Annotated in this window: 45 protein-coding genes and 1 pseudogene; 36 read left to right on the forward strand and 10 right to left on the reverse strand. The window is 72.9% G+C overall.

What is annotated here, in order from left to right:
- The first annotated feature begins 1,013 nt into the window (after positions 1-1,013).
- The 3 genes from KUM32_RS31460 to KUM32_RS31470 all read left to right on the forward strand — a co-directional run bounded on the left by KUM32_RS31460 (position 1,014) and on the right by KUM32_RS31470 (position 3,865).
- Positions 1,014-1,826, forward strand: a complete 813-nt coding sequence (locus KUM32_RS31460; protein WP_217145361.1) for a hypothetical protein — start codon at positions 1,014-1,016, stop codon at positions 1,824-1,826.
- The gene (mycP, locus tag KUM32_RS31465) at positions 1,823-3,004 is read left to right on the forward strand and encodes a type VII secretion-associated serine protease mycosin (protein ID WP_217145362.1); all 1,182 of its coding nucleotides are present in this window, start codon (positions 1,823-1,825) and stop codon (positions 3,002-3,004) included. The genes KUM32_RS31460 and mycP overlap by 4 nt, the downstream gene beginning before the upstream one ends.
- A 117-nt stretch (positions 3,005-3,121) precedes the next feature.
- The gene (locus tag KUM32_RS31470) at positions 3,122-3,865 is read left to right on the forward strand and encodes an SseB family protein (protein ID WP_217145363.1); all 744 of its coding nucleotides are present in this window, start codon (positions 3,122-3,124) and stop codon (positions 3,863-3,865) included.
- Here the strand turns inward: KUM32_RS31470 and KUM32_RS31475 are convergent.
- Entirely contained in the window at positions 3,856-4,212 is a 357-nt protein-coding gene (locus KUM32_RS31475; RefSeq protein ID WP_217145364.1) for a DUF1844 domain-containing protein, read from the reverse strand. The genes KUM32_RS31470 and KUM32_RS31475 overlap by 10 nt on opposite strands.
- Before the next feature lie 398 nt (positions 4,213-4,610).
- Between KUM32_RS31475 and infC the strand changes: the two genes are divergently transcribed.
- From infC to KUM32_RS31520, 9 genes are all read left to right on the forward strand, one after another.
- On the forward strand, positions 4,611-5,264 hold the full coding sequence (gene infC, locus KUM32_RS31480; protein WP_217145413.1) for a translation initiation factor IF-3: 654 nt from the start codon (positions 4,611-4,613) through the stop codon (positions 5,262-5,264).
- Between the two features lie 109 nt (positions 5,265-5,373).
- Complete coding sequence (gene rpmI, locus KUM32_RS31485) at positions 5,374-5,568, forward strand: 50S ribosomal protein L35 (protein WP_003977225.1); 195 nt, start codon at positions 5,374-5,376, stop codon at positions 5,566-5,568.
- A 97-nt stretch (positions 5,569-5,665) separates the two neighbouring features.
- Complete coding sequence (gene rplT, locus KUM32_RS31490) at positions 5,666-6,049, forward strand: 50S ribosomal protein L20 (protein ID WP_003977226.1); 384 nt, start codon at positions 5,666-5,668, stop codon at positions 6,047-6,049.
- 185 nt (positions 6,050-6,234) lie between these two features.
- Positions 6,235-7,083 carry an RNA methyltransferase gene (locus KUM32_RS31495; protein ID WP_217145365.1) on the forward strand — a complete coding sequence of 283 codons (849 nt, stop codon included), beginning with the start codon at positions 6,235-6,237 and terminating at the stop codon, positions 7,081-7,083.
- Positions 7,084-7,133: 50 nt separating this feature from the next.
- Positions 7,134-8,282, forward strand: coding sequence for an ATP-binding protein (locus KUM32_RS31500; RefSeq protein WP_217145366.1), 1,149 nt, complete (start codon positions 7,134-7,136; stop codon positions 8,280-8,282).
- Between the two features lie 147 nt (positions 8,283-8,429).
- Positions 8,430-9,551, forward strand: a complete 1,122-nt coding sequence (pheS, locus tag KUM32_RS31505; RefSeq protein ID WP_217145367.1) for a phenylalanine--tRNA ligase subunit alpha — start codon at positions 8,430-8,432, stop codon at positions 9,549-9,551.
- Entirely contained in the window at positions 9,551-12,073 is a 2,523-nt protein-coding gene (pheT, locus tag KUM32_RS31510) for a phenylalanine--tRNA ligase subunit beta (RefSeq protein ID WP_217145368.1), read from the forward strand. Before pheS ends, pheT begins: the two co-directional genes overlap by 1 nt.
- Before the next feature lie 483 nt (positions 12,074-12,556).
- On the forward strand, positions 12,557-13,897 hold the full coding sequence (locus KUM32_RS31515; protein WP_217145369.1) for a transcriptional regulator: 1,341 nt from the start codon (positions 12,557-12,559) through the stop codon (positions 13,895-13,897).
- A gap of 118 nt (positions 13,898-14,015) precedes the next feature.
- Positions 14,016-14,579 (forward strand): NUDIX domain-containing protein, encoded by a 564-nt coding sequence (locus tag KUM32_RS31520; protein ID WP_217145370.1) that lies wholly within the window; start codon positions 14,016-14,018, stop codon positions 14,577-14,579.
- Here the strand turns inward: KUM32_RS31520 and KUM32_RS31525 are convergent.
- Together KUM32_RS31525 and KUM32_RS31530 are read right to left on the reverse strand one after the other, a co-directional pair.
- Positions 14,576-14,833, reverse strand: a complete 258-nt coding sequence (locus tag KUM32_RS31525) for a hypothetical protein (RefSeq protein ID WP_217145371.1) — start codon at positions 14,831-14,833, stop codon at positions 14,576-14,578. The two genes, KUM32_RS31520 and KUM32_RS31525, sit on opposite strands and share 4 nt — an antisense overlap.
- A gap of 183 nt (positions 14,834-15,016) precedes the next feature.
- On the reverse strand, positions 15,017-15,889 hold the full coding sequence (locus KUM32_RS31530; RefSeq protein ID WP_308408764.1) for a 3-hydroxybutyryl-CoA dehydrogenase: 873 nt from the start codon (positions 15,887-15,889) through the stop codon (positions 15,017-15,019).
- A gap of 176 nt (positions 15,890-16,065) precedes the next feature.
- Here KUM32_RS31530 and KUM32_RS31535 point away from each other — a divergent pair, with 176 nt between their 5' ends.
- The gene (locus KUM32_RS31535) at positions 16,066-17,343 is read left to right on the forward strand and encodes a glycoside hydrolase family 10 protein (protein WP_217145372.1); all 1,278 of its coding nucleotides are present in this window, start codon (positions 16,066-16,068) and stop codon (positions 17,341-17,343) included.
- 74 nt (positions 17,344-17,417) lie between these two features.
- Positions 17,418-17,741, forward strand: a pseudogene (locus KUM32_RS31540) (hypothetical protein); the annotation flags it as partial.
- Position 17,742: 1 nt separating this feature from the next.
- Here the strand turns inward: KUM32_RS31540 and KUM32_RS31545 are convergent.
- Together KUM32_RS31545 and KUM32_RS31550 are read right to left on the reverse strand one after the other, a co-directional pair.
- Positions 17,743-17,937: a DUF1918 domain-containing protein gene (locus KUM32_RS31545; protein ID WP_217145373.1), complete on the reverse strand. Its 195-nt coding sequence runs from the start codon at positions 17,935-17,937 to the stop codon at positions 17,743-17,745.
- Positions 17,938-17,964: 27 nt separating this feature from the next.
- On the reverse strand, positions 17,965-18,891 hold the full coding sequence (locus tag KUM32_RS31550; RefSeq protein WP_217145374.1) for a DMT family transporter: 927 nt from the start codon (positions 18,889-18,891) through the stop codon (positions 17,965-17,967).
- On the opposite strand from KUM32_RS31550, the gene KUM32_RS31555 reads away from it, so the two are divergent.
- A complete protein-coding gene (locus tag KUM32_RS31555; protein WP_217145375.1) occupies positions 18,890-20,329 on the forward strand; it encodes a PLP-dependent aminotransferase family protein in 1,440 nt (479 codons plus the stop codon). The genes KUM32_RS31550 and KUM32_RS31555 overlap by 2 nt on opposite strands.
- A 57-nt stretch (positions 20,330-20,386) precedes the next feature.
- Positions 20,387-20,827, forward strand: coding sequence for a GNAT family N-acetyltransferase (locus KUM32_RS31560; RefSeq protein WP_217145376.1), 441 nt, complete (start codon positions 20,387-20,389; stop codon positions 20,825-20,827).
- Between the two features lie 113 nt (positions 20,828-20,940).
- Here KUM32_RS31560 and KUM32_RS31565 read toward each other — a convergent pair whose 3' ends face one another.
- On the reverse strand, positions 20,941-21,393 hold the full coding sequence (locus KUM32_RS31565) for a DUF6314 family protein (RefSeq protein ID WP_217145377.1): 453 nt from the start codon (positions 21,391-21,393) through the stop codon (positions 20,941-20,943).
- 138 nt (positions 21,394-21,531) lie between these two features.
- Here KUM32_RS31565 and KUM32_RS31570 point away from each other — a divergent pair, with 138 nt between their 5' ends.
- The 6 genes from KUM32_RS31570 (at position 21,532) to KUM32_RS31595 (ending at position 29,096) form a co-directional block, all read left to right on the forward strand.
- A complete protein-coding gene (locus KUM32_RS31570) occupies positions 21,532-24,006 on the forward strand; it encodes an alpha-L-arabinofuranosidase C-terminal domain-containing protein (RefSeq protein WP_217145378.1) in 2,475 nt (824 codons plus the stop codon).
- Positions 24,007-24,265: 259 nt separating this feature from the next.
- On the forward strand, positions 24,266-25,294 hold the full coding sequence (argC, locus tag KUM32_RS31575; protein WP_217145379.1) for an N-acetyl-gamma-glutamyl-phosphate reductase: 1,029 nt from the start codon (positions 24,266-24,268) through the stop codon (positions 25,292-25,294).
- Positions 25,291-26,442: a bifunctional glutamate N-acetyltransferase/amino-acid acetyltransferase ArgJ gene (argJ, locus tag KUM32_RS31580; RefSeq protein ID WP_217145380.1), complete on the forward strand. Its 1,152-nt coding sequence runs from the start codon at positions 25,291-25,293 to the stop codon at positions 26,440-26,442. The genes argC and argJ overlap by 4 nt, the downstream gene beginning before the upstream one ends.
- Positions 26,439-27,356, forward strand: a complete 918-nt coding sequence (gene argB / locus KUM32_RS31585; RefSeq protein WP_217145381.1) for an acetylglutamate kinase — start codon at positions 26,439-26,441, stop codon at positions 27,354-27,356. The genes argJ and argB overlap by 4 nt, the downstream gene beginning before the upstream one ends.
- The gene (locus KUM32_RS31590) at positions 27,353-28,549 is read left to right on the forward strand and encodes an acetylornithine transaminase (RefSeq protein WP_217145382.1); all 1,197 of its coding nucleotides are present in this window, start codon (positions 27,353-27,355) and stop codon (positions 28,547-28,549) included. The genes argB and KUM32_RS31590 overlap by 4 nt, the downstream gene beginning before the upstream one ends.
- A gap of 7 nt (positions 28,550-28,556) precedes the next feature.
- Positions 28,557-29,096, forward strand: coding sequence for an arginine repressor (locus KUM32_RS31595; protein ID WP_217145383.1), 540 nt, complete (start codon positions 28,557-28,559; stop codon positions 29,094-29,096).
- Positions 29,097-29,261: 165 nt separating this feature from the next.
- On the opposite strand, the gene KUM32_RS31600 is transcribed toward KUM32_RS31595, so the two are convergent.
- Positions 29,262-29,969: a L,D-transpeptidase gene (locus tag KUM32_RS31600; protein WP_217145384.1), complete on the reverse strand. Its 708-nt coding sequence runs from the start codon at positions 29,967-29,969 to the stop codon at positions 29,262-29,264.
- 173 nt (positions 29,970-30,142) lie between these two features.
- Between KUM32_RS31600 and argH the strand changes: the two genes are divergently transcribed.
- From argH to KUM32_RS31620, 4 genes are all read left to right on the forward strand, one after another.
- Positions 30,143-31,576, forward strand: coding sequence for an argininosuccinate lyase (gene argH / locus KUM32_RS31605; RefSeq protein ID WP_217145385.1), 1,434 nt, complete (start codon positions 30,143-30,145; stop codon positions 31,574-31,576).
- Between the two features lie 148 nt (positions 31,577-31,724).
- Positions 31,725-32,696 carry an aldo/keto reductase gene (locus KUM32_RS31610; RefSeq protein ID WP_217145386.1) on the forward strand — a complete coding sequence of 324 codons (972 nt, stop codon included), beginning with the start codon at positions 31,725-31,727 and terminating at the stop codon, positions 32,694-32,696.
- A gap of 87 nt (positions 32,697-32,783) precedes the next feature.
- A complete protein-coding gene (locus KUM32_RS31615; protein WP_217145387.1) occupies positions 32,784-33,329 on the forward strand; it encodes a TetR/AcrR family transcriptional regulator in 546 nt (181 codons plus the stop codon).
- Positions 33,330-33,332: 3 nt separating this feature from the next.
- Entirely contained in the window at positions 33,333-34,865 is a 1,533-nt protein-coding gene (locus tag KUM32_RS31620; protein ID WP_217145388.1) for an MFS transporter, read from the forward strand.
- A 170-nt stretch (positions 34,866-35,035) separates the two neighbouring features.
- Here KUM32_RS31620 and KUM32_RS31625 read toward each other — a convergent pair whose 3' ends face one another.
- Complete coding sequence (locus KUM32_RS31625; protein ID WP_217145389.1) at positions 35,036-35,707, reverse strand: 1-acyl-sn-glycerol-3-phosphate acyltransferase; 672 nt, start codon at positions 35,705-35,707, stop codon at positions 35,036-35,038.
- Positions 35,708-36,214: 507 nt separating this feature from the next.
- Between KUM32_RS31625 and KUM32_RS31630 the strand changes: the two genes are divergently transcribed.
- The 3 genes from KUM32_RS31630 to KUM32_RS31640 all read left to right on the forward strand — a co-directional run bounded on the left by KUM32_RS31630 (position 36,215) and on the right by KUM32_RS31640 (position 38,512).
- Positions 36,215-37,387, forward strand: coding sequence for a glycerophosphodiester phosphodiesterase (locus KUM32_RS31630; RefSeq protein WP_217145390.1), 1,173 nt, complete (start codon positions 36,215-36,217; stop codon positions 37,385-37,387).
- A gap of 74 nt (positions 37,388-37,461) precedes the next feature.
- Positions 37,462-37,956 carry a sigma-70 family RNA polymerase sigma factor gene (locus KUM32_RS31635; protein ID WP_217145391.1) on the forward strand — a complete coding sequence of 165 codons (495 nt, stop codon included), beginning with the start codon at positions 37,462-37,464 and terminating at the stop codon, positions 37,954-37,956.
- 58 nt (positions 37,957-38,014) lie between these two features.
- Positions 38,015-38,512 carry a GNAT family N-acetyltransferase gene (locus tag KUM32_RS31640; RefSeq protein ID WP_217145415.1) on the forward strand — a complete coding sequence of 166 codons (498 nt, stop codon included), beginning with the start codon at positions 38,015-38,017 and terminating at the stop codon, positions 38,510-38,512.
- 21 nt (positions 38,513-38,533) lie between these two features.
- Here the strand turns inward: KUM32_RS31640 and KUM32_RS31645 are convergent, their stop codons facing one another.
- On the reverse strand, positions 38,534-38,950 hold the full coding sequence (locus tag KUM32_RS31645; protein ID WP_217145392.1) for a hypothetical protein: 417 nt from the start codon (positions 38,948-38,950) through the stop codon (positions 38,534-38,536).
- Position 38,951: 1 nt separating this feature from the next.
- A complete protein-coding gene (locus KUM32_RS31650) occupies positions 38,952-39,311 on the reverse strand; it encodes a hypothetical protein (RefSeq protein WP_217145393.1) in 360 nt (119 codons plus the stop codon).
- A gap of 82 nt (positions 39,312-39,393) precedes the next feature.
- On the opposite strand from KUM32_RS31650, the gene KUM32_RS31655 reads away from it, so the two are divergent.
- The 7 genes from KUM32_RS31655 to cobT all read left to right on the forward strand — a co-directional run bounded on the left by KUM32_RS31655 (position 39,394) and on the right by cobT (position 49,782).
- Positions 39,394-40,044, forward strand: coding sequence for an HAD family hydrolase (locus KUM32_RS31655; RefSeq protein WP_217145394.1), 651 nt, complete (start codon positions 39,394-39,396; stop codon positions 40,042-40,044).
- A 420-nt stretch (positions 40,045-40,464) separates the two neighbouring features.
- Positions 40,465-41,511: a methionine ABC transporter ATP-binding protein gene (locus tag KUM32_RS31660; RefSeq protein WP_217145395.1), complete on the forward strand. Its 1,047-nt coding sequence runs from the start codon at positions 40,465-40,467 to the stop codon at positions 41,509-41,511.
- The gene (locus KUM32_RS31665) at positions 41,508-42,245 is read left to right on the forward strand and encodes a methionine ABC transporter permease (RefSeq protein ID WP_217145396.1); all 738 of its coding nucleotides are present in this window, start codon (positions 41,508-41,510) and stop codon (positions 42,243-42,245) included. The genes KUM32_RS31660 and KUM32_RS31665 overlap by 4 nt, the downstream gene beginning before the upstream one ends.
- A gap of 67 nt (positions 42,246-42,312) precedes the next feature.
- Positions 42,313-43,140 carry a MetQ/NlpA family ABC transporter substrate-binding protein gene (locus KUM32_RS31670; RefSeq protein ID WP_217145397.1) on the forward strand — a complete coding sequence of 276 codons (828 nt, stop codon included), beginning with the start codon at positions 42,313-42,315 and terminating at the stop codon, positions 43,138-43,140.
- Between the two features lie 144 nt (positions 43,141-43,284).
- Positions 43,285-43,923, forward strand: a complete 639-nt coding sequence (locus KUM32_RS31675) for a GNAT family N-acetyltransferase (RefSeq protein WP_217145398.1) — start codon at positions 43,285-43,287, stop codon at positions 43,921-43,923.
- A gap of 118 nt (positions 43,924-44,041) precedes the next feature.
- The gene (gene cbiE / locus KUM32_RS31680) at positions 44,042-45,268 is read left to right on the forward strand and encodes a precorrin-6y C5,15-methyltransferase (decarboxylating) subunit CbiE (protein WP_217145399.1); all 1,227 of its coding nucleotides are present in this window, start codon (positions 44,042-44,044) and stop codon (positions 45,266-45,268) included.
- A 392-nt stretch (positions 45,269-45,660) separates the two neighbouring features.
- The gene (gene cobT, locus KUM32_RS31685; RefSeq protein ID WP_217145400.1) at positions 45,661-49,782 is read left to right on the forward strand and encodes a nicotinate-nucleotide--dimethylbenzimidazole phosphoribosyltransferase; all 4,122 of its coding nucleotides are present in this window, start codon (positions 45,661-45,663) and stop codon (positions 49,780-49,782) included.
- Positions 49,783-49,886 lie beyond the last annotated feature (104 nt).

A 49,886-nucleotide genomic window follows, 5' to 3' on the forward strand; every position in this document is an offset into this window, starting at 1 on the left:
CCCTCCCGCCCACCGACACCCCGCCCCGCCCCGATGCCCATCCCGGCGCCGATGTCTCGCCTCACCCCGGCACCCGGTCGGGTCCCGATGCCGCACCCCGTGCCGGTATCCCGCCTCGCCCCGATGCCTCGCCCCGGCCCGGTGTCCCGACTCGCCCTGATGGTCTGTCGGGCGCCGATGTCTCGCCTCGTCCCGGCACCCGGTCGGGTCCCGATGCCTCGCCGCGGGCTGGCATTCCGCCTCGCCCTGATGCCCTTCCCGGTGCCGATGTCTCGCCTCGCCCCGGGACCGGGTCGGGCCCCGATGCCGCGCCCCGCGCCGGTATCCCGCCCCGGCCCGACGCCGCGCCTCGGCCCGACGCCGCGCCGCGGTCTGGCGGTGCCGACCCCGCGCCCCCGCCACCCCGTGCCTCCGCCCGCTTCCCGGACGCCCCGCCGACCGTGGGGCGCGAAGTCCCCGGTGAGAGCGGCGCGTCGCAGGCGCACCGGGGCGCCCCGGCCCCCTCCCGCCGTGCGGGCGGCACCGCGCGACCCCCGCTGGGGGACTCCGCGCCGCATCCCCGGCCCGATGGCCCCACGGAGCCCCCGGAGGAGACGACCACGCCCCTTCGCCCGGTCCCGGCGGAGCCCGGCCCCGGCCCGGCCCCGGCGCCACCGCGGCGATCCGCGCCGTACCCGGCCCCGGCGGACGGCACCGCCGCCGGCGTCGGCCCCCACTCCGAACCGGCCCCGGCGTCACCGCGGCGATCCGCGCCGTACCCGGCTCCGGCGGACGGCACCGCCGCCGGCGTCGGCCCCCACTCCGAACCGGCCCCGGCGTCACCGCGGCGATCCGCGCCGTACCCGGCTCCGGCGGACGGCACCGCCGCCGGCGTCGGCCCCCACTCCGAACCGGCCCCCGCGTCACCGCGGCGTTCCGCCCCGTACCCGGCCCCGGCGGACGGCACCGCCGCCTACCCCGGCCCCGGCCTGTCCTGGAGCGCGTCGGCGCCCGCAGCAGACGGGCGGCCCCGGGTGTCGCTCGGGGTGCCCGAGGGGTACGACGAGCACGCCCGGCCACGACCGCTCGGCGGGAGCCGGCGGCCCCAGGCCGTCGCCGCCGCCGTCTGTCTCGTGCTCGGGCTGGGCCTCGTCACCGGTGCCCTCACCGGCAGCTGGCTCGCCGGGGACTCCGGGGACGGCGACGCGCGCAGCGCCTTCACCGCGGCCGGGGACCTGTGGCACAGCGTCCCGGTCGACCAGCTCTTCCCGCCCACCGTGCAGGGACAGGGCGCCGGCCCCGGGGGCGCCGACCGCGTCTGGACGCGCGTCGCCGTCGCCCCCGACAGCGACTGCGAGGGCGCCTTCGACCCGCTGCTGGCCAAGGTCCTCGACCCGGTCGGCTGCCGGCGCCTGCTGCGCGCCACCTACACCGACGCCACCCGCAGCCACGTCACCACCGTCGGCCTGCTCTTCGCCAAGGGCGACGCGGCCGCCATGACCTCGCTGGCGGGCCGGTTCGAGAAGGAGGACCTGGGCCGGCGCGGCGACCTCATGCCGCTGCCGTACGCCGCGAAGGACACCACCGCCGCCGGCTTCGGCGCGCGGCAGCGCGCCTCGTGGACCGTCTCCGTCCTCACCGACGCCCCCGTCGTCGTCTACGCCGTCTCCGGCTGGGCCGACGGCCGCACCGTCGACCAGCCGGAGCCCGCCGAGGAGGCCATGGAGACCGGCGCCACCTCGGCCCCCGCCCAGGCAGGCCTCGGTCACGAGGCGAAGGGTCTCGCCGACCGCGTCGAACGCGCCCTGCGCAAAAACGTCGGCACGGCCACGGAGCACCCGTCGTGAACGCCCCCCGCACCCGCCGGGCAGGCGGCGCCCTGAGCCTCCTCCTCGCCGTCTCCCTCGCCCTCGTCCCGGCGTCCGCCGCACACGCCGACGGCATCCGTGCCCAGCAGTGGGCGCTGGAGGCGATGAACACCCAGGAGGTGTGGCGCACCACCAAGGGCGCGGGCGTCACCGTCGCCGTCCTGGACACCGGCGTCGAGGCCGACCACCCCGACCTGGCCGGCAACGTCCTGGCCGGCAAGGACCTGGTCGGCTTCGGCGCGAGCGAGGGCGACCGCGCCTGGGCCCGGCACGGCACCGCCATGGCCGGGATCATCGCCGGTCACGGCCACGGCCCCGGCAACGCCGACGGCGTCATGGGCATCGCGCCCGAGGCCAGGATCCTCCCCGTCCGCGTGATCCTCGAGGACGGCGACCCCTCCCGTGCCAAGGCCCGCAAGACCCGCGGCAACGCGCTCGCCGAGGGCATCCGCTGGGCCGCCGACCACGGCGCCGACATCATCAACCTCTCCCTCGGCGACGACTCCGCCTCCGCCCACCCCGAACCCGCCGAGGACGAGGCCATCCAGTACGCCCTCGGGAAGGGCGTGGTCGTCGTCGCCTCGGCCGGCAACGGCGGCCAGAAGGGCGACCACAGCTCCTACCCGGCCGCCTACCCGGGCGTGATCGCCGCGACCGCCGTCGACCGCTACGGCACCCGCGCGTCGTTCTCCACCCGCCGCTGGTACGCCACCGTCAGCGCGCCCGGCGTCGACGTGATCATCGCCGACCCCGACCACCGCTACTACGAGGGCTGGGGCACCAGCGCCGCCTCCGCCTACGTCTCCGGCGCCGCCGCCCTGGTGAAGTCGGCGCACCCGGGCCTCACCCCGGCCCAGATCAAGGGCCTCCTGGAGGACACCGCCCGCAACGCCCCCGCCGGGGGCCGCGACGACTCCCGCGGCTACGGCTTCGTCGACCCCGCGGCCGCCATCGAGGCCGCCGGACGTCTGAAACCGGAGGGCCTGAGGGCGGCGGCGTACGGCGAGAAGTACTTCGGCCCCGGCCCGGCCGCCCCCGTCTCCGACGACGGCACCTCGGCCTGGGCCGCCCCGCTGGCCGGCGGTGCGGGCGGCGTCCTCGTGGTCGCCGCCGTCGTCCTGTGGCGTGGCCGGCGTGAGCGCCACGACGACTTCTGACCCCGGGCAGCGACGCCGGGGAGGGCCACGGCGCCGGCGCGCCCGCGGAAGCCGTCCCTTCGCGTCCTCACGGGGTCCGCGACGAGCTGCTCACCCCCTGGACTAGGGTCGGGGACCGTGGCGAACAAGAACATTCCCGACCCCGGCTACTCCGACGACGACGGCTCCGCCGACCCGCGGCTGAGCGCGGCGCTCGCCGCCTGGGCCGAGGACCGCACCGCCCTGGCGCCCGTGCTGGAGGCGCTCAAGGGGGCCCGGCTGCTCGTCCCGGTCGTGGCCGTCCTCGGCGAGGTCGAGGAGGACGAGAACGGGCTGCGCCGCGAGAAGACCAGCGACATGGCCGTACCGACGCTGAAGGCCGGCGACCGCACCGCCCTGCCCGCCTTCACGTCCACCGACTCGCTCGCCCGCTGGGACCCGGGGGCCCGCCCGGTCGCCGTACCCGTCCACCAGGCGTTGCAGGCCGCCGCGCACGAGAAGGCGGACACGGTCGTGCTGGACCTGGCCGGTCCGGTGCCGTTCGAGCTGACCGGGCGGGTGCTGCTGGCGCTGGCCGAGGGCCGTACGTCGACCGACCCGCTCGCCGACCCGGCCGTCGCCGGGGCCGTAGGCGCCGCCCTGGCCGCCGAGCCCGCCGTACTCCGGGCCCACCTCGGGCCGGGACGGGCCGACGGCACCCTGGCGCTGCTCCTGGACCCCGGGGCCGACCCGGCCACAGCCGCCCGCGCCGTCGCCGAGCGCCTGGCCGCCGACGAGACACTGAGGGCCCGCCTGGTGCGCGGCCTCGACCTGGCGTTGCTGCCGGCCGGGGCGACGCCACCGGGCGAGCCCTTGTACGTCAGGGAACAGGGTCAGCCGTAGACCGGCCCCGTGTACTTCTCGCCCGGCCCCTGGCCCGGCTCGTCCGGGACCAGCGAGGCCTCGCGGAACGCCAGCTGGAGCGACTTCAGACCGTCACGCAGCGGCGCCGCGTGGAACGAGCTGATCTCGGTCGCGCTCGCGTCGAGCAGACCGGCCAGCGCGTGCACCAGCTTGCGGGCCTCGTCCAGGTCCTTGTGCGCGTCGCCCTCCTCGGTCAGGCTCAGCTTCACGGCGGCGGCGCTCATCAGGTTGACGGCGACCGTCACGATCACCTCGACCGCGGGTACCTCGGCGATGTCGCGGGTCATGGCGTCGAAGTCGGGCGTCTCAGGAGGGGTCTCACTCATGCCGCACACGATAGGGCCCCGCGCCGGCCCCCTCGACGGCAGGAGGGCCGGGAGACACCGGGTTAGCGCACGCCTTCCCGAGCTGCTAACCTTGTGTAACGACCGGTCGGACACGTACGCCTCAGGCGGCGGGCCCGGCCCACAAGTGGAGGCTTCGAACTCCCACCTGGCCGTCCTCAGGACGGCGGGTCACCGGTCAGGCGGTCCCGTCCCCGTGGCGGTGACCGGCCCGAAATCGCGCCCCGCGGCCATCGCGGCGGTGCTCCGGTAGCAGTTCGAGGAGCCCCGCCTGTGATCGTCCGGGGCATTTTTTGTGCGCCGGCGCGGTTAGGTCTAACGAACACAGACGTTACGCGGCTGTCCGCCAGACCGTCGCGTGGTGCTACCGAGGAGGATCCATCAGCGCCGAGCCCCGCATCAACGACCGGATTCGCGTTCCCGAGGTGCGACTTGTCGGTCCCAGCGGCGAGCAGGTCGGGATTGTCCCGCTTGCCAAGGCCCTGGAGCTTGCGCAGGAGTACGACCTCGACCTCGTCGAGGTCGCGGCGAACGCCCGTCCGCCCGTGTGCAAGCTCATGGACTACGGGAAGTTCAAGTACGAGTCGGCCATGAAGGCCCGTGAGGCGCGCAAGAACCAGGCGCACACGGTCATCAAGGAGATGAAGCTCCGGCCGAAGATCGACCCGCACGACTATGACACCAAGAAGGGTCACGTCGTCCGGTTCCTCAAGCAGGGCGACAAGGTCAAGATCACGATCATGTTCCGTGGTCGCGAGCAGTCCCGGCCGGAGCTCGGCTACCGACTGCTGCAGCGCCTCGCGGAGGACGTCCAGGACCTCGGCTTCGTGGAGTCGAACCCGAAGCAGGACGGCCGAAACATGATCATGGTCCTCGGTCCGCACAAGAAGAAGACCGAGGCGATGGCCGAGGCTCGCCAGGCGCAGGAAGCCCGCAAGGCGGAGGCGAAGGCCAACCCCGGCCGCTCGCAGAACGCCGCGGACGACGACGCCGTGAACGCCGAGGCTCCGGCCGAGGCTTCCGCCGAGGCGTGACTCCGGGGGACCCGGTCCCCAGGACGTAACCGATACAAGAGCGACGCTCCACCGTGCCCGGTTTCGCGACCGGGCATCGGAGCGCCACCGACGAGGAGAGAACGGCGCTATGCCGAAGAACAAGTCGCACAGCGGTGCCAGCAAGCGCTTCAAGATCACCGGCTCCGGCAAGGTGCTCCGTGAGCGCGCCGGCAAGCGCCACCTGCTCGAGCACAAGTCGTCCCGCGTGACGCGTCGCCTCACCGGCAACGCCGAGATGGCCCCGGGCGACGCCGCGAAGATCAAGAAGCTTCTCGGCAAGTGACGTACGGGCGCCACTGAGCGCCGTACGGCAGGACCGGGACCCAATCGATACCGGGCCGTGTGACGACCACCGCGGCCCCGCTACAAGGAGTTAACAAGTGGCACGCGTCAAGCGGGCAGTCAACGCCCACAAGAAGCGCCGGGCGATCCTCGAGCAGGCCTCCGGCTACCGCGGTCAGCGTTCGCGCCTGTACCGCAAGGCCAAGGAGCAGGTCACCCACTCGCTGGTCTACAACTACAACGACCGCAAGAAGCGCAAGGGTGACTTCCGCCAGCTGTGGATCCAGCGCATCAACGCCGCTGCCCGCGCCAACGGCATCACGTACAACCGCTTCATCCAGGGCCTGAAGGCCGCCAACGTCGAGGTCGACCGCAAGATCCTCGCCGAGCTGGCCGTCAACGACCCGAACGCGTTCGCCGCGCTCGTCGAGGTCGCCCAGAAGGCGCTGCCGAGCGACGTCAACGCGCCGAAGGCCGCCTGACGCCGCGCCGGCTCTGAGCCGACGTGACCGGACCCGCAGGTTGTGAAGCCTGCGGGTCCTGTCGTTGCCGACCGCCACTGTCGTTCTTCGGCCGCGGGCCCGGTCGTGGCCGGTCACGCAGTGCGCCGTGCCCCTGACGGGGCGCCGCAGCCCGCGTCGAGATATCTGTGAAGGTGAACAAGCACATGCGCCCCGCCGCCCCCGAGCTGATCTCCCCGCGTTCCCCCCGTGTCGCCGCCGCGCGGCGGCTCGGCAAGCGGAACTTCCGGGGGAAGGAGCGGCTCTTCCTGGCTGAGGGGCCGCAGGCCGTGCGGGAGGCCGCGGGGTACGGGGAGACGCTGGTCGAGCTGTTCGCCACCGTCGAGGCCGCGGAGCGTTACGCGGACATCGTCGGGGCCGCCCGGGAGGTGGGCGCGCGCGTGCACCTGGCCGCCGACTCGGTGATCGAGGACATCTCCACCACCGTCACCCCGCAGGGCCTGGTCGGGGTCTGCCGGTTCGTGGACACCCCCTTCGACGAGATCCTCGCCGCCCGCCCCCGGCTCGTCGCCGTCCTCGCCCACGTCCGTGACCCCGGCAACGCCGGGACCGTGCTGCGCTGCGCCGACGCCGCCGGCGCCGAGGCCGTCGTGCTGACCGACGCCTCCGTCGACCTCTACAACCCCAAGGCCGTGCGCGCCTCCGTCGGTTCCCTGTTCCACCTGCCCGTAGCCGTCGGCGTCCCCGTCGAGCGGGCCGTCGCCGGCCTCCGGGACGCCGGGGTCCGCGTCCTCGCCGCCGACGGCGCGGGCGAGCACGACCTCGACGCCGAGCTGGACGCCGGCACCATGGGCGGGCCCACCGCCTGGGTGTTCGGCAACGAGGCCTGGGGGCTCCCGGAGGAGACCCGCGCCCTCACCGACGCCGTCCTGCGCGTCCCGATCCACGGGAAGGCCGAGAGCCTGAACCTGGCCACCGCCGCCGCCGTATGCCTCTACGCGTCGGCGCGTGCACAGCGCGCCGCCGGAGGGTGCCGCTCCGTCACCGAGAGCTAGTAGGGTGACCAGCTCAAGGCCCCTGCGCGGCTGAGAGGTGGGATACGGGGATGAGCGTCGGCACGAGCAGCGCACCGGGAGCACGGGGAGCGCCGCGTCCGCCCGCGCCCCGTACACCCGGTGATCTCGCCGACCTCACCGGCCTCGGCATTCACCCCGACCAGTTGCCCGACGGCCTCGTCGTCGCGGACGAGCGGGGCCGCGTCGTCTGCTTCAACGCGGCCGCCGCCCGCATCACCGCCGTTCCCGCCGCCGAGGCCCTGGGGCAGCCCCTGGAGAAGGCGCTGCCCCTGGAAGACCTGGAGGGCCGGCGCTGGTGGCAGCTGACCGACCCCTACGGCGGCCTGGCCATCCGCGTCCGCCAGCCCGAGCGCAACCTGCTGCTCCCCGGCGGCCGGGAGGTCCTCGTCTCCGCCCGCTACGTCCGCACCGAACGCCTCGGCCCCGTCCACCGCGTCGTCGTCACCCTGCGCGACACCGAGGCACGCCGCCGCACCGAGCGCAGCCACGCCGAGCTGATCGCCACCGTCGCCCACGAACTGCGCTCGCCGCTCACCTCCGTCAAGGGCTTCACGGCGACGCTGCTGGCCAAGTGGGAGCGGTTCACCGACGACCAGAAGCGGCTGATGCTGGAGACCGTCGACGCCGATGCCGACCGGGTCACCCGTCTCATCGCCGAACTGCTGGACATCTCCCGGATCGACTCGGGCCGGCTGGAGGTCCGCCGCCAGCCCGTCGACATCGGTGCCGCCGTAGGCCGGCACATCCAGGCGTACGTCGCCGCCGGCCAGGAGGCCGACCGCTTCCTGCTCCGCCTCGCCCAGCCACTGCCCGACCTGTGGGCCGACCCCGACAAGATCGACCAGGTGCTCAGCAACCTCATCGAAAATGCCGTGCGGCACGGTGAGGGAACCGTCACCATTGACGTCACGCCCACGGCGTCCCCCCGTGAAGGGGAGGACGTCGGCACGTCGGTCACGGTGAGCGACGAAGGGGCCGGCATCCCGGAGGAGTCCATGAACCGCGTCTTCACCCGCTTCTGGCGGGGCAGCAAGCGCGGCGGCACCGGCCTCGGGCTGTACATCGTCAAGGGCATCGTCGAGGCCCACGGCGGCACCATCACGGTCGGCCGCGCCCCCGGGGGCGGCGCCGAGTTCCGATTTACGCTGCCCGTGGCGGCACCGGCGTACCTCTCCTGAGGCGGCCGACGACCCCACGGGCGTGATCCGCGTTCCACAGCCCCGTTAGACTCGGTCTTTGGCACCTTTGCGTCCAGTTCCGCAGACGAAGCGTCTCCGGACCGTAGACGGGGCGTTCCAGCCAGCCAATCGGAAGCACGGGAAGAGATGTCGGCACCGAATAAGTCGTACGACCCTGTCGAGGTCGAGGCGTTGAAACCGGAAGAGATCGAGCGCATGCGGGACGAGGCGCTCGCCGCCTTCGCCGCCGCGGACTCCCTCGACGCGCTCCAGGAGGCCAAGGTCGCCCACACCGGCGGCACCTCCCCGCTGTCGCTGGCCAACCGCGAGATCGGCGCCCTGCCCCCGCACGCCAAGGCCGAGGCCGGCAAGCGCGTCGGCATGGCCCGGGGCGCCGTCAACAAGGCACTCGCCGCCCGCCAGACCGAGCTGGAGGCCGAGCGCGACGCCCGGGTGCTGGTCGAGGAGGCGGTGGACGTCACGCTGCCCTACGACCGTGTACCGGCAGGCGCCCGCCACCCGCTCACCACGCTCTCCGAGCGCATCGAGGACATCTTCGTGGCCATGGGCTACGAGGTCGCCGAGGGCCCCGAGGTCGAGGCCGAGTGGTTCAACTTCGACGCCCTGAACATCGGCCCGGACCACCCGGCCCGCGGCGAGGCCGACACGTTCTTCGTGCAGGGCCCCAAGGGCGGCACCGAGTCCGGCGTCGTGCTGCGCACCCACACCTCGCCGGTGCAGATCCGCTCCGCGCTCGACCGTGAGCCGCCGGTCTACGTGATCTGTCCCGGCCGCGTGTACCGCACCGACGAGCTGGACGCCACCCACACCCCCGTCTTCCACCAGGTCGAGCTCCTCGCGATCGACGAGGGCCTGACCATGGCGGACCTCAAGGGCACCCTGGACCACATGGTCCAGTCGCTGTTCGGCGCGGAGATGAAGACCCGGCTGCGGCCGAACTTCTTCCCCTTCACCGAGCCGTCCGCCGAGATGGACATGCTCTGCTACGTCTGCAAGGGCGCGTCCGTCGGCAACCTGGACCGGCCCTGCCGCACCTGCTCCAGCGAGGGCTGGATCGAGCTCGGCGGCTGCGGCATGGTCAACCCGCGGGTGCTCACCGCCTGCGGCGTCGACCCGGAGAAGTACAGCGGCTTCGCCTTCGGGTTCGGCATCGAGCGGATGCTGATGTTCCGCCACAACGTCGAGGACATGCGAGACATGGTCGAGGGTGACGCGCGCTTCACCCGGCCGTTCGGGATGGAGATCTGATGCGGGTCCCGCTTTCTTGGCTGCGGGAGTACGTCGACCTGCCGGCCACGCAGACCGGCCGTGACGTCCAGGCCAAGCTCATTTCGGCCGGGCTCGAGGTCGAGACCGTCGAGCACCTCGGTGCCGACCTCAAGGGCCCCCTCGTCGTCGGCCAGGTGCTGACCATCGAGGAACTGGAGGGCTTCAAGAAGCCGATCCGCTTCTGCACGGTCGACGTCGGCCGTGCCAACGGCACCGGCGAGCCCCAGGAGATCGTCTGCGGCGCCCGGAACTTCGCCGTCGGTGACAAGGTCGTCGTGGTCCTCCCCGGCGCCACCCTGCCGGGCGGCTTCTCGATCAGCGCCCGCAAGACCTACGGCAAGACGTCCCACGGCATGATCTGCTCCGGCGACGAGCTGGGCATGGGCGACGACGGCTCCCACGGCATCATCGTGCTGCCGCCGGAGACCGAGGTCGGCAAGGACGCCATCGAACTGCTGGAACTGGTCGACGAGGTCCTGGACATCGCCGTCACCGCCAACCGCGGCGACTGCCTGTCCATCCGCGGTGTCGCCCGCGAGACCGCCATCGCCTACGGCCTGCCGCTGCGCGACCCGGCCCTGCTCGACGTGCCCGGCCCGAACGCCTACGGCTACCCGGTGAAGATCGCCGACCCCAGGGGGTGCGACCGCTTCACCGCCCGCACGGTGACCGGCCTCAGCTCCGAGGCGCGCTCCCCGATCTGGCTCCAGCGCCGGCTGCAGAAGGTCGGCATGCGCCCGATCTCGCTCGCCGTCGACGTCACCAACTACGTGATGATGGAGCTCGGCCAGCCGCTGCACGCCTACGACCGCTCCCTGGTCCAGGGCACCATCGGCGTGCGCCGGGCCGAGGAGGGCGAGAAGATCGTCACCCTCGACGGTGTCGAGCGGAAGCTGCACGCCGAGGACCTGGTCATCACCGACGACCGCGGCCCGATCGGGCTCGCCGGAGTCATGGGCGGCGCCAACACCGAGATCGCGGACCACGACGCCGCGGCGAACGGGGGGACCGCGACGACCGACGTGGTCATCGAGGCCGCCCACTTCGACCAGGTGTCCGTCGCGCGCACCGCCCGCCGGCACAAGCTGTCCTCCGAGGCCTCCCGCCGCTTCGAGCGCGGAGTCGACCCGCAGGCCGCGGCTGCCGCAGCCCAGCGGACCGTCGACCTGCTGGTGCTGCTCGCGGGCGGCACCGCCGAGGCCGGCGTCACCGAGATCAGCGCCCCCTCCGCGCCGCACACCATCAGCATGCCGGCCGACCACCCGGACAAGGTCGCGGGCGTGGAGTACGGCCGCGAGTCCGTCGTGCGCCGCCTCCAGGAGGTCGGCTGCGACGTGTACGGGCAGGACGAGCTGATCGTCACCGTGCCGTCCTGGCGGCCCGACCTCACGGACCCGAACGACCTGGCCGAAGAGATCATCCGCCTGGAGGGCTACGAGAACCTGCCCTCCACGCTGCCCAGGCCCCCCGCGGGCCGCGGCCTGACTCCCCGGCAGCGGCTGCACCGCCGCGTCGGGCGTGCCCTGGCCGGGGCCGGTTACGTCGAGGCGCCGAACTACCCGTTCGTCAGCGAGCAGGTCTTCGACCAGCTCGGCCTGGACGCCGACGACCCGGCCCGCCGCGTCGTCAAGCTGGTCAACCCGCTCAGCGACGAGGAGCCCGCGCTGCGGACCTCGCTGCTGCCGGGCCTGCTCGGTGCGCTGCGCCGCAACGACGGCCGGGGCTCGCACGACCTCGCGCTGTTCGAGACCGGCCTGGTCTTCCACCCGCGCGACGAGCAGCGGATCGCCGCCAACCTGCCCGTCGACCGGCGCCCCGGCGCGGACGAGCTCGCCGCGCTGGACGCCGCGCTGCCCGATCAGCCGCGGCACGTCGCCGTGGCCCTGACCGGCGCACGCGAGCAGGCCGGCTGGTGGGGCAAGGGCCGCCCGGCCGACTGGGCCGACGCGATCGAGGCCGCCCGGACCGTCGCCCGCGAGGCCGGCGCCGAACTGGGCACCCGCAAGGGCCAGTACGGGCCCTGGCACCCGGGCCGCTGTGCCGAGCTGACCATCACGGTGGACGGCGAGGAGCGGGTGATCGGGCACGCGGGCGAGCTGCACCCGCGCGTACTGAAGACGCTGGGGCTGCCCGCGCGCACCTGTGCGATGGAGCTGGACCTCGACGCCCTGGAGCGGGCCGGTGACGGCACCCCGCAGGCGCCGGGCATCTCCACGTTCCCGGTCGCGACGCAGGACGTCGCGCTGGTCGTCGACGCGTTCGTCCCGGCGGCGGACGTCGAGGCGGCACTGCGCGAGGGCGCCGGTGAACTGCTGGAGTCCATCCGGCTGTTCGACGTCTACGACAACGCCGAGCAGCTCGGCGAGGGGCGCAAGTCCCTCGCCTACGCGCTGCGCTTCCGCGCGGGTGACCGGACGCTGACGGTCGACGAGGCCTCCGCGGCTCGCGACGCGGCGGTCGCCCTCGCGGGCGAGCGCGTCGGAGCGGTGCTCCGTAGTTAGCGGTGCTCCGTAGTGAGCGGTGCTGCGTAGTGAGCGGTCCTGTGTAGTGAATGGTGCGCCCGAGGGGCGGGGGCTTCTGCCGGTCGGCGGCCGCGGGTGCGGCGTGGCCGCTCGCGCGGTTCCCTCGCCCCTCGCGGGGTGTTGCGCCGACGCCCCCAGGGGCGCGGGGACTGCGCGACAAGCCACGACGCACCCGCGGCCGGCAACGCACCGCACCCTCCCCGCACCCGGCGGAGCCGGCTCGCCGTCCGCCCCGCCGCGGAGTGTCGGGCAGGCAGCCGGGCGGACGGCGTGGACTCGGGCCGCCGCGTTGCACGAGGGGGAGCCGGCGGCCCGGCCGGCCTCTTTCGAGGCAGTTCAGTCAACCCGCCCCGGAACTCTCCGCGACAGCGCGCACACGGTACGGGTGCGCGTACTCCGTTCACACCCCGTGTGAAGACCGACGCACTACGCTGTCGGGACCGAGTCATCCGGGGGGCACCCATGCAGCCCAACACCCTGCTCGACGCGATCCTGGACGAGGCCGGGATCTCGCACGCGGGACTGGCCGCGCACGTCAACCAGGCGGGGCGGGCGCGCGGACTCGCGCTGAGGTACGAACACACCGCCGTCGCACGGTGGCTGAAGGGGCAGCGCCCGCGTGGTCAGGTGCCCGACCTGATCTGCGAGGTCCTCGCGTCCCGGCTGCACCGGACCGTCACCCTCGACGACATCGGCTTCGGTGTGTCCGGCGAACCGGCCGCTCCGCACACCGGCTCACTGTCCGGGTTCGTCGAGCGCGCGACCGCGCTGTGGCGCTCCGACCAGCAGCGGCGCCCGCACGTCCTGGGCGCCCCCGCCCTCACCGGCACGCCCGCCGTGATGCCGGTGTGGGAGTGGGAGAACCCGCCCGAGGACGTGGACGTCTCCCGCGGCGGCCGGCACCGGGTCACCGCGGCCGACCTGGAGATGCTCCGGTGCGCGCGCACCCACTACGAGCAGCTGTACCGCAAGGCCGGCGGCATCGCGACCCGCGCCCGCATCGTCGGCTTCCTCAACTCGGAGGCCGCCCCGCTGCTGCGCGGCAGCTACACGGACGCCACCGGCCGCCAGCTCCACCGGGCCACCGGCGGTCTCGTGGCGGTCGCCGGCATCTGCGCGTACGACTCCGACGCGCACGGCCTCGCCCAGCGCTACTTCCACCAGGCGCTCAGGCTCGCGAAGGCCAGCGGTGACCGGGGACTGGGCGCCTATGTCATCGCCCTGCTGGTCAACCAGGCGCTGTTCATGCGGGAGTACCGCCAGGCCGTGGCCTTCGCCGAGGCCGCCCTGCGCACCGCCGGCCGGCACATCACCCCGGCCCTCGCCTCCGACCTGTACGCGATGCAGGCGAAGGCGTACGCGCACCTCGGCGACGGCACGAGCGCCCTGTCCTGCATCCGGCGGGCCGAGCGGGCCGCCGAACGCATCCGGCGCGGATACGAACCCGACGAGACCGGCTACGTCCAGCCCGGTCTGGTCAACGTCCAGGTGGCCGAGGCGCTGCTGAGCCTCGGCGAACTCACGGCGGCCGGGGAGCACGCCGCGGCGGCCGTCGACAACCCCGCCCACGACCGGGGCCGTGTGCACCGGCTCGCCATGCTCAGCACGATCGAACTGCGCCAGGGCCACGCCGACAAGGCGGCCGCCACCGCGGTGCGGATGGCCGAACAGGCCCGGGGAATGGAGTCGCAGCGACTGCGGGACAGACTGCGCGCGGTGCGCGAGCATCTGGTGCGCAACGGGTGCGCGGGCACGGCCGAGGCCGCCGAACTCATCGACGGCGCGCTGCGCGTACCGCTCTAGCCCGGCCCGTCGCCCTGGGGACTGCGCCCGCCACTGCTCCGTGAGCGGCGTCGTACGCCTGCTGCCGGACCGCTCCTGCTGCGATATTGCCACCTACTCAAGGAAAGGTGGCAGAACCGTGCAGTGGACGAAACAGAACGAACAAACTGTGTATTCAAATCGCTGGTTCCGGGTCAATCTCGCCGACGTCGCGCTCCCGGACGGCCGGCACCTCGACCACTTCCTCATACGGATGCGCCCCGTCGCCGTCGCCACGGTCGTGAACGAGGCCAACGAGGTCCTCCTGCTGTGGCGGCACCGCTTCATCACCGACAGCTGGGGCTGGGAGCTCGCGGCCGGTGTCGTCGAGGACGGCGAGGACGTCGCGGCGGCGGCGGCCAGGGAACTGGAGGAGGAGACCGGCTGGCGGCCGGGACCACTGCACCACCTCATGAGCGTGGAGCCGTCCAACGGCCTCACCGACGCCCGGCACCACATCTACTGGGCCGAGGAGGGCGCGTACGTCGGACACCCCGTGGACGACTTCGAGTCGGACCGCCGGGAGTGGGTCCCGCTCAAACTCGTTCCCGACCTCGTCGCCCGCGGGGAGGTCCCGGCCGCCAACATGGCGGCGGCGTTACTCCTGCTGCATCACCTCAGGCTCGGGCAGGACACCCCGCCCGGCCCCGGCGGGGGTGTCTAACGGCCGAGGGCCTGCCAGACCGCCACGACCAGGGCGCCCACGGCGGTGACGACCGCGACCGAGGGAAGCGGCCAGCGGGCGTGTTCCAGGGCGGTCAGCCGTGCGTGAAGGTCCTCCAGCTCCTTGGCGCTCTCCTCGGTGCGGTGGGAGAGCAGGGCCAGTCCGCCCTCGACGCGGGCGTGGGCCACGTCCAGTCGGCGTCGTAACTCCGCGAGTTCTCCCTGAACGACGGAATGCCCGGGATCGGCGGTCACGAACCGCTCCTTTCCGTAGTCGTCTCACATCCCTTGCATGTGCATGGTGAGTCAACCCGCCTGGTGGGCGCGTGGGGAGAGTGTGTGGAGAGCATATGCGGGCCCGGCGCGCACACGGTGTGTGAACGCCGCGGGCCCGGCACCTCGTCCGGTGCCGGGCCCGCGGGGCGTCACTCCTCGTGGTCAGGCGTAGGAGTAGAAGCCCGATCCGCTCTTGCGGCCGAGCCGCCCCGCGTCGACCATCCGCTGGAGCAGCGGCGGCGCGGCGTACAGGGGCTCCTTGTATTCCTCGTACATCGAGTACGCGACCGAGGCGACCGTGTCCAGGCCGATCAGGTCGGCCAGCTTCAGCGGGCCCATCGGGTGGGCGCAGCCCATCTCCATGCCGTTGTCGATGTCCTCGCGGCTGGCGATGCCCGACTCGAACATCCGGATCGCGGAGAGCAGGTAGGGGATCAGCAGCGCGTTGACCACGAACCCCGAGCGGTCCTGGGCGCGGATGGAGTGCTTGCCGAGCACCTTCTCGGTGAAGAGCTGCGCCCGGCTGAGCGTGCCCTCGGAGGTGGTGAGCGCCGGGATCAGCTCGACGAGCTGCTGCACCGGGGCCGGGTTGAAGAAGTGGATGCCGATGACGTGGTCGGGCCGCGAGGTGGCGACCGCCAGCTTCACCAGCGGGATCGAGGAGGTGTTGGAGGCCAGGATCGCGTCCGGGCGGGTCACGACCTGGTCGAGCACCTGGAAGATCTCGGTCTTGACCTGCTCGTTCTCGACGACGGCCTCGATCACCAGATCACGGTCGGCGAACTCGCCGAGGTCGGTGGTGAAGCTGAGGCGCGCCTGCGTCGCGTCCCGCTCCTCCTCGGTGATCTTGCCGCGCTCGGCGGCCTTGGTCAGCGAGTTGTACAGCCGGGTGCGGCCGATCTCCAGAGCCTCGCCGGTGGTCTCGGCGACCATCACCTCCAGACCGGAGCGGGCGCACACCTCGGCGATGCCCGCTCCCATCTGACCGCAGCCCACCACGCCGACGCGTGTGATATCTCCCGAGATGCCGGTCACATCGTCCCTTTCGCTGATCTACGGCTGTGGCGGCAGGCCGGCCGGGTTTCCGGCGCCTGCTCCGATCGAGCACGTTACCTCCGAATGGCCACGGATCCGTCCTCCGGGTCGGGCATGCTGAGGGGCCGTAGACGATCCGTGACCGTGCGGATCCGCAGCGTTCAGGAGGTCTTGCCATGGGCGGTGTCTCGCGTCGTGCCTTCGCGGTGGCGGCCGTGTCGGCGTTGGCCATGACGCCCCGGGCGTCGGCGGCGCCGGTGCCGTCGGGCGCACCGGCTCCGTCGGCGGTCCCGGGGCCCGCCGCGTCGTCGCCCTCACGCCGTGCCGTCGACGAGATGCGGGGCATGTGGCTGGCCACGGTGGCCAACCGCGACTGGCCCTCCCGTGCGGGGCTGCGCGCCTCCGAGCAGCGCGCGGAGCTGGTCGAGTACCTCGACACGGCGGTCCGGCACCGCCTGAACACGGTGTTCTTCCAGGTCCGGCCCACGGCCGACGCCCTGTGGCCGTCGGCGCACGAACCCTGGTCCGAGTACCTGTCCGGCAGCCAGGGACGTGACCCCGGCTGGGACCCGCTGGGCACGGCCGTGAAGGAGGCCCACGCCCGCGGACTGGAGCTGCACGCCTGGTTCAACCCGTACCGCGTCGCCACGCACGACGACCCGTCCCGTCTGCTGCCCTCCCACCCCGCGCGCAGGCACCCCGAGTGGGTGGTGCCCTACGGAGGGAAGCTCTACTACGACCCCGGGCGGCCCGAGGTCCGGGCCTTCGTCCAGGACGCGATGCTCGACGCGGTGGAGAAGTACGCCGTGGACGGCGTCCACTTCGACGACTACTTCTACCCCTATCCGGTGGCGGGCCAGAGCTTCGACGACGGCGCCGCCTACCGCGCCCACGGCGGCGGCTTCTCCACCAGGGCGGCCTGGCGGCGCCACAACATCGATCTGCTGGTGCGCGAGACGGCGGACCGCGTCAAGAAGATCAGGCCGGCCGCCGCCTTCGGCGTCAGCCCCTTCGGGGTCTGGCGGAACGCCACCACCGACGAGCGGGGCTCGGACACGCGCGCGGGCGTGCAGACGTACGACGACCTCCACGCCGACACCCGGAAGTGGGTGCGGGAGGGCTGGCTCGACTACATCGTGCCGCAGTTGTATTGGTTGGCACAACCGCTTGACCAGCAGGTTCCTGCGAACTATGCCGTCCTGGTCGACTGGTGGAGCCGTGTGGTGAGGGGGACCGGGACAGAGCTCTACATCGGGGAGGCGCTGTACAAGGTCGGGGCCGCAGGACAGCCGGCCCAGTGGTCCGATCCCGCTGAGCTTTCCCGACACTTGGATTTGTGCAGTACGTACCCCGAGGTTCGGGGCAACATCTTCTTCTCGGCGAAGGAGGTCGGTCAGGATCCTCTCGGTGCCATGAGCCTGCTCGTTAATAAGCACTACCGAGGTTCGCCGTGAGCCGAGGCAGGAGAGGCGCCTTCACTGCGAGGGCGCAAGGCAACCGGAATGATCTATTCGCGATTTGTCCTACGTACAGCCGACCGCAGCTGTACTGGAACATCGGCCTGGACGCCGCCGACTACGCGAAGCTGCTCCCCTGGTGGGCGGAGGTGGCCAGGGGCAGCCGGACGCGGCTGTACGTGGGGGAGGCGCTGTACAAGGCCGGGGCCCCCGCGCAGCCGGAGGCCTGGCGGGACCCGGCCGAACTGTCCCGGCACCTCGCACTGGCCGAGAAGTACCCGCAGGTGCGCGGACACGTCTTCTTCTCCGCGAAGGACGTGGCCGGGGACCGCAACGGAGCGATGGCACGGGTGACCGCCGACCACTACACGCGGCCGGCCGGCCCCCCGCGTTGAGCTAGAGCTGTGTCTCCCTGTGCCGGATCTCGGAGTCGGGGCCGGGCGAGCACACGGCCTCGTGCCCGTCCTGGAACCGGACGCGGTACGGGGGAGTGCCCTCCTTGCCCATGACTTCGACGATCTCCGCGACCTTGTCGTGCTCACCGACCACCCGGCCGTGCTGGACCAGCTGGTCGCCCTTGGATGCGTGCATCGCGAGGCCTCCTCACCTGTGTGCCGCTCAGCCCCGGGCCCGCTGGGTGACCGCGATGCACACCAGTACCGCGGCCGCCGTCAGCGGAGCGGCCACCGTCAGGTGCTCGCCCAGGAGAAGTACCGACCACACCAGTGTGAGCAGCGGCTGCGCCAGCTGCAACTGGCTGGCCTTCGGGATGCCGATGGCCGCCATGCCCCGGTACCAGACGACCAGGCCGAGGAACTGCGAGCCCGCCGCCACCCACAGCAGCCCGGTCACACTGTGCGCCGTCAGGTGCACCGGCTCGAACGACAGGGCCACGGCGGCCATCGGCACCGTCAGCGGCACGCACAGCACCAGCGCCCAGCCGATGACCTGCCAGCCCGGCATCACCCGGGCCAGCCGGCCGCCCTCGGTGTAGCCGGCCGCGCACACCAGCAGCGCCGCGAAGAGATACGCGTCGGCCGTGGTCAGGGCCCCGCCGCTCTGCTGCACCGTGAAGGCGAGCACGGCCGCCGCACCGGCCAGGGCCGCGATCCAGAAGGTGCGCGAGGGGCGGGTGCCGATGCGCAGGGCGGACAGCAGCGCGGTGGTGAGCGGGAGCAGGCCGACCACCACGGCGGCGTGGGCGGTGGTGGAGGTGCGCAGCGCGAGCGTGGTCAGCAGCGGGAAGCCGAGGACCACCCCCGCGGCCACCACGGCGAGCCCGAACCAGTGCCGCCGCTCGGGCGGCGGCACCCTCAGGGCCAGCAGACAGCCGCCGGCGATCACCGCGGCGAGGACGCTGCGCACGGCGATCAGGGACCAGGGGCCGAACCCCTCCAGGCCCCAGGCGGTGGCGGGAAAGGTGAGGGAGAAGGCGACGACTCCGAGGCCGGCCTGGAGGGTGCCGAAGGACGGCCCGGCGGTTCCCGTGCCCGGGTTGTCGACCGCTATCCCGGCCGATGTGGTAGCGCTACTCTGTGTTCTCATGCAAGAGCGTAGCAGTGTGGCTGACCTGGCGAGCAGACTGAGGCTGGAGCTCGACCGCTACTCACCTGGTGGAAAGCTGCCGTCCAGCCGGGCCCTCGTCGACCGGTTCCGGGTGAGCCCGGTGACCGTCTCCCGCGCCCTGGCGCAGCTGGCCGCCGAGGGGCTGGTGGTCACCCGGCCCGGCGCCGGGGCCTTCCGTGCCGAGTCCCGCCCGGTGGCCGCGCCCGCCGGGGACACCTCCTGGCAGGAGGTCACCCTGAGCGCCGACGGCGCCGCCGACCTCGTGCCGCGCTCCGTGGACGCTTCCGGGGTCCTGGCCTCGCTGGCCGCCCCGCCGCCCGGCGTCGTGGAGTTCAACGGCGGCTACCTGCATCCGTCCCTGCAGCCGGAGCGGGCGATGGCCGCGGCCCTGTCCCGGGCCGGACGGCGGCCCGGAGCCTGGGGGCGGCCGCCGATGGAGGGGCTCGCCGAGCTGCGGGAGTGGTTCGCGCGCAGCATCGGCGGGGCCATCACGCCCGCGGAGGTGCTGGTCACCGCGGGCGGACAGTCGGCGCTGACGACCGCCCTGCGCGCCCTCGCCCCGCCCGGCGCCCCCGTACTCGTCGAGTCGCCGACGTACCCGGGCATGCTGGCCATCGCCCGGGCGGCCGGCCTGCGCCCGGTGCCGGTTCCGGTGGACGCGGACGGCGTGCGGCCGGCCCTGCTCGCCGACGCCTTCCGTGCGACCGGCGCCCGTGTCTTCGTCTGCCAGCCGCTGTTCCAGAACCCGACCGGCGCGGTGCTCGCCCCCGGGCGGCGCGGTGAGGTGCTGCGCATCGCCCGCGAGGCCGGAGCCTTCGTCGTGGAGGACGACTTCGTGCGGCGGCTCGTGCACGAGGACGCGGGGCCGCTGCCCGTGCCGCTCGCCGCCGACGACCCGGACGGCGTGGTCGTCCACGTCTGCTCGTTGACCAAGGCGACCTCGCCCAGCTTCCGGGTCGGCGCCCTGGCCGCGCGCGGCCCGGTGCTGGAGCGGCTGCGGGCCATCCAGGTCGTCGACACCTTCTTCGTGCCCAGGCCCCTCCAGGAGGCGGCCCTGGAACTCGTCGGCTCGCCCGCCTGGCCGCGTCATCTGAGGGCGGTCTCGGCGGAGTTGAGGACCCGCCGGGACGCGATGACGTCCGCGCTGCGCCTGCACCTGCCCGAGCTGTCGCTGCCCCACGTCCCGTCCGGCGGCTACCATCTGTGGCCGCGTCTGCCCGACGGCACCGACGAGGCCGCCCTCACCTCGGCGGCCCTGCGCGCGGGCGTCGCGATCACTCCGGGGCGCCCGTACTTCAGCGCCGAACCCCCGGCCCCCCACCTGAGGCTGAGCTTCGCCGCGGTCGCGGGCGTCGGGGAGATCGCGGAAGGGATACGGCGCCTGCGCACGGCCTGCGCCGAGGTGGGGGGCGGCTGACGCGGGCGGGCGGATATCCGGTCGACGGGGACTCACCGGTCCTGCGAGCATCCCGGCATGACCGGTACACCGAGCCTGCCCGAGGGCTACGAGATCTCCACCGACCCGCACCGGATCGACGCCGGGCGCGTGCACCACTGGCTGGCCACCGACGCGTACTGGGCGCTCGGACGGTCCCGCGAGAAGCAGGACCGGGCGATCGAGGGCTCGCTCAACTTCGGGGTCTACGAGGTGATGTCGGGGGAGCAGGTGGCGTACGCCCGGGTGATCACCGACCGGGCGACCTTCGCCTGGCTGTGCGACGTGTACGTCGCCCCCTCGGCGCGTGGCAAGGGCATCGGAACGGCGCTGGCCGGGGCCGTGCGCGAGCACCTTCGCGCGTACGGGGTGCGGCGCGTCCTGCTCGCCACGCACGACGCGCACGGGGTCTACGCGAAGCTCGGGTTCGCGGCGCTGGAGCGACCGGACGAGTGGATGGCGCTCACCTTCGGCCGGTGACCGGCACCGGCCGGTGACCGGCGCCCGCAGGACCTGGTGCCCGTCCAGGACCTCGGGCCACCCCGCAGCGACCGGAGGCCCCGTAGCCCCATGACCCGCCGGCCCCGCGGGGCCTAGGGTTCCGGCGTCTCGCGGAGGTAGTCCGTCGTGAGCAGCAGGTCCTTGGCCGGGCCGCCCACCCGCCACACGGTCCGCCAGCGGTTCTCGTCGCGGACGGTGAACTCGCCGCGGTACAGGTCGGCGGCGCACGGGTGGTCGGCCACATGGTGCCCCGAGGCCAGGTCCAGGCCGTGGAAGGGCCGGCCGTCAGCGAAGCGCACGTCGGCGGTGCCGGCCGTGGCCCCCCGTTCGTAGCGCAGCGTCCGTTCGGCGGGGCGGGTCACGCCCTGCCAGGTGAAGGCGCCGGACTCCCGGCTCAGCAGCCCGCCGCCCGGGAGCGCGTCGAACACCGTCGTCCCCTCGAAACGCCCTTCGCCGCCGCCGGCCAGATCCCGCACCGTCCGCTCGGTGCGCCACCTGCCCGCGAGATACGCCAGCACGTCCGGCACCGGCCACAACTCGCCCATTTCCACCCGCTCTCCCTCCCCGGCCCACTGGTTGCTGCGCGACCCATTGACGCGCCTGCGCCCCCTCCCTATGTTGCCGTTCGAAGTGCTGACCAACGTCCGATATTTCGAACGACTAGTGAGAGCCGCGGAGTATCCATGTCACGCACCCGCTGGAGACTCGGTCTCAGCGTCACCGCCCTCCTGTCGGCCTCGGCCCTGCTGCCGTCGCCGGCGCACGCGGAGGCCGTCACCGACTACGCGATCACCGTCGACCCGTCCACCAGGGGCGCCGCGATCGACGACACGATGTACGGCGTCTTCTACGAGGACATCAACCGGGCCGCCGACGGTGGTCTGTACGCCGAGCTCGTGCAGAACCGGTCCTTCGAGTACTCCACCGCCGACAACGCCTCGTACACGCCGCTCACCTCGTGGACGGCCGACGGCGCGGCCAAGGTGGTGAACGACGACGGCCGGCTGGCCGAGCGCAACCGCAACTACCTCTCCCTGGGGGCCGGTTCCTCGGTCACCAACGCCGGCTACAACACCGGCATCCGGGTGGAGAAGGGCAAGAGGTACGACTTCTCGGTGTGGGCCCGCGCCGAGAACGGCACCACCCTCACCATCACCCTCCGGGATGCCGCGGGCACCCTCGCGAAGGTCCGCCAGGTGGCCGCGAAGGGGCAGTGGCGCAAGTACACCGCCACGTTCACCGCCACCCGCACCAGCAGCCACGGCCGCCTCGCCGTGGCCACGACCGCGCCGGCCGCCCTCGACATGGTGTCGCTCTTCCCCCGCGACACCTACAAGGGGCAGCCCGGCGGCCTGCGCAAGGACCTCGCCGAGAAGATCGAGGCCCTCGAACCCGGCTTCCTGCGCTTCCCCGGCGGCTGCCTGGTCAACACCGGCTCCATGGAGGACTACAGCGAGGCCTCCGGCTGGCAGCGCAAGCGGTCCTACCAGTGGAAGGACACCATCGGCCCGGTCGAGCAGCGCGCCACCAACACCAACTTCTGGGGTTACAACCAGAGTTACGGCCTCGGCTACTACGAGTACTTCCGCTTCGCCGAGGACATCGGCGCCATGCCCCTGCCCGTCGTGCCCGCCCTGGTGACCGGCTGCGGCCAGAACAAGGCCGTCGTCGACGACGCGCTGCTGAAGCGGCACATCCAGGACACCCTGGACCTCATCGAGTTCGCCAACGGACCGGTCACCTCGACGTGGGGCAAGAAGCGCGCGCAGATGGGCCACCCCAAGCCCTTCCACCTCACCCACCTGGAGGTCGGCAACGAGGAGAACCTCCCGGTCGAGTTCTTCGAGCGCTTCAAGGCGTTCCGCGCCGCCATCGAGGCGAAGTACCCGGACGTCACCGTCGTCTCCAACTCCGGCCCGGACGACTCCGGGACCACCTTCGACACCGCATGGCGGCTCAACCGCGAGGCCGGCGTCGACATGGTCGACGAGCACTACTACAACAGCCCGCAGTGGTTCCTCCAGAACAACGACCGCTACGACTCGTACGACAGGAAGGGCCCGAAGGTCTTCCTCGGCGAGTACGCCTCCCAGGGCAACGCCTGGAAGAACGCGCTGTCCGAGGCGGCGTTCATGACCGGCCTGGAGCGCAACGCGGACGTCGTCAAGCTCGCCTCCTACGCCCCGCTGCTCGCCAACGAGGACTACGTGCAGTGGAAGCCGGACCTGATCTGGTTCAACAACCACGCGTCCTGGAACTCGGCCAACTACGAGGTCCAGAAGCTGTTCATGAACAACGTCGGTGACCGCGTCGTGCCCTCGAAGGCGACCGGCACGCCGCACGTCAGCGGGCCCATCACCGGTGCCGTCGGCCTGTCGACCTGGGCGACGAGCGCGGCGTACGACGACGTGAAGGTGACGTCGGCGCAGGGGGCGACGCTGCTCAGCGACGACTTCTCCGGTGACGCCTCGAAGTGGAAGCACTCGGGTGCCGGCAGCTGGAGCGTGCGCGACGGCGAGTACGTCCAGACGGACGCCGCCGCCGAGAACACCCTGGTCACGGCCGGTGACCCGGCGTGGAAGGACTACGACCTGCATGTGAAGGCCACCAAGAAGTCCGGCAAGGAGGGCTTCCTGGTCGCCTTCGGTGTCAAGGACACCGGCAACTACTACTGGTGGAACCTGGGCGGCTGGAACAACACCCAGTCCGCCGTCGAACAGGCCTCGGACGGCGGCAAGTCCACGCTCCTGTCGAAGGCCGGGTCGATCGAGACGGGCCGTGCCTACGACATCGACATCAAGGTGCGGGGCCGGCAGGTGACCCTCTACCTCGACGGCAAGGAGTGGGGCAGCTTCACCGACGACAAGCCGGCCGAGCCGTTCCGTCAGATCGTCACCGAGGACGCGCGCACCGGTGAACTGATCGTCAAGGTCGTCAACGCCCAGAACACGGCGGCCCGCACGGCCGTCGACCTCGGCCGCGCCAAGGTCGCCTCCAAGGCCCGCGTCACCACGCTGGCCGCCGACCAGGACGCGGTCAACACCGAGACGGACACACCGGTGACCCCGGTGACGTCGACCTTCTCCGGGGTGGCGAGCAAGTTCACCTACACCTTCCCGGCGAACTCGGTGACGTTCCTGCGGATCAACCAGCGGTAACCCGCGGCAGCGGGCCCGGGACGGCCGACTCACCGGCAGACGCGGCCGTCCCGGGCCCCGCATGGTTCCCGACGCGGCCCGGCGGGGCTCCACCGGACGGTCACTCGTCCGGACCCGCCGGCCCGTGGCCGACGAGCGCACCCGGCCGCCACCCCGGACCGGAACGCCGACCGAACCGCCGGACGGGACCCTCGGCACACTGGATTGCATAAACGTGCAGCGAAACGTATAGTCATGCCAACCAGGAGGAGGGTTTTCCATGGCGGTACGTGCGGCGGTGGCCGGAGCGAGTGGGTACGCGGGCGGTGAGCTGCTGCGTCTGCTCCTGACGCACCCCGGGGTCGAGATCGGCGCCCTGACCGGCAACTCCAACGCCGGACAGCGGCTCGGCGCGCTCCAGCCGCATCTGCTGCCGCTGGCCGGCCGGGTGCTGGAACCGACCACGCCCGAGACGCTCGCCGGACACGACGTCGTCTTCCTCGCGCTGCCGCACGGGCAGTCCGCCGCCGTGGCCGAGCGGCTCGGGCCGGACGTGCTCGTCGTGGACATGGGCGCCGACTTCCGGCTCGAGGACGCCGCCGACTGGGAGGCCTTCTACGGCTCCCCGCACGCCGGCACCTGGCCCTACGGCCTCCCGGAACTGCCGGGTGCCCGCGCCGCGCTGGAGGGGTCCAAGCGCATCGCGGTACCCGGTTGCTACCCGACCGCCGTGTCACTGGCGCTCTTCCCCGCCTACGCCGCGAGCCTCGCCGAGCCCGAGGCCGTGATCGTCGCCGCCTCCGGCACCTCCGGCGCGGGCAAGGCGGCCAAGCCGCACCTGCTGGGCAGCGAGGTCATGGGCTCCATGTCGCCGTACGGCGTCGGCGGCGGCCACCGGCACACCCCCGAGATGATCCAGAACCTCGGCGCGGTCGCCGGCGAGCCGGTCACCGTCTCCTTCACGCCGACCCTCGCACCGATGCCCCGCGGCATCCTCGCCACGTGCAGCGCCAAGGCCCGCCCCGGCGTCACCGCGGAATCGGTCCGCACCGCCTACGAGAAGGCCTTCGCCGACGAGCCCTTCGTCCACCTCCTGCCCGAGGGCCAGTGGCCCGCGACCGCGTCCGTCCACGGTTCCAACGCCGTTCAGGTGCAGGTCGCGTACGACGCCGCCGCGCGCCGCATCATCGCCATCAGCGCCATCGACAACCTGGCCAAGGGCACCGCGGGCGGTGCCGTCCAGAGCATGAACATCGCCCTGGGTCTCGACGAGACCACCGGACTGACGACGATCGGAGTTGCGCCGTGAGCGTGACGGCAGCGAAGGGATTCACCGCGGCGGGCATCGCCGCCGGGATCAAGGAGAACGGCAACCCCGACCTGGCCCTCGTGGTCAACACCGGTCCCCGACGCGCGGCCGCGGGCGTCTTCACCTCCAACCGCGTCAAGGCCGCGCCCGTCCTGTGGTCCGAGCAGGTGCTGAAGAGCGGGCAGCTGACCGCCGTCGTGCTGAACTCCGGCGGGGCCAACGCCTGTACCGGCCCCCAGGGCTTCCAGGACACGCACGCCACCGCGGAGAAGGCCGCCGAGGTGCTCGGGACGGGCGCGGGCGAGGTCGCCGTCTGCTCGACGGGACTCATCGGCGTCCTCCTGCCCATGGACAAGCTGCTCCCGGGCGTCGAGACGGCCGCCGGTCAGCTCTCCGAGCACGGCGGCGAGAAGGCCGCCATCGCCATCAAGACCACCGACACCGTGCACAAGACGTCCGTCGTCACCCGGGACGGCTGGACCGTCGGCGGGATGGCCAAGGGCGCCGGCATGCTCGCCCCCGGCCTCGCCACCATGCTCGTCGTCCTCACGACCGACGCCGACCTGGACGCCGGGGCGCTCGACCGCGCGCTGCGCGCCGCCACCCGGGTCACCTTCGACCGGGTCGACTCCGACGGCTGCATGTCCACCAACGACACGGTGCTCCTGCTGGCCTCCGGCGCTTCGGGCATCACCCCGGAGTACGCCGCGTTCGCCGAGGCCGTACGGACCGTCTGCGACGACCTCGGCCAGCAGCTCATCCGGGACGCCGAGGGCGCCAGCAAGGACATCAAGGTCGAGGTCGTGAACGCCGCGAGCGAGGAGGACGCCGTCCAGGTGGGCCGCACCATCGCCCGCAACAACCTCCTCAAGTGCGCCGTCCACGGCGAGGACCCCAACTGGGGCCGCGTCCTGTCCGCCATCGGCACCACGTCCGCCGCCTTCGAGCCGGACCGGCTGGGCGTCGCCATCAACGGCGTCTGGGTCTGCAAGAACGGCGGCGTCGGCGAGGACCGCGAGCTGGTCGACATGCGCTACCGCGAGGTCCACATCGTCGCCGACCTCGCCGCCGGTGACGCCACCGCCACCATCTGGACCAACGACCTCACCGCCGACTACGTCCACGAGAACAGCGCCTACTCCTCATGAGCAACGGAAGCAACGGACCCACCCGGAAACACACCGCGCTCCCCAAGGCCGAGATCCTCATCGAGGCACTGCCCTGGCTGACCCGGCACCACGGCAAGACGGTCGTCATCAAGTTCGGCGGCAACGCCATGGTGAACGAGGACCTCAAGGCCGCCTTCGCCCAGGACGTCGTCTTCCTGCGCCACGCCGGCCTGAAGCCCGTCGTCGTGCACGGCGGCGGCCCGCAGATCAGCCGGGCGCTCGACAAGGCCGGCATCGTCAGCGAGTTCAGGGCCGGCCTGCGCGTCACCACCGAGGACGCCATGGACGTCGTAAGGATGGTGCTGGCCGGCCAGGTCCAGCGGGAGCTGGTCGGGCTGCTCAACCGGCACGGACCGCTCGCCGTCGGACTCACCGGCGAGGACGCGCACACCATCACCGCCACCAGGCACCAGCCCGAGATCGACGGCGAACTCGTCGACATCGGACGGGTCGGTGAGATCACCGAGATCGACACCGGCGCCATCGAGGCGCTGCTCGCCGACGGCCGCATCCCGGTCGTCTCGTCGGTCGCCCGTTCCCAGGACGATCACCATGTCTACAACGTCAATGCTGATACGGCGGCTGCGGCACTCGCTGCGGCGCTCGGCGCCGAGACTCTCATGGTCCTCACCGACGTCGAGGGCCTCTACGAGGACTGGCCGGACTCCGACGAGGTGATCAGCCGCCTCACCGCGTCCCAGCTGGAGAAGCTGCTGCCCGAGCTGTCCTCGGGCATGGTGCCGAAGATGGAGGGCTGCCTGCACGCCGTGCGCAACGGTGTCACCACCGCCCGCGTCATCGACGGCCGGGTCCAGCACTCGATCCTGCTGGAGATCTTCACCGACGAGGGCATCGGCACGATGGTCGTGCCGGACGAACAGGGGGAGCCGTGAGCAACGAAGAGCTGACCGAGCGGTGGCAGGGCGCGCTCATGAACAACTACGGCACGCCGCGCCTGCCCCTGGTGCGGGGTGAGGGCACCCGGCTCTGGGACGCCGACGGCAAGGAGTACCTCGACTTCGTCGGCGGCATCGCGGTCAACGCGCTCGGCCACGCCCATCCGGCGGTGGTCGAGGCGGTGAGCCGGCAGATCGCCTCCCTCGGCCACGTCTCCAACCTCTTCGTCTCCGAACCACCCGTCGCCCTCGCCGAACGGCTGCTCCAGCACTTCGGCCGCGACGGCAAGGTCTACTTCTGCAACTCCGGCGCCGAGGCCAACGAGGGCGCCTTCAAGATCGGCCGGCTGACCGGGCGACCGCACATGGTCGCCACCGAGGGCGGCTTCCACGGCCGCACCATGGGCGCCCTGGCGCTCACCGGGCAGCCCGGCAAGCGGGAGCCGTTCCTGCCCCTGCCCGGCGACGTCACGCACGTGCCGTACGGCGACCCGCAGGCACTGGCCGCCGCGGTCACCGAGGAGACCGCCCTCGTCGTCATCGAGCCGATCCAGGGCGAGAACGGCGTCGTCGTGCCGCCCCCCGGCTACCTGAAGGCCGCCCGGGCCATCACCGCCGCCACCGGTGCCCTGCTGGTGCTGGACGAGGTGCAGACCGGCGTCGGCCGGACCGGGCACTGGTTCGAGTACCAGGCCCACGAGGGCGTCCTGCCGGACGTCGTGACCCTCGCCAAGGGCCTCGGCGGCGGACTGCCGCTCGGCGCGACGGTCGCCTTCGGACGCGCCGCCGAACTCCTCCGGCCCGGCCAGCACGGCACGACCTTCGGCGGCAACCCGGTCGCCTGCGCCGCCGGACTCGCCGTCCTCGACACCATCGCGGACGACGGACTGCTGGAGAACGTGAAGCGGCAGAGCGAGAAGATCCGCGGCGGCGTCGAGGCGCTGGGCCACCCCTTGGCCGCCCACGTCCGGGGTGCCGGCCTCCTCCTGGGTATCGTGCTCACCGAGCCGCTCGCGCCCAAGGTGCAGCAGGCGGCTCAGGACGCCGGAATCCTGGTGAACGCGCCCGCACCCGATGTCGTACGGCTGATGCCCGCGCTGAATCTCGGCGACGACGTGGTGGAGGCGTTCCTCGGGGCGCTGCCCGGCATCCTTGACCAGGCCCACGGGGACGGACGATCCGGAGAATGAGACGACGATGAGCCAGGCGCAGGAGCACGAGCAGACGGCGGGGCCTGCCCTGCCGCAGACCCGCACCGCACGCCACCGCCGGATCGTGGACATCCTCAACCGGCAGGCCGTGCGCTCCCAGAGCCAGCTGGCGAAGCTGCTCGCCGACGACGGGCTGACCGTCACCCAGGCGACGCTCTCCCGGGATCTGGACGAGCTGAACGCGGTGAAGATCCGCAACACCGACGGCGACCTCATCTACGCGGTGCCCAGCGAGGGCGGCTTCCGCACCCCGCGGGCCCCGCTCGGTGAGTCGGCCAAGGAGGAGCGGATGCGGCGCCTGTCCGCGGAGCTGCTGATCTCCGCGGAGGCGTCCGCGAACCTCGTGGTCCTGCGGACCCCTCCGGGGGCGGCGCAGTTCCTCGCCTCGGCCATCGACCAGGCGGAGCTGCACGACATCCTGGGGACCATCGCCGGCGACGACACGGTGCTGCTGATCAGCCGCGGACCCACGGGCGGCCAGGCGCTGGCGGACCACTTGCTGCGACTGGCCCAGAACGAGCACTGACCGCCGCGCGGGCTTCGGCCGTCACCAGGGCGCGGGTGGTCCGCGGCCGGTCGTGGCCGAGCCCCCCGCCGGCCGGCGCGGCGTGGCCCCGCACGATCAGAAGGACGCCACACGCCCGCCCCGCCGCGAGCGTGGCGGATCCCGTGCCGGTACTCCCGCCTCCGTTCAGTAGCGCGTGACGGCCGTCGCCCCGCCGGAGGTGCCGATCGCGATGTGCGGCGCGGCGTCCGGGTCGGCCCACCGCAGGATGCGCCGCATCGCCCGGGCCGACACCGACACGCAACCGGCCGTGGCACCGCGCCCGTTGACGTGCAGGAAGATCCCCGCACCGCGCCCGCGCACCGGGCGGTGGTAGTTGAAGCCGACGACCAGGGCGTGCGCGTACTGCACCGGAAAGGTGATCAGGTGCTCGGCCTCGGCCGCGCGGCAGTCGGCGGGGCGCGGCTCGGTCCAGCGGTTGTAGGAGCGGGAGGCGTTGTCCTGGCACCACCAGGAGTCCTGGCGCACCGGGCGGTACCGGTACGCCGTCCCGCGCGGTGCCGCCTCGGTGCCGAAGGCGTAGGGCAGGTCGTAGAGCCCGGTGGGGGTGGTGTCCGTGCCCTGCCGGCGGGTCGCGCCGTCGGCCAGTCCGCCGGCCCCGAAGCGGGCGGCCGCGGAACCGGCCCGCACCCATGTGCCGTCCCGGAGGTCCCACCAGGTGACCCGGCCCGTCGTCGAGCCGGTCACCGGGGCGACCGCGGTGATCAGCTGGGTGCCGCCGCCGGTGTCCGCCATCAGGGCGGGCAGCGGCCGGGGAGCGGGCCCGTCGGCGGGCGCGGCACCGGGCACGAGGAGGGATGCGGAGACGAGGGCGGCGACGACACCGGGACGCATGGTTCGGACGGTAGGCGGGGGCGGCGGCGACGGCAGCCCGGGAGGGCCGTCCGGGCCCGTGGCCGCCGCCGTGAGGGGGCCCCGTACGTCCGTCCGGCCCGCAGGATTGACGAATCATGCAGAGTTCTGCATACTCATGCAGGCCAGTGACTGCACGGTGAGGAGCGACACGAGTGAGCAGCAACAGCGGTGACGTACGGCTCTGGGGCGGCCGTTTCGCCGACGGTCCCGCCGAGGCCCTGGCGAAGCTGTCCGCGTCCGTCCACTTCGACTGGCGGCTCGCGCCCTACGACATCGCCGGTTCGCGTGCCCACGCGCGCGTGCTGCACCAGGCCGGCCTGCTCACCGAGGACGAGCTGAGCCGGATGACCGCCGGGCTCGACCGGCTGGAGGCGGACGTCGCCGACGGCTCCTTCGTGGGCACCGTCGCCGACGAGGACGTCCACACCACCCTGGAGCGAGGCCTGCTGGAGCGGCTCGGCCCGGACCTCGGCGGCAAGCTCCGCGCCGGCCGGTCCCGCAACGACCAGGTCGCCACCCTCTTCCGCATGTACCTGCGCGACCACGCCCGCACCGTCGGCGGCCTGATCGCCGACCTCCAGGACGCGCTGATCGGCCTCGCCGAGGCCCACCCGGACGTGGCGATGCCCGGCCGCACCCATCTCCAGCACGCCCAGCCGGTGCTCTTCGCCCACCACGTCCTCGCGCACGTCCAGGCGCTGGGCCGGGACGCCGAGCGGCTGCGCCAGTGGGACGAGCGCACGGCCGTGTCGCCGTACGGCTCCGGGGCCCTGGCCGGTTCCTCCCTCGGCCTCGACCCTGAGGCGGTCGCCAAGGACCTCGGCTTCGAGCATGGCAGCGCCGGCAACTCCATCGACGGCACCGCCTCCCGCGACTTCGCCGCCGAGTTCGCCTTCATCACCGCGATGATCGGCGTCAACGTCTCCCGGATCGCCGAGGAGGTCATCATCTGGAACACGAAGGAGTTCTCCTTCGTGACCCTGCACGACGCCTTCTCCACCGGCTCGTCGATCATGCCGCAGAAGAAGAACCCGGACATCGCCGAGCTGGCCCGCGGCAAGTCCGGCCGTCTCATCGGCAACCTCACCGGCCTGATGGCCACCCTCAAGGCCCTCCCGCTCGCGTACAACCGCGACCTCCAGGAGGACAAGGAGCCGGTCTTCGACTCCATCGACCAGCTGGAGATCCTGCTCCCGGCCTTCACCGGCATGATGGCCACCCTCACCGTGCACCGCGAGCGGATGGAGGAGCTGGCCCCGGCCGGGTTCTCGCTCGCCACCGACATCGCCGAGTGGCTGGTCAGGCAGGGCGTGCCCTTCCGCGTCGCGCACGAGGTGGCCGGTGAGTGCGTGAAGGTCGCCGAGGCCGAGGGCAAGGAACTGGACGAGCTGACGGACGAGCAGTTCGCGAAGATCTCCACGCACCTGACCCCCGAGGTCCGCTCGGTGCTCGACGTCCCCGGCGCCCTCGCCTCCCGCGACGGCCGCGGCGGTACGGCGCCCAGCGCTGTCGCCGTCCAGCTCGCCGAGGTCAAGGCGGACGTGGCGGCCCAGCACGAGTGGGCCGGGGCGAAGAAGCGGGCCTGAGCGCGGCGCCCCGCAAGGGGCGCGGCAAGTCGCGGCAAGCCGTGCGACCCCGCGCCGGCGACGCACCGGACGACCGGGCGCCGAGGCGAAGGCCGTCAGGGGTTACGTTGGTCGAAGCCGTACCGGAGCCGACCGAACGGAGCCCCCGATGCCCTTCGCCCGTCTCGCCGCCGCGACGACCCCCACCTGCCACATCGGCCTGGGTCTCGCCGCCGTCGGCCGCCCCGGCTACATCAACCTTGGCAGAGAGCGCGACCTCGGAGAGGACCGCAGCGTCGAGGCGATGCGCGAGCGCACCCACGACCTCCTCGACGCCGCCTACGCGCAGGGCGTCCGGTACGTCGACGCGGCGCGCTCCTACGGGCGCTCGGAGGAGTTCCTCGCCGGCTGGCTGCGGGAGCGCCCCGACATCGACGACGTGGTCGTCGGCAGCAAGTGGGGCTACACCTACACCGCCGACTGGTCGACCGAAGCCGAGCGGCACGAGGTCAAGGACCACGGTGTCGCGACGTACGAGCGCCAGCGCGCCGAGACCGAGGAGCTGCTCGGCGACCGGCTCGACCTCTACCAGATCCACTCGCTGACCCCGGACAGCCCGGCCCTCACCGACAAGGCGCTCCACGCGAAGCTGGCCGAGGCCACCGCGCGGGGCGTCACCGTGGGCTTCTCCACCAGCGGCCCCGCCCAGGCCGACACCATCCGCGCCGCCCTCGCCGTGACCGTCGACGGCGAGCCCCTCTTCCGTACCGTCCAGTCGACGTACAACGCGCTGGAGACCTCCGCGGGCCCCGCGCTGGCCGAGGCGCACCAGGCCGGGCTCACCGTGATCGTCAAGGAGGGCATGGCCAACGGCCGTCTCGCGGAACCCCACGCGCCCGGCGCCCTGAAGGCCGTGGCGGAGGAGACCGCCCTGGGCTGCGACGCGGTCGCCCTCGCACTGGTCCTGCGGCAGCCCTGGGCCGGCGTCGTCCTCTCCGGTGCCGCGACCGTGAACCAGCTCGGCTCCAACCTGCACGCCGCCGTCGTCGACCTCGACGACGACCAGGTGGCGCTCCTCGGCACGCTCGTCGAAGAACCGGACGCCTACTGGGCGCGGCGCGCGCGGCTGCCCTGGCACTGAGCCCGGAAGACCGTGTCCGACCGCGAGAGGTGAGTCACGCATGCCCAATGTGAGACGTCAATGTCTCATATGGGGTATGGTTGTCTCATGGCTGTAGATCGTGACCAGGTACTGCGCAGTGCCGCGGCCCTGCTGACCCGCAGGGCGACCGCGACCATGGACGACGTCGCCAGGGCGGCCGGGATCAGCAGGGCCACGCTGCACCGGCACTTCGCCGGGCGTGACGCCCTCGTCCGGGCCCTGGAATCGCTCGGCATCGCCGAGTGCGAGGCGGCCCTGGACGCCGCCCGTCCGGACGACGGGCCGGCGGCCGATGCGCTGCGCCGGCTGGTCCGCGAGATCGAACCCGCCGCCGGCCTGCTCGCCTTCCTGCACACCGAGAACCAGCTGTTCGAGGGCGAGCAGATGAACGAGGGCTGGGCCCACCTCGACGCCCGGCTCACCGCGCTGTTCCGCCGGGGCCAGGAGAGCGGCGAGTTCCGCATCGACCTCACCCCGGCCTGGCTGACCGAGGCGCTCTACGGCCTGCTGGCCTCCGGCGCCTGGGCGGTGGCCGAGGGCCGTGTGGCCCGCAACGACTTCACCCGCATGATCGTCGAGCTCCTGCTCGGCGGCGCACTTCGGAGAGAGTGAAACATGACCCGCACCCTGCAGTCGGCGCAGTCGGCCGAGGCGGTGAAGCGCCCCGGCCGCTGGCTGGCGCTGTCCGTTCTCGTGCTGGCCGTACTGCTGGTGGCCGTCGACGCGACCGTCCTCGGTCTCGCCACCCCGTACATCAGTGAGGACCTCGCGCCCTCCGGCACCCAGTTGCTCTGGATCGGTGACGTCTACTCCTTCGTCATCGCCGGTCTGCTCGTCTCCATGGGCAGCCTCGGCGACCGCATCGGCCGCAAGCGCCTGCTGCTGATCGGCGCCACGGCGTTCGGCGCGATCTCCGTCCTCAACGCCTACGCCTCCACGCCCGAGATGATGATCGTCGCCCGGGCTCTGCTCGGTGTCGCGGGCGCCACCCTGATGCCGGCCACCCTCGCCCTGATCCGCAACCTCTTCCACGACCCGCGCGAACGCAGCCTCGCCGTCGGCATCTGGGGCGCCGCGGCCTCGGCCGGCGCCGCCGTCGGCCCGGTCGTCGGCGGATTCCTGCTGGAGCACTTCTGGTGGGGCTCCGTCTTCCTGATCAACCTGCCCGTGATGGCCGTCCTGGTCGTCGTCGGCGCCAAGCTGCTGCCCGAGTCCAGCAATCCGAACCCGGGCCCGTGGGACCTGCCCAGCGTCGTCCTCTCCCTGGTCGGCATGTTCGGCCTCGTGTACGCCGTCAAGGAGACCGCCGCGCACGGGTTCGCGTGGGCCACCCTCGCCGCGGGCCTGCTGGGCGCCGCCGCGCTCTGCGCCTTCGTGCGCCGTCAGCTGACCATGCCGACCCCGCTGCTGGACATGCGGCTGTTCCGCAGCCGTGGCTTCAGCGGCGCCGTGCTGGCCGACCTGCTGACCATCCTGGGCCTGTCCGGGCTGGTGTTCTTCCTCTCCCAGTACCTGCAACTCGTCCAGGGCAGGCGACCGTTCGAAGCGGGTCTGGCAGAACTGCCCGCCGCGGTCGGTGCGGTCGTGGCGGGCCTGATCGCGGGCCGCGCGGCCCGGCGCTTCTCGGTCCGCGCGGTGGTCTCCGGCGGACTCGCCGCCGTCGGTCTCGCGCTCGCCGCGCTGACCGTCGTCGGCCAGCACACCGCCTACCCGCTGATCGGCGCGGTCCTGCTGGTCGTCGGTGTCGGCGCCGGGTTCGCGTTCACGGTCACCGCGGACGTGATCCTCTCCAGCGTGCCCAAGGAGCAGGCGGGCGCCGCCTCGGCGGTCTCCGAGACCGCGTACGAACTCGGCGCCGCCCTCGGCATCGCGGTGCTCGGCTCGATCGTGACCGGTGTCTACCGGGACTTCACCGGTCCCGAGGGCACCCCCGCCGCGGCACACGAGTCACTGGGCGGTGCGGTGCACGCCGCCGCCGGCCTCCCGGCCCCCACCGCCGAGGCCCTGCTGGACGCCGCCCGCCAGGCCTTCGTCGACGGCCTGGGCCTCGCGGCGGCTGTCGGCGCGGCCGTCCTGCTGGCGGCTGCCGCGGCCTCCTGGTTCCTGCTGCGGGGCCAGCGCCTGGAGGACGGGGTGGAGCACCCGTAGCGCGCTGCCGGGGTTCCGGCCCAGGGACGTCACCGGTCCACGGCGTCACCCGCCCGCGCGGCCGGTGCCCGGAGGCGGAGGTGAGCCCCCGGCCGGGACGCCCGGCACCCGGCGCGCACACGGACGGCGGGCCGCCCGAGAGGCGGCCCGCCGTCCGTGTGCGCGCGGCGTCACGCCGCCTTGGCCTTGCTCGCGTACATGTCCACGTACTCCTGGCCGGACAGCCGCATGACCTCGGTCATCACGGAGTCGGTCACGGCCCGCAGGACGTAACGGTCGCGGTCCATGCCCTCGTAGCGGGAGAACTCCATCGCCTCGCCGAAGCGGACGGTGACCCTGCCCGGCCGGGGCAGGCCCGCGCCGCCCGGCTGGAGCTTGTCGGTGCCGATCATGGCGAACGGGACGACGGGGGCGCCGGTCATCAGCGTGAGACGGGCGATACCGGTGCGACCCCGGTAGAGGCGGCCGTCGGGGGAGCGGGTGCCCTCCGGGTAGATGCCGAAGACCCTGCCCTCGTCCAGCACCCGGCGGCCGGTCATCAGCGCCGCGACCCCGCCCCGGCCGCCGTCGCGGTCGACCGGGATCATGCCGACGCCGGTGAAGAACCAGGCCATCAGCCGGCCCTTGAAGCCCTTGCCGGTGACGTACTCGTCCTTGCCGATGAAGAAGACCTGCCGGTCGCAGACCAGCGGCAGGATCATCGAGTCGATGAAGGTGAGGTGGTTGCCGGCCAGGATCACCGGCCCGTCACCGGGGATGTGCTCCACGCCCTCCACCCGTGGGCGGAACATCAGGCGCATGATCGGGCCGAGCACTGCCTTGATGAGCGCGAAGCGGGACAACGGGTCCTCCGGCGTCGGGGATGCGGTATGAGTCTGTGCAGGTGAGGACATTACTCGCGGCCCAGGGGGTCACGCACGTCGGTCGTCCGGGCCTTACGCGGTATTGACGTGCGTTCACCTGCGGCGCGGCGGTGTTGCGCGGTGGTAACGCCCCCACACGGATGTGAGGCAGGTCGCGTCCACGGGGACCGGCGTCGTCGGTCCGGAGGCGAGGACACGGCCCGGATCGAAGCACACGCGACGCGCGGACCGTGCGAGGCGCGCCGTCTGCCCCTTCTCCGTGGCCGCGAGTCCCGCCGGGCACCGCCACGGCGACCGCGGACACCGGACCGCGTACCCCGCCCGGCCGTCCCCAAGCCGACGGAACGTCAGACATCCCGCCCCACCCGCACCTCCACGCCCATGCGCCATCTCCCCGCACCCGCGTGTTCCGGCCGAGGTCTCCCTTTCGTCATGTACGCGCCCCTACGATCGGCGCGCACCAACGGTCAACAGCAGGAGGCCCTGATGGGAACGCAGGAGTCGGACGAGCAGGCGGGCGGCACCGGACGGCGGGCGCTCCTCGGAGCGGCGGTGCTCGGCGCGGGCGGGGCCGTACTCGGCCTGTCCGGGACGGCGAGAGCCGCCGACGCCCGGCACGGCGGCGGGCACGGCGGCTTCAGGAGCCTGCCCGTCCCGACCGTCATCGCCCACCGCGGCGCCAGCGGCTACCGGCCCGAGCACACGCTCGGCGCCTACGAACTGGCCCTCGACATGGGCGCCGACATCGTCGAGGCCGGGGACCTGGTCCCCACCAGGGACGGTCACCTCGTCTGCCGGCACGAGCCCGAGATCGGCGGCACCACGGACGTCGCCGACCACCCCGAGTTCGCCGACCGCAGGCGCACCAAGCTGCTCGACGGCGTCTCCACCACCGGCTGGTTCACCGAGGACTTCACGCTCGCCGAGCTCAAGACGCTCCGCGCGACCGAACGCATCCCGGCCAACCGCCCGCACAACACCCTCTACGACGGCCGCTGGGAGATCCCCACCTTCGAAGAGGTGCTCCGCTGGCAGAACGAGCAGACCCGCAGGCGCGGCAGGCAGGTCTGGATCTACCCCGAGCTCAAGCACCCCACCTACTTCCGCAAGCTGGGCCTGGGCACGGAGGAGCGCCTGGCGCGGCTGCTGCGCAAGTACGGCAAGGACCGGAAGAACTCGCCCGTCATCATCCAGTCCTTCGAGCCCACCAGCATCCAGCGGATGAACAAGCTCGTCGGCAACCCCCTCGCCGTCCTGCTGTCCGGCGCGAGCAGCCGTCCCTGGGACTTCGTCGAGACCGGCGACCCGCGCACGACGGCCGACCTCATCACGCCGAAGGGGCTCAAGGAGATCGCCTCCTACGCCCAGGGCATCGGCCCGACGCTGGACCTGATCATCCCCCGGGACTCCGCCGGCCGGCTCACCGAGCCGACCACGCTGGTCCGCGACGCCCACCGCGCGGGTCTGATCCTGCACCCGTACACCATGCGCAACGAGAACCCCTTCCTGCCCGCGGACTTCCGCAAGGGCAGTGACCGCGACGCCTACGGGGACGTCTTCGGGGCGTTCAGGGCCTACTTCGCCACCGGCATCGACGGCGTCTTCACCGACCACCCGGACACCGGCCTGCTGGCCCGCGAGGACTTCGTCAACGACTGAGCGACCGTCCCCGGTCGGGGTGACGTTCGGCCGTCCGGGCAACCCGCCGCCCGGACGGCCGCGTCGCCTTGCACATGACGCCCGATCTGGTCACCTTCCTGCGCCCCCTGCTCCGTGCCGAGGCGTCGGCCGAGGCGTACGCGACCGGAGCCGAGCCCGGCGACCTGGAACAGGCGGTCTGGCTGCGCCTCCTGGAACGCCTGCGGGCCGACGACCCGCCCCGCGACCCGCACCGCTGGCTGCGCAGCGCCGTCCGCACCGAGGCCCGCCGCACCCGCCGTACGGCTCGTGCCGAGCAGCCGTACGGGACCGAGCCCGCCGGCGCCGCCGAGCACGAGCCCGAGCACCTCGCGCTCACCGCGGCCCGGCACCGCGCCCTGCGCGACGCCGTGCGCCGGCTGCCCGGCCGCTGCCCCCGGCTGCTGGAGGCCCTGCTGTCGCCGAAGGACCTCACATACCGGGAGATCGCGGGGGAGTTGGGTATCTCACAGGGCAGTCTTGGGCCGGAACGTTCCCGATGTCTGGGATGTCTGCGGCGATTGCTGACACCGGAGGTTGCGGCTCGCTGAGGACGGGGATAGGAGTGGGGGACCCACAGGTGATCAGGTGAGCGGGAGGCATGCGCACATGGGCATGAGCGTGACCATCTCGGCGGCGACCGAGCAGGATGCCGAGCAGATCTTCCGGCTGCAGTACCTCTGCTTCCAGAGCGAGGCGGCGCTGTACGGCAACTACCGCATCGACCCGCTCGTCCAGCCCCTCGACTCCGTGCGCGAGGAGGTCACCGCCGACTGCGTCTTCGTGGCACGGCTCGGCGACGAGGTCGTCGGCTCGGTGCGCGGCCGGGTGACCGAGGACGGCGCCGCGGCCATCGGCAAACTGTGCGTCCACCCCCGGCTCCAGGGACACGGCATCGGCGCCCGCCTGCTGCGCGCCGCCGAGTCGGCCCTCGCCGGGGAGCGCGGCGCCAAGCGCTTCCGCCTGCACACCGGGTACCGCAGCGAGAGCAACCTGCGGCTGTACCGGCGGGTCGGCTACGAGACGGTGGGGACCGCACAGGGAGCGGACGGCGTACCCATGATCGTCCTGGAGAAGCCGGCCGGGGCGTACGCGACCACGGCCTGACGAGCCGCCGGGCCGGCGCCCCTAAGCGGTGCGGGCCCGGCGCAGCCAGAACAGCGCCGACAGCGGCAGCAGCACGGGAATGAAGAGGTAGCCCATCCCGTAGTCCGACCACACGGTCGCGTCGGGGAAGGCCGACGGCTCCACCAGCGTCCAGGTGCCGACCGTCAGGACACCCACGAGCTCGGCGGCGCAGCACACCAGCGCCGCCTTGCGGGCCGTCTCGCCGCCGCGCACCAGGGTGTAGGTGATGAAGCCGTAGACGACACCCGCGACGGCGGACAGCGTGTAGGCGAGCGGCGCGCGGTCGAACTCGGTCGCGACCTGGTAAGCGGACCGAGAGACGGCACCGACGACCATCACCCCGTACAGCCACACCAGCAGGATGCCCGGCCCGCCGATCAGCCGCTTCCGAGCGGACCTCTCCTCCGTGGCCGCCATCTCAGCCTCCCCAGATGTCATACAGCCGCACCTCCAGGACGGCGAGGACGACACCGCCGGCGGCGACCGTCACCGAACCCCAGCGGGTGCGCTCGGCCAGCGACATGAACCCCGCCGCCGGGACACAGGCGAAGGCACCCAGCAGATAGGCCACGAAGATCGTCGTGCCCTGCTCGGGCTCCTCGCCCCGCGCCAGTTGCACGATCCCGACCACCAGCTGGACCAGCGCCAGCAGCGAGACCACGGCCATGCCGATGAAGTGCCAGTCCTTCGTCGGCTGGTCACGGTAGGCCGCCCAGCCGCACCAGGCGGCGAGCAGGAGCGCGGCGACGCCGGTCACCAACGTCAGGACGTCAAGCATGCCAGCGACCCTATTACGCCCCAAAAGCCTCGCCGCGCCCGGCCCCGTCCGGCACGGGACGGGTGCGCCGTAGGGTCGCGGTATGAAGATCCACGCACAGGCCCTCCTGTTCGACAACGACGGCACCCTCCTGTCCTCCCTCGCGTCCGTGCGCCGCTGCTGGACGCGCTGGGCCGGGGAGTACGGGATCACGGCGGAGGAGTTCGGACGGGTCGAGCTGCACGGCCGGCCGGCCGCGGAGATAGCCGCCGACCTGCTGCCCGCGCACGTCGTGCCGGAGGCCGTCGCGCGGATCGAGCAGCTGGAGGTCGAGGACGTGCCGGGCGGGGGCGTGCACCTGCTGCCCGGCACCAGGGACTTCCTCGACGCCCTCCCCGCCGACCGCTGGGCCGTCGTCACCTCCGCCACGCGGCGGCTGGCCGAGGCCCGGCTCGACGCCGTCGGCATCCGGCCCAAGACACTCGTCGCCGCCGACGACATCACGCACGGCAAGCCCGACCCCGAGCCCTACCTGCTCGGCGCCCGCTGTCTGGGCGTCGACCCGGCCGCCTGCGTCGTCTTCGAGGACGCCCCCGCCGGTCTCCAGGCCGGCCGCGCCGCCGGCATGACCACCGTGGCGTTGGCCACAACCCACGCGCCCGGCGAACTCGACGCCGACCTCGTGGTCACCGACCTGTCGGCCCTGACCGCGCTGGTCACCGACGGAGGAATCGAGATCTCCGTGCGGGGCTGACCCCCGCCCCGCGGCACGCCGCCGTCCACCGCTGTCCAGCATCCGGACTGCGGTGTCCGGTCAGGACCATACGTCTGCTTTACTGATCGCATGAGCACGACGAGCGACCGCACCCCGGCGACCGAGGCGACGATGACGCCCGGTGCTCGTTGTATGTGTCGAATGTGCGCCTTCTAGAGGGCCCCTGCACCATCTGAGCCTCGCGCCCCGAAGCGAGCGCCCGCTCATGTCCGCCACCGCGCCCCGCGCACGCGGCTGAGCCACGCCCCGCGCACACGTTTCTCCCCCCGGTCCCCCCGGGTCCACGCCACCGTGAGAACCGTGCCGCGTTCCGAAGGTCCCCCGAGAACCCCGAAGAACAACGCCCCCGTGCCCGGCGCCCACAGCCGCGCCGCGCACTCGACAGTGACGGAAACCCACGTGATCACCACATCGGGCCTCACGAAGGTCTATCGCTCACGAGGCCGCGAGGTCACCGCCCTCGACGGCGTCGACCTGCACGTCCGCGAGGGCGAGGTGTACGGCGTCATCGGCCAGTCCGGCGCCGGCAAGTCCTCCCTCATCCGCTGCGTCAACCTCCTGGAGCGCCCCACCTCCGGCACGGTCACCGTGGCCGGCCAGGACCTGACCGCGCTGGCCGGCCGCGGCCCTCGCGCGGGCCGGGAACTGCGGCGGGCGCGCAGCCGTATCGGCATGGTGTTCCAGCACTTCAACCTGCTGTCCTCGCGGACCGTGCAGGACAACGTCGAACTTCCGCTGGAGATCCTCGGCACGTCCGGGAAGGAACGTTCCCGCAAGGCGCTGGAGCTGCTCGACCTCGTCGGCCTCGCCGACAAGGCCAAGGCCTACCCCGCCCAGCTCTCCGGCGGGCAGAAGCAGCGCGTCGGCATCGCCCGTGCCCTGGCCGGCGACCCCAAGGTCCTGCTCTCCGACGAGGCCACCAGCGCCCTCGACCCGGAGACCACCCGCTCCATCCTCCAGCTGCTGCGCGACCTGAACCGGCAGCTCGGACTCACCGTCCTGCTCATCACCCACGAGATGGACGTCGTCAAGAGCATCTGCGACTCGGCCGCCCTCATGGACAAGGGCCGCGTCGTCGAGTCCGGCACGGTCGGCGAACTGCTCGCCACCCCGGGCTCCGAACTGGCCGCCCAGCTCTTCCCGGTCGGCGGCGAGCCGTCCGGCGAGGACCGCACGGTGCTGGACGTCACCTTCCACGGGGAGGCCGCCACCCAGCCCGTGATCTCCCAGCTCGCCCGCACCTACAACATCGACATATCGATCCTCGGCGCCGCCATCGACACCGTCGGCGGCCTCCAGGTCGGCCGGATGCGCATCGAGCTGCCCGGACGCTACGAGGACAACGTGGTGCCCGTCGGCTTCCTGCGCGAGCAGGGTCTGCAGATCGACGTGGTGGACGAGACGCCGGCGCAGTCGTCCCCGCTGGTGAAGGAAGGTGCCAAGTGACCTGGTCCGAGATGCAGCCCCTGCTGGAGCAGGCGTCCTGGGAGACGCTGATCATGGTCGGCTGGTCCACCCTGATCGCCGTGGCGGCCGGGCTCCCGCTCGGCGTTCTCCTCGTCCTCACCGACAACGGCGGCCTGCTGCAGAACGTCCTGGTCAACAAGGTCATCGGCCAGATCGTGAACATCGGCCGGTCGATGCCGTTCATCATCCTCATGGTCGCGCTGATGAGCTTCACCCGGTGGGTCACCGGTACGACCATCGGCAGCGAGGCGGCGATCGTGCCGCTCGCCATCGGCGGCATCCCCTTCTTCGCGCGTCTGGTGGAGACCGCCGTCCGCGAGGTCGACGGAGGGCTCGTGGAGGCCGTCCAGTCCATGGGCGGCAACACCTGGACCATCGTCCGCAAGGTCCTGGTCCCCGAGGCGCTTCCGTCGCTGATCGCCAGCACGACCACCACGATCATCGCCCTCATCGGCTACTCGGCCATGGCCGGCACCGTCGGCGGCGGCGGCCTCGGCGACCTCGCCGTCCGCTACGGCTACCAGCGCTTCGAGACCGGCCTGATGTGGATCACCGTCGCGATCCTCGCCGTCGTCATCTCGGTCATCCAGTTCGCCGGCGACTACTCGGCCCGCACCCTGCACCGCCGCGGCGGACGCGGTGGCGCCGCCCCCAGGCTCCGGCTGCTCAAGGCCAAGGAGCCGGCGGCGGCCGACGTGAGCAAGGCCGCGTAGCCCGCCACTCGCCCCCGGACTCCCCGTCCCGAGACGGGGTCGCACCACCTCAGGAAAGGCACTTTTCGTGCGTAACACTGCCAAGATCACCACCGCCGTCCTCGCCGTCGGAGCCCTCACCCTGGGACTCTCCGCCTGCGGCTCGGACAAGGACTCCGCCTCCGACACCTCCGGCCCGCTGATCGTCGCCGCGAGCCCCACCCCGCACGCCGAGATCCTCAACTACGTCAAGGACAACCTGGCCAAGGACGCGGGCCTCGACCTCCAGGTCAAGGAGTTCACCGACTACGTCACGCCGAACACGGCGACGGAGGACGGTTCCGTAGGGGCCAACTACTTCCAGACCCAGCCGTACCTCGACGACTTCAACAAGAAGAACGGCACCCACGTCGTGTCCGTCGTCGACGTGCACCTGGAGCCCCTCGGCCTCTACTCCCACAAGGTCGACAAGGCCGGGGAACTGAAGAACGGTGCGACCGTCGCCGTCCCGAACGACACCGTCAACGAGGGCCGCGCCCTGCAGCTCCTCGCGGCCCACGGGATCATCACCCTCAAGGACGGCGTGGGCACCTCGGCGACCCCCTCGGACATCACCAAGAACCCGAAGGACCTCAAGTTCAAGGAGCTGGAGGCGGCCCAGACCCCGCGCTCCCTGGACGACGTCGACGCGGCCGTCGTCAACGGCAACTACGCCATCGAGGCCGACCTCAAGCCGGCCGAGGACGCCCTCGTCCTGGAGAGCGCCAAGGGCAACCCGAACAGCAACCTCCTCGCCGTCAAGGAGGGACAGCAGGACGACCCGCGCGTGAAGAAGCTCGCGAAGCTCCTCAACTCCCCCGAGGTGAAGAAGTTCATCGAGGACAAGTACGCCGGCGCGGTGCTGCCCTCCTTCTGATCGCACACCGCCCGCACCACACGGGGTCCTCCGTCCACGCCGCCGCGCAGTGGGGGGAGGACCCCATGGTGTGGTCGCGTGCCCGCATGCTGCATGCTGGGCAGTTCGACAGGCCCTGACGGTTCACAGGTTACGGAGCGGCGCATGACGAGCACCTTCCCCAACATCTCCATCAGCACGGAGCGGTTGGTGCTTCGCCCCCTCGACGAGGACGACGTCCCCGCCCTCACCGCCATGATGAACGACGAGCAGGTCGCCGCCTGGACCCACGTCCCGCAGCCCTTCACCGAGCAGGGCGCCCGCACCTGGATCGGTGAGCACGCCCCCGCCGAACGCACCGCCGGACGGGGACTCGACCTCGCCGTCACCGAGTTCCTCACCCAGCGGCTCGTCGGCGTCGTCCAGCTGAGCAAGACCAACTGGCACGTACGGTCCACCGAACTGTCGTACATAACCGCCCCCTGGGCCCGGGGCGAGGGCTACGCCTCCGAGGCGGCGCTCGCCACCGCCCAGTGGCTCTTCGGCGACCAGAAGTTCGAACGCGTCGAGCTGCGTACCGCGGCCGACAACACGGCCTCCCAGCAGGTCGCCCAGAAGATCGGCTGCATCAGCGAGGGCGTCCTGCGCAACGCCTGCATAGCGCGCGTGCGTACCGACGACGGCGTCTGGACCGACGTACGCACCGACTTCATCGTGTGGAGCCTGCTGCCCGAGGACCTCGAGGGCGCGACCGGACAGCTGACCGACAGCGACGGTTTCACCAGCTTCACGGACTGGAACTGATCCACCGGGACCTGTCGCACCACCACCCCGCCCCCAGGCCGCACCAGGTACCCTCACGGGGCGCGCCCGCGAACGGTTCCGCGAACACGACCTGCGAAAGACCTGGAGACTGACGACGATGGCCGACCGGGTCACGGTGATCGGCTGGGACGGTTCGCCGCTGACCGCCGCGGCACGCTCAGCTCTCGGCGCCGCCACGCTGGTGGCCGGCGCCGCCCACCACCTGGAACTTCCCGAGGTACCCCCCGCCGCCGAACGCATCCGCCTGGGCAGCGTCGCCCTCGCCGCCCGCCGCATCGCCGCCCACCGCGGCACGACGGTCGTCCTCGCCGACGGCGACCCCGGCTTCTTCGGAGTCGTACGGACCCTGCGCGCCCCCCAGTACGGCCTGGAGGTCGAAGTCGTCCCGGCGGTCTCCTCCGTGGCCGCCGCCTTCGCCCGCGCCGGTATGCCCTGGGACGACGCCCATGTGGTCGTCGCCCACCCGCGCACCCTGCGTCGCGCGGTGAACGTGTGCCGGGCCCACACCAAGGTGGCGGTCCTCACCTCCCCGGGTGCCGGCCCCGCCGAACTGGGCCTGCTGATGGAGGGCGTCCACCGCACCTTCGTCATCTGCGAGGAACTGGGCACCGCCCGCGAACAGGTCAGCGTCGTCACCTCCGACAAGGCCGCCGACCACACCTGGCGGGACCCGAACGTCGTCATCGTCGTCGGCGGGACCGTCAGCCCCGGCACCGCGACCGACGGCACCGGCTGGATCGCCGGCCGGGACCCCGCCGCCGGACCACGCGGCTGGGCGCTGCCCGCCGAGGCGTACGGCGGTGAACTCGGCGAAGGCGAGACCGACCTGCTCCGCACGGCCCAACTCGCCCGGCTCGGACCGCGCCTCGGCGACCTCGTGTGGGACATCGGCTGCGGCAGCGGCGCCTTCGCCACCGAGGCGGCCCGCGCCGGCGCCGCCGTCCTCGCGGTCGACCGCGACCCGGACGCCTGCGCCCGCACCGAGGCCGTCGCGCGGCACTTCGGGGTCCAGCTCCAGGTCGTGCGCGGCACCGCCCCCCACGTCCTGGAGAACCTCCCCGAACCGGACGTCGTCCGCGTCGGCGGCGGGGGAGCGGCCGTGGTCTCCGCGGTCGCCGACCGGCGTCCGCAGCGGATCGTCGCACACGCGGCCACCCGCGACGCGGCCGAACTCGTCGGCAGGGACCTGACGGAGCACGGCTACCGGGTCGAGTGCGCCCTGCTGCAGTCCGTCGGACTCGACACCCGGGCCTGGACCGAGACGGAGCGGAGCGTCGCGTTCCTGCTCACCGGAGAAATCCTCCGGCGCGAAGCGCCTCGTTGACGGGCGGTGGCCGGGCGGCGGGCGGGGCGCCCGGACCGCGCCCCGTGATCGGGTTGTCATACCGCCCGGGGTAGGCTGGCGGATTGTTGTACCGCACTCGGACACCCGGCGTTTCGTCGGTCAATGTCCGCAAAAACCGCCTGTTACGGGCTGGGTGTGGTACGGCAGAACCGGGGGGCCGCGCAACGTGGCGCAGTCCACAGCGGGTCGTCGCGGATCAAGCTGTCGTGACGGGGGAACGACCGGGACAATGCCACTGAATGGCTTTGTCGTCTTTTCCGGCGGGTCGTTCGTGCCGCTGGGCACGCACGCTCGTTCTTCACCACGGGGCGGTCGGTGCGCCGTCCCGGGTGTGGTCGTAGAAGCACTAACCGATGGGCGAGGGGTTACGCATGACCGACACCGGCCAGATCCCGGGCGAGGGGCTGCCGGAGAACGCAGGCATGGTGGAGCAGCCGGGCGTCACCGCGCCCGGCGCGTACACCTACCTCTCCGAGACCACCGCCGAGGACGAGGACCTGCTGCTTCTGCCGGGAGCCCAGAGCGCCTGGGGCAACGAGGTCGCACCACCCGCGCCGGAGCCGGTCGTCGAGACCGTGCACCAGCCGGGTCCGCACGAGTTGTCCGGCCGCGACAGCGGCTCGGTCGACCTCGGCGGAGTCCGCCTTCCCGACCCGCCGTCGGCGCCGGAGCCGGCGTCCGCCCCGGTTCCGCCGCGCCGTCCCCTGCACCTCGGTCCGCCGATCCCCGACACCTCCGCCAGCCCGGTCCGTTCCCTCGCCGACCGCGGCCCCGCCGACATGCCGGCCCGGCCCGCCGGCCCGCCGACCGCCGGTCCCGAGTACCTCGACGTCCCGCAGGCCGCCGCGACGCCTCCGCAGGGCGCGGCGCCCTGGGGCGCGCAGGCGGCGCCGCAGGCCCCGGCGAGCGCGGGGGCGACGGCTGCGGAAACGGTTGTTCCGACGCCTGCCCAGGCGCCCGGTCAGGTGCCCGAGCCGGTGGGCGCGGCCCAGGCGCTCGTGACCCGCGTGGCGACGGAGGCCGTCGCTGCGCGGGCCGGGGGTGCCGACGCGTCCGGCGAGCCGGGCGAGAGCGAACTCCCGGCCGCCGACGCCCCGGCCGAGGCCGTGGTCAGCGACGCCGACACCGCGCCGGCTGACGAGGCGCAGGACGGCCCCGCGGCGCCGGACACCGGCGACGAGGGGCCGGAGCCCGTGGCAGTGACCGAGGTCGCCGAGGACGAGGTGCCCGCACCGGCGGCGGTGGCCGGACCCGAGCCCGCCCCGGCCTCCGCCGTACCGCCCGTCCCCGAGCCGGAGGCGGGACAGGTCGCCGAGCCCGCCCCGGCCTCCGCCGCCCTCCCCGTGGACGACGCTGTGACGGCGCCGGTCCCGGAGACGGCCACGTCCGAGCCCGGGCCCGCCCAAGAGGCCGCCGAACAGCCTGTGTCGGAGGAACCCCAGTCGGCCGAGGCCACCGAGGCGCCCGCGCCCGCCCAGGCCGCTGAGGCGCACGTGCCGGAGCCTGCCCGGACCGCAGGGACGTCCGCGCCCGCGCCCGTCCAGGTCGCCGAAGGCGTCGAGCCCGCCCAGGGCGCTGAGGCGCCCGCCTCCGGGACCGCGCAGGACGCCGAAGCCGTCGAGCCCGTCCGGGGCGCCGAGCCCGCCCGGGCGACCGAGCCCCAGCAGGTTCCGTTCCCCGAAGCACCCGTGGACCTCGACGCCGAGGCACCCGCCGCATCCGCGCCCGAGGCCGGTGCAACCGCCCCGTCCCCCGAAGCACCGGCCGCCGCCGAGCAGCCCACGCCCGTGCCGGAAGCGGACGTACCGCCTCAGCCGGGTCCGGCTCCTGCGCGGGCGGCGGTTGCCGTGCCTCAGTCGGGTTCGGAGTCCGTGCCGGAGGCGGTTGCCGTGTCTCAGCCGGGTTCGGAGCCTGCGCGGGCGGCGGTTGCCGTGCCTCAGTCGGGTTCGGAATCCGTGCCGGAGGCGGCTGCCGCGCCTCAGTCGGATTCGGAGCCTGCGCCGGAGGTCGTTGCCGCGCCTCAGCCGGGTGCGCAGCCCGCACCGGAAACCGCTGCTGTGCCGGAGGCCGTTGCCACGCCTCAGCCAGGCGCGCAGCCCGTGCCGGAGGCCGCTGCCGCCCCCCAGCCGGGCACGCAGCCCGCACCGGAAACCGCTGCCGTGCAGCCCCAGCCCGACTCGCGGCCCGACCCGCAGGCCGCCGCGCCCCAGCAGGACGTTCAGCCTGTCCCGGCGGCCGAGCCCGGGCCCCAGCCGGTTCCGCACGCGGACGGCCCGCAGCCCGCGCAGGGCCCCCAGTCCCTCATGGCCGCCGCCGCACCCGACGCGGACGTCGCCCATGGCACGCCCGAGCCCGCCGTGGGCGACGCGGCGCCGGCCGCTCCCGCCGGGCCGGCCCCCCGGCCCGCGGACCTCGCCGGCACCCCGGAGCCCCACACCGACGACACCCTCGGCCAGTTCGTGCCGGTCGACGGCGGCCAGGTGCCCACCACCCCGCACCTGGCACCCACTCCGCCCGAGGCCCTCGTCCTCCCCCCACAGGCCCAGGCCGCCCCGACCCCGGACCAGACCGCCGTGCCCCCCGCCCCGCGCGAGGCCGAGCCCGCACTCGTCCAGAGCGCCGACGACCTCGACACCCGGGGCGCCGACCCGCAGGGCGACGCGGAGCCGACGGACCAGGCACCCCGGGAAGTCCGTGAAGAGCAGGAAGAACCGCACGACGTGAGCACGGCCGCAGTGGCACAGGCACGACAGTCCACCGGCCCCGCGGCCCCCGGCTACGACGACGCCGAACGCGAGGCCGTCCTGAAGGTCATGCGTGAGCGCCGTGACATCCGCAACGGCTTCCGCAGCGACCCCATCCCGCACGAGGTGCTGCTCCGCGTCCTCGAGGCCGCCCACACCGCGCCGTCCGTCGGCCACTCGCAGCCCTGGGACTTCGTGGTCATCCGCTCCGCCGACACCCGCCGCACCATGCACGAACTGGCGATGCGTCAGCGCGAGGCCTACGCGAAGTCACTCCCCAAGGGCCGGGCCAAGCAGTTCAAGGAACTGAAGGTCGAGGCCATCCTCGAAACCCCGGTCAACGTCGTCGTCACCGCCGACCCGACCCGCGGCGGCCGGCACACCCTCGGCCGGCACACCCAGCCGCAGATGGCGCCGTACTCCTCCGCGCTCGCCGTCGAGAACTTCTGGCTCGCCGCCCGCGCCGAGGGCCTCGGCGTCGGCTGGGTCAGCTTCTTCGACGAGCGGGAGATGGTCCGCGCCCTCGGTCTGCCCGAACACCTGGACGTCGTCGCGTACCTGTGCGTCGGGTACGTCGACGAGTTCCCGGACGAGCCCGAGCTGATGCAGGCCGGCTGGTCCAAGCGCCGGCCCCTGTCCTGGGTCGTGCACGAGGAGACGTACGGCCGCCGCGCCCTGCCCGGCGAGGCGCCGCACGACCTGCTCGCCGAAACCGTCGCGCAGATCCGCCCGCTGGACGCCAAAGCGCTCGGCGAGGCCTGGGAGCGGCAGAAGCGCATGACCAAGCCGGCCGGCGCGCTCGGCATGCTGGAGATCATCTCCGCCCAGCTGTCCGGCCTGTCCCGCCAGTGCCCGCCGCCGATCCCGGAGCCCGCGGCCGTCGCGGTCTTCGCCGGCGACCACGGTGTGCACGCCCAGGGCGTGACCCCCTGGCCGCAGGAGGTCACCGCGCAGATGGTGGCCAACTTCCTGGGCGGGGGAGCGGTCTGCAACGCCTTCGCCACCCAGGTCGGCGCCGAGGTCTGCGTCGTGGACGTCGGCGTCGCCGCCGACCTGCCCGCCACGCCCGGCCTGCTGCCCCGCAAGATCCGCGCGGGCACGTCCGACATGACCACCGGCCCCGCGATGACCCGCGAGGAGGCCAAGCAGGCCATCGAGGTCGGCATCGAGACCGCCCGCGACCTCGTGGCCGCCGGCAACAAGGCCCTGCTCACCGGCGAGATGGGCATCGCGAACACCACCGCGTCCGCCGCCCTGATCTCCGTCTTCACGGGCGCCGACCCCGCCGAGGTCACCGGTCGCGGCACCGGCATCAACGACGAGACGCTGGCCCGCAAGACCGAGGTCGTCCGCCGCGCCCTCGAACTCCACCAGCCCGACCCGGCCGACCCCATCGGCGTCCTCGCCGCGATCGGCGGCTTCGAGCACGCGGCCATGGTCGGCCTGCTGCTGGGCGGCGCGTCGCTGCGTACGCCGGTGATCCTGGACGGCGTCAGCGCGGGTGCCGCCGCCCTGGTGGCCCGTGCGATCGCGCCGGAGGTCCTCGCGGCCTGCATCGCCGGTCACCGCAGCGCCGAGCCCGGCCATGTCGCCGCGCTCAACAAGCTGGGTCTGCGCCCTCTGGTCGACCTCGACCTCCGCCTGGGCGAGGGCACCGGCGCGCTGCTGGCGCTGCCGATGGTGCAGAGCACCGCGCGGGCGATGCACGAGGTGGCGACGTTCGACTCGGCGGGGGTCACCGAGAAGTAGCCCCACGGCGGGGGTGGCAGGCGCCACGGCGGACGATCCGTCGCCGCCGCCCCACCCCCGCCGCACGCCGCTCCCGCCGGACGCCGCACCCACACACCCCCCCG

This window comes from Streptomyces sp. AC627_RSS907, from assembly GCF_019049165.1.

Excerpts from the sequence above, each read along its gene's own strand:
- KUM32_RS31550 (WP_217145374.1), bottom strand. The coding sequence starts at position 18,891 with ATGAGAACACAGAGTAGCGCTACCACATCGGCCGGGATAGCGGTCGAC.
- cobT (WP_217145400.1), top strand. The coding sequence starts at position 45,661 with ATGACCGACACCGGCCAGATCCCGGGCGAGGGGCTGCCGGAGAACGCA.
- KUM32_RS31600 (WP_217145384.1), bottom strand. The coding sequence starts at position 29,969 with ATGCGTCCCGGTGTCGTCGCCGCCCTCGTCTCCGCATCCCTCCTCGTG.
- KUM32_RS31645 (WP_217145392.1), bottom strand. The coding sequence starts at position 38,950 with ATGGCGGCCACGGAGGAGAGGTCCGCTCGGAAGCGGCTGATCGGCGGG.
- pheS (WP_217145367.1), top strand. The coding sequence starts at position 8,430 with ATGTCGGCACCGAATAAGTCGTACGACCCTGTCGAGGTCGAGGCGTTG.
- KUM32_RS31560 (WP_217145376.1), top strand. The coding sequence starts at position 20,387 with ATGACCGGTACACCGAGCCTGCCCGAGGGCTACGAGATCTCCACCGAC.
- KUM32_RS31630 (WP_217145390.1), top strand. The coding sequence starts at position 36,215 with ATGGGAACGCAGGAGTCGGACGAGCAGGCGGGCGGCACCGGACGGCGG.
- KUM32_RS31655 (WP_217145394.1), top strand. The coding sequence starts at position 39,394 with ATGAAGATCCACGCACAGGCCCTCCTGTTCGACAACGACGGCACCCTC.
- KUM32_RS31555 (WP_217145375.1), top strand. The coding sequence starts at position 18,890 with ATGCAAGAGCGTAGCAGTGTGGCTGACCTGGCGAGCAGACTGAGGCTG.
- argB (WP_217145381.1), top strand. The coding sequence starts at position 26,439 with ATGAGCAACGGAAGCAACGGACCCACCCGGAAACACACCGCGCTCCCC.
- KUM32_RS31675 (WP_217145398.1), top strand. The coding sequence starts at position 43,285 with ATGACGAGCACCTTCCCCAACATCTCCATCAGCACGGAGCGGTTGGTG.
- KUM32_RS31535 (WP_217145372.1), top strand. The coding sequence starts at position 16,066 with ATGGGCGGTGTCTCGCGTCGTGCCTTCGCGGTGGCGGCCGTGTCGGCG.
- rpmI (WP_003977225.1), top strand. The coding sequence starts at position 5,374 with ATGCCGAAGAACAAGTCGCACAGCGGTGCCAGCAAGCGCTTCAAGATC.
- KUM32_RS31570 (WP_217145378.1), top strand. The coding sequence starts at position 21,532 with ATGTCACGCACCCGCTGGAGACTCGGTCTCAGCGTCACCGCCCTCCTG.
- KUM32_RS31650 (WP_217145393.1), bottom strand. The coding sequence starts at position 39,311 with ATGCTTGACGTCCTGACGTTGGTGACCGGCGTCGCCGCGCTCCTGCTC.
- cbiE (WP_217145399.1), top strand. The coding sequence starts at position 44,042 with ATGGCCGACCGGGTCACGGTGATCGGCTGGGACGGTTCGCCGCTGACC.
- KUM32_RS31515 (WP_217145369.1), top strand. The coding sequence starts at position 12,557 with ATGCAGCCCAACACCCTGCTCGACGCGATCCTGGACGAGGCCGGGATC.
- KUM32_RS31595 (WP_217145383.1), top strand. The coding sequence starts at position 28,557 with ATGAGCCAGGCGCAGGAGCACGAGCAGACGGCGGGGCCTGCCCTGCCG.
- KUM32_RS31640 (WP_217145415.1), top strand. The coding sequence starts at position 38,015 with ATGGGCATGAGCGTGACCATCTCGGCGGCGACCGAGCAGGATGCCGAG.
- KUM32_RS31565 (WP_217145377.1), bottom strand. The coding sequence starts at position 21,393 with ATGGGCGAGTTGTGGCCGGTGCCGGACGTGCTGGCGTATCTCGCGGGC.
- pheT (WP_217145368.1), top strand. The coding sequence starts at position 9,551 with ATGCGGGTCCCGCTTTCTTGGCTGCGGGAGTACGTCGACCTGCCGGCC.
- argC (WP_217145379.1), top strand. The coding sequence starts at position 24,266 with ATGGCGGTACGTGCGGCGGTGGCCGGAGCGAGTGGGTACGCGGGCGGT.
- KUM32_RS31635 (WP_217145391.1), top strand. The coding sequence starts at position 37,462 with ATGACGCCCGATCTGGTCACCTTCCTGCGCCCCCTGCTCCGTGCCGAG.
- KUM32_RS31545 (WP_217145373.1), bottom strand. The coding sequence starts at position 17,937 with ATGCACGCATCCAAGGGCGACCAGCTGGTCCAGCACGGCCGGGTGGTC.
- KUM32_RS31495 (WP_217145365.1), top strand. The coding sequence starts at position 6,235 with ATGCGCCCCGCCGCCCCCGAGCTGATCTCCCCGCGTTCCCCCCGTGTC.
- KUM32_RS31475 (WP_217145364.1), bottom strand. The coding sequence starts at position 4,212 with ATGAGTGAGACCCCTCCTGAGACGCCCGACTTCGACGCCATGACCCGC.
- KUM32_RS31500 (WP_217145366.1), top strand. The coding sequence starts at position 7,134 with ATGAGCGTCGGCACGAGCAGCGCACCGGGAGCACGGGGAGCGCCGCGT.
- KUM32_RS31620 (WP_217145388.1), top strand. The coding sequence starts at position 33,333 with ATGACCCGCACCCTGCAGTCGGCGCAGTCGGCCGAGGCGGTGAAGCGC.
- KUM32_RS31610 (WP_217145386.1), top strand. The coding sequence starts at position 31,725 with ATGCCCTTCGCCCGTCTCGCCGCCGCGACGACCCCCACCTGCCACATC.
- KUM32_RS31615 (WP_217145387.1), top strand. The coding sequence starts at position 32,784 with ATGGCTGTAGATCGTGACCAGGTACTGCGCAGTGCCGCGGCCCTGCTG.